This window comes from Micrococcus sp. PSi08, from assembly GCF_054960655.1.
This window is the reverse complement of record NZ_JBHNYP010000008.1, coordinates 55,373-96,100: the sequence shown is the minus strand read 5'-3', so window position 1 is coordinate 96,100 and position 40,728 is coordinate 55,373. Positions and strand designations below refer to the sequence as shown.

Below are 40,728 nucleotides of genomic sequence, written 5' to 3'. Positions count from 1 at the left end.
ATGGCCTCGCAGGATTGGATGGACAAGGACTTCTACGCGACCCTGGGGGTGTCCAAGGACGCCTCCGAATCGGACGTGAAGAAGGCCTACCGCAAGCTCGCCCGCACCCACCACCCGGACCAGAACCCCGGGGACGAGGCGGCCGAGAAGAAGTTCAAGGAGATCTCGGAGGCGTACGCCGTCCTGAGTGACCCCCAGGAGCGCCAGGAGTACGACGCGATCCGTGCGATGGGCGGCGGCGCCCGGTTCTCCGCCCCGGGCGGTGCCGGCGGCGGCGGCTTCGAGGACGTCTTCGGCGGCATGTTCGGCGGCGGGGGCGGCCCCCGCACCACGCAGTCCGGGCCCGACCTGTCGGACCTGTTCAGCGGGATGTTCGGCGGCGCCGCCGGCCAGACCGGCGGCTTCGGCGACGCCGGCTACCCGCGGCCGCGCCCCACGAAGGGCGCGGACCGCACCGCCACCACCACGATCTCCTTCCGCGGTTCGATCCAGGGCACCACGGTGTCCCTGCGCGCCCCGGACGGCGAGACGATCGAGGTGAAGATCCCGAAGGGCATCCGCGACGGCCAGAAGGTCCGGGCCCGCGGCAAGGGCTCGCCCGGTGCGGCCGGCCGCGGCGACCTGCTGGTCACCGTGCACGTGCGCGAGCACGAGTTCTTCCACCGGGACGGGGACGACCTGCGCATCACCGTGCCCGTCACCTTCCCCGAGGCCGCCCTCGGCGCCACGATCGAGGTGCCCACGCTGGAGCGCCCCGTGAAGGTGAAGGTGCCGGCGGGCTCCCAGTCCGGCCGCGTGCTGCGCCTGAAGGGCCGCGGTGTCGAGCGCGGGACGACGACGGGTGACCTGCTCGTGGAGCTGCACGTCACCGTGCCCACCGAGCTCGACGACGACGCCCGCGCCGCCATCGAGGCCCTGCAGTCCGCCCTGGCCGGCGACGATCCGCGGCGGGAGCTGGCCCGGAAGGCCGCCTGGTGAGCGCCCGCGACGGCGCCGCCCGCGCGGACCGGGGCCGCGAGCCGGGTCTTGACCGGAACGCCCCCGTCTTCGTGATCTCCGTGGCCGCCGAGATGGCGGACATGCACCCGCAGACCCTGCGCCAGTACGACCGGCTCGGCCTCGTGGTCCCCGCCCGCCAGGGCGGACGGCAACGCCGCTACTCCCTGGCCGATGTCGAGCGGCTGCAGACCGTGCAGGCCCTGAGCCGCGAGGGCATCTCGCTGGAGGGCATCCGCCGCGTGATCGCGCTGCAGCGCGAGGTCGAGCAGCTGCAGGACACCGTGGTCGAGCTGGCGGCCCAGGTGGACCGCCTCCACCACGCCTCCCGCCTGGCCCGCGTCTTCACCGTGGGCTCCGGCGGCGACGTCTCGGCCCGGTACGCCGACCGGATGGCCGCCCGCCGCCAGGCCGCGGCACGGACCGAGGCCGACGCCGCGGGCCAGGCCTCCCCGGGTGTCCTGCGGATGCTGCCCTCCGGCGGCGCCCGCCCCCGACGGGTGCTCACGTGGCAGCCCGAGCAGGACTGAGCCGGGCGTCGTTCGGGGTGGCCGCACGGTCCCGCGTCCGGGAGCGGCTGCGCGCCGACATGGCCCGGCGCGACGGCCTGGGCCGGCGGGCCCGCAGCGCCCTGGACGGGATCGTCCACGCCCTCAAGCCGGAGGGCATGGACCCGCACCTGCCCGCCCGGCATCTGCTGGACTACGTCCTCGACGGCCCGGACGGTCCGCGCGCGGTGGTCGCCGCGGGAGACCCCGCGACCGCCACCCACCTGACCTGGCTCGTCTCCGGCATGGGCATCCGCCCCCAGACGGCCATGTGGGGGACGGCCCGGGAGGCCGCCCACCTCGCCGCCGCCCAGCGCGCCGCCGGCGCACCCCGCCCGGTCGTCATCGCGTGGCTCGGCTACCCCGCGCCCACACCCTGGCGGGTGGTGCTCGACGGCCCCGGCCGGCGCGGCGGCGCGATGCTCGCCGCGGATGTGCGGGCCTGGTGGGAGTTCATGCGCCACGGGCCGGGGGAGGACGACGCCGCCGCCCCGGCCCTGCGCGCCCGCGGGACCGCCGTGCACGGGGCCATGGAGGCCCACTCGTACGGCTCGCTGGTGGCCGCGCACGCCCTGCGCCTGCTCGCGGACCGGGGCCTGCAGCCCGACGACGCCGAGGCCCCGTGGCCGGCCGAGCGTCCCGTCGAGGCCCTCGTGGTCTCGGGCGCGGTCGGCCTGCCCGCCGCCCTGGCAGCCCGGGCCGCGCACCTCGGCCTGCGGTCCGGACGGGTGTTCCGCGCCCTGGCCCCGGGCGACCTCCTCGCCCGGGTCGGCCGTGCGGTGGGCCGTCGTCGGGACTGGACGGACGCCGCCGTGCTGCCGGTGGCCCCGCGGCCCGGCCTGGCGGGGGCCGGCGTCCGCGGCCACCACACGGCCCGCTGGTCGCCGACGGCCCCCGGGGACGCCCCGAGGGGCTACCGGGACGCCGGGTCCGTGACGCTCGCGGCGACCGCGCGGGTGACCGCCGGCCTGCCGCTGCCGCCCGTCCCGGACGGCGCCGACCCGGCCGGGCCGGTCGCCCCGGCCTGAGCGGCCCCGTCGGGCCCCGTGCTCAGCGGCGGCGGTACGCCAGGTCGAACACAAGGCGTCCGGCCCGCTGGGACTTCGCCTCGAAGCTCGTGATCGGTCGACCCTCGAACCGGGGCGCCCAGCCGCCCTCGTGGTCCACGGGGTCCGCGGCCGCCGCGCCGGCCCGCGCCTCACCCAGGCCGGCCCGCAGCGGGCGCTCCTCCTCGGCCGCGCGCTCCCAGCCCGCGGGCAGCGGCTGGGCACCCACCTCGGTCTCCCTGCCCTCGCGGCGCACCCGCGTGAGCGGGGAGTCCTCGCCTGCGGCGCGCCCGGGGAAGAGGTTCTCGAACTCCGGGTGCGCCTCGAGCACCTCGCGCATCTGCACGGCGTAGCCCGACCAGTCCGTCGCCAGCCGCAGCACCCCGCCGGGGGCGAGCACCCGCGCCACGCGGTCCGCGAAGGCGGGGGAGACCAGGCGGCGCTTGTGGTGCCGCTTCTTGTGCCACGGGTCCGGGAAGAACACCCACACCTCGGAGACGGAGCCGGGCGTGAGCAGGGCGTCCAGCAGCTCGGGGGCGTTGGCCTCCACGGCGCGGACGTTCTCCAGGCCCTGCTGCTCCACGCGCGTCATGAGCGCGGCCAGGCCGGGCACGTAGACCTCGACGGCGAGCACGTTCCAGTCCGGCCGGTCGGCGGCGGCCTGCGCCGTGGACTCGCCCAGCCCGGAGCCGATGTCCACCAGCAGGGGGGCCTCGCGCCCGAACACCCCGGCCCAGTCCAGTCGGGCCTGGGCGTCCACCGAGGTGGCGCCGCGGCCGCGGGGCACGTCCACGAGGACCCGCTCCGCCTGGCGGTCCCACACGGCCTGCCGCCCCGCGTTCAGGCGCGCACCGCGTCGGACGAAGGAGACCGGCTCCCGTCGGACGAGGGCGGGGTCCTTGTCCCGATTGTGGTCGTGCGCGTGGACGCGCTCGGCGGGCGGCGGGACGGCGTCGGGGTCGGGTGCGTCCGGGCGGGGGCGGGGGAGGTGCTCAGTCATCGCCCCGATCCTGCCACGGCCGTGCGTCGACGGCGCCGACCGCGGTCGCCGCCGGCGCCCGGCGCCGGGGTCAGGGGGTGCCGCTGGAGCGGTCTCCCGACGTGGGCGGCGCGGGCGCCGAGGCCGTCGTGGCGGTCGGCTCGGGCGCGGACTCGGTCGGGTCCGGCGCGGGGGCCGTGGCCGGCGCGCTCGTGGACGGACCGGACGGGCTCGGGGACGTGGGGGTCGGCGTCGCGGAGGTCGGCGACGGGTCGGGGGTGCTCGGCGTCGGACTGCCGGATCCCGTGCCCGACGGCGAGGACGAGCTGGCGGGCGACGTCGGGGAGGACGGCGTGGCCGAGCCGGTGGACGTGGGGACCGAGGAGGACGGGGCCGTGCTGCTCGGCACCGTGCTGCTCGGCACCGGGGTGGTCGCGCTGGGCGTCGGGGCCGCCGTGTCGGCGGGTGCGGACGGGGGCGGCACGGGTGCGTCGGTGGCCTCCTGCGTCCGCGAGGACGTCTCGGGCTCCGGCTGCTGCTCCTCGAGGGTCGGGGTGGAGCGGTCCGGCAGACGCAGGTCGGCGGGGGCGGAGGCGGCGTCCGCGGCGACGTGGCCCAGGTCGGACAGCCAGGGGGCTGCCGTGTCCCGGGGGATCCGCACCGTCAGCACACCCGCGGCGGCCGGCGCCATGGACGCCTGGTCCGCCTCGAGCATCAGGCTGCCGTCCGGGAGGAAGACCACCGCGTCCCAGACGCGACGGTTCTCCACCTGCTCCGGCGCGTCGACCGCCGAGTCCAGGCGCGAGCCGATCACGTCCGGGTCGTTGGCCATGCGCTGGCGCACCTCGGCGCGGAACGCGTCCCAGCCGTCGGGGGTGAAGAGATCGGCGGTCTCGAGCACGCGGTCCTCGCGGGCCGAGTACCAGATCACGTGCGAGGTGGACACGGAGTCCGTGCCGCGCCGTTCCGTGGCGAGCAGGCGGGCCGCGGCGATGTCCTCGGCCACGACGGCGAGCTGCGGCTGGATCTCCAGGCGCGGGTCCGCGCTGGGGTCGGTGTCCCGGCGGTACTGGTCGATCTGGGCGCGCACGGCCCCGGCCATGGCCTCCGTCCAGGCCGGCGCCCCGGGCACCTGCAGCCACGCCCCGTGGTGGTCCGGGTCCTCGCCCTCGAGCACGGCGATGCTCGCCTCCGGCACCCTCTCGAGGTCGTGCGAGGGGACCTCGAGCGTAAACGGGGCCATGTCCATGGACGGCAGGGCGGAGGCCGCCGTCGTGGCGGGCGCAGGCTCGGGCTGCGGCTCGGTGCGAGCACAGGCGCTCAGCGCCACCAGGGCGACGGCGGCCAGGCCGAGGGCCGCGCGGCCACGGCGGGGGGAGGGCAGGACGGGGTGCATGCGATTCACTTCCGGTGGTCGGAGGACTCCAGGATGGCCTCGACGCGGGCGGCCATCTCATCCGCGGTCGGCGGGCGCCAGTCCGGGTCGTTCCGGCGGCGGGCGTCACGGCGCAGGCGCAGGACCACCCAGATCGCGAGGAAGGCCAGGATCAGGACCAGGACGATGTTGGAGAAGACGTCCGCGTACTCGGAGACGACGTGGAACCGCTCCCCGAGCGCGTAGCCGCCGTAGACGAAGATCGCGTTCCAGATCAGGGAGCCCAGCGCCGTGAACAGGGTGAACTTCGCGAGGTTCATCCGCTCGATGCCCGCGGGGATGGAGATCAGGGAGCGGAACACGGGGACCATGCGGCCCAGGAACACGGTCCAGTAGCCGTATCGGATGAACCAGCGCTCGGTCTTGGCCACGTCCTCCATGTCCACCAGCGGCATGCGGTCCGCGAGGCGGTACATGCGGCGGCGGCCGAGCCACGCGCCGAGGCCGTAGAGGGCCAGCGCTCCGACGATCGAGCCGACCGTCGCCCAGACCAGCGCGGCATGCGGGCTGAAGGCGCCGCCGGCCGCGGTGAAGCCGGCCAGGGGCAGGATCACCTCGGACGGGATGGGCGGGAAGATGTTCTCCGCGAAGACGGCCAGGCCGACGCCGATCGGGCCGACCGCCTCCATGATGTCCACGACGATGTTGCCGAGCCAGCCGTAGTCGGTGGGCGCGGCGGCGGCCACGGTCAGGGGTGCGACGAGGGGGAGCATGCGCCCCATTGTCCATCATCGACCGCCTCCGCGACGTGGTGGAGGCGCCGACGTCGTCCGCTCTGCGCGCACACTCGCGCCTCCGGGCGGGCGGGAGCGGGCTGCCGTTGGTAGTGTCAGAGGCGCTGACCGCTCACCGACCGTTCGCGCCACACCCCACTCCACGTGCGTGCCGCGGGCCCTACTGGAAGGAAGACTCCATGAGCATCGTCCAGATTCCGCTGCGCCTGGCCTCCGGCGCGTTCATCCTGAACTCCGGCCTGAACAAGCGCGGCATCTCCGCGGAGCAGGCCCAGGGCCTGCGCGACATGGGCGCCCGCGGCCTGCCCGCGCTGGCCAACCTGTCGCCGGAGCAGTTCAAGAAGTTCCTCGTGACCACCGAGGTCGGCGTGGGCGCAGCCCTGCTGGCCCCGTTCGTCCCGGGCTGGCTCGCCGGCTCCGCCCTGACCGCGTTCTCCGGCGGCCTGTTCTCGATGTACCTGAACACCCCGGAGATGACCGAGGCGGACGGCGTGCGTCCGTCCCAGGAGGGCACCGCCGTCGCCAAGGACATCTTCCTGGTCGGCTCCGGCCTGGCCATCGCCGCCGACTCCGTGGCCAACCGCCCCGGCAAGCGTCGCAAGGCCGCCAAGAAGCGCGCCGCCCGCATCGAGGGCGCCCGCGACGCCAAGGTGCAGGCCATCCGTGATGCCCAGGACGAGAAGGTCGCTGCGATCCACGCCGCCCGTGAGGAGCAGGTCGCCGCGCTGCGCGAGGCCCGTGACGAGCTGAAGAAGCTGCGCAAGAAGGCCTGACGCCCCCGCCGCACGCCTGAGGGGCCCCGCCCGGACCATGGTCCAGGCGGGGCCCCTCACGCATGCGCCCGCCCACCGGGGCACGGCGGGTGGGCAGGCTCAGAGGTCGATCTCGGTGGGGTGCAGCACGCGGCGCAGGAAGTCCTGGGTGCGCGGCTGCTGGGGGTCGGAGATCACCGCGGCGGCCGGGCCGGCCTCCACCACGACGCCGCCGTCCATGAACACGACCCGGTCGGCCACCTCACGGGCGAAGCCCATCTCGTGGGTGACCACGAGCATGGTCATGCCGTCGCGGGCCAGCTGACGCATGATCGCCAGGACGTCGCCGACGGTCTCGGGGTCGAGGGCCGAGGTGGGCTCGTCGAAGAGCATCAGCTGCGGGTCCATGGCCAGCGCACGGGCGATCGCCACGCGCTGCTGCTGGCCGCCGGAGAGCTGGTCCGGGTAGCGGTCCTCGAGCTCGGCCAGGCCCACGCGGGCCAGCTGCCGACGGGCGATGTCCGCCGCCTCGGCCTTGCCCCGCTTGAGCACCTTGAGCTGGGCCACGGTGCAGTTCTCCAGCACGGACAGGTGCGGGAACAGGTTGAACTGCTGGAACACCATGCCCACGTGGCGGCGCAGCACGTCCAGGTCCACGTCCTCGTCCGTGACCGTGAACTCACCGACCGTGACGACGCCCGAGTCGGGCTTCTCCAGCAGGTTCACGCAGCGCAGGAGGGTGGACTTGCCCGAGCCGGACGGGCCGATCAGGCACACGACCTCGCCAGGGGCGACCTCGAGGTCGATGCCGCGCAGCACGTGGTTGGCGCCGAAGGACTTGTTGAGGCCGGCCACATGCACGCCGGCGGCGTCCGCGGCGGCCACCGCGCCGAAGGATCCGGTGATGGGGTTCTGCTGGGCCATCTCAGTGCCCCTTCTTGGTCGAACGGGCCTCGAACCGGCGGGCCAGCAGGGACAGCGGCACGGTGATCACGAGGTAGAACAGGCCGGCCACGAGGATCGGCGTCATGCCGGCGTCGAGGGCGGAGATGCCGTCGCGGCCGAACTTGGTGAGCTCGTACTCGTGCGCGGCCAGGCCGAGCACGTAGACCAGCGAGGAATCCTTGGTCAGGAGGATGACCTCATTGGTGAGCGGCGGCAGCACGATGCGGAACGCCTGGGGGATCACGATGGTGACCATGGCCCGCCACGTCGGCATGCCGAGGGACCGGGCCGCCTCCATCTGGCCGCGGGGCACGGCCTGCAGGCCGGCACGCAGGGTCTCGGCGATGTAGGCGGCCGAGACCATGCCCAGGGCCACCATCACGACGACGGGGATCGGCCAGGACACCCCGAACGCAAAGGGCACCCCGTAGCCGAAGGCGAGGAACACCAGCAGCGCGGGGACGCCGCGGAAGAACTCGACGTAGGCGGTGGCCAGCCACCGGTACGGGCCGAACGAGCTCAGGCGCATGAGCGCGAGCACGATGCCGCCCAGGAGGCCGACGACGAACGAGGTGACCGTGTAGAACAGCGTGTTGCCCAGGCCCACGAGGATCACGTTGGGGAACATCGGGGCCACGGCGGGGAAGTTCAGGACGTTCTCGGCGAGCGTGCCCCAGTCGATGAGGACGGCCAGGACGACGAGGGCGAGGACGAAGACGGCCGCCTGGATGATCAGGGACAGCCGGCGACGGCGGCGCGCACGGCCGGGCTTCATGGCCGGTGCGGGCGAGACGGGGGTCTGCGTGCTCATCGGTAGTCCTCCTGTGCCTGACCGAACCAGCGCTCCTGGAGCTCGGCCACGGTGCCGTCGTTGCGCAGCTCCTGCAGCGCGCGGTTCACGGCGGAGCCGAGCTGCGCCTTCTGCGGGCCGACCGCCATGCCGAGCTGCTCGCCCGTGGGCAGCGACTCGACCACCTCGAAGCGATCGTCGTCCTTGAGCGAGTAGAGCAGCACGGACTGGTTGCCCAGGGCGGCGTCCACGGTGCCGGCCTGGAGGGCCTGGATCTGCATGCCGCCGTCCTCGAACTGCACGGGGCTCAGGCCGTTCTGCTGGGCGTACTCGTCGCCGGTGGTCGCGGCCTGCACGCCGATCCGGCGGCCCTTCGCGGACTCGACGTCGGTGATGCCGGAGCCCTTCTTCGCGACCAGGACGAGGTCGTCGTCGAGGTAGGGGAGGGTGAAGGCCATGACGCGCTGGCGGGCCTCGGTGATGGAGATCGACGAGGCGTTCACGTCGCAGCCGGTGAGCGAGGCACCCGACTCGATCGCCTCGAAGGAGGAGTCGATCACGTTCACCCCGAGACCCAGCTTCTCCGCCACCGCCTCGACCAGCTGGATGTCGTAGCCGGTCAGCTCACCCTTCTCCTCGAACTCGAAGGGCGGGTAGGGGATGTCGGAGCAGACCGTCAGGACGCCGGGCTGGACGAGGCCGTACGAGGTGCTCAGGTCGTCATCGGACACGATGCCGGCGGATCCGGCGTCGCCGCCGAGGACGGCGCAGCCGGTGAGCAGCGCCGCCGACGCGGTGAGCCCCACGGCGCCGAGGAGGCGGGAGTGGATGCGGGTCATGGAGTGCCTTCTGTGCCGCCGTCGGGAGGACGGGCGTGCGGGTCGGAGGGAGCCGGCAGAGTGACGTGTTCCGCCGTGATTGGTGGTCATCGTAGTGCGTCGGGCCCGTCGCGGGCGCCGGGAGACGACTCGTCGCCGCGGAGCGAGCCGATCGACCGGTGGCCCTGCCGCGGCCCGCCCCAGCAGACGAAGGCTGGCCTCGCGCTGTGGGGATTGCCAGGCTGGTCACATCGTCGTCACCCGGTCTGAGAGGTCTCTCATCCTCCGCACCGCCGCCCCCGCCCGCCCCGTCGCCACCCTGTCCCTGCTCGCGGTGGGCGCCCTCGCGCTCGTCGGCTGTGCCGGGGGCGGCGGCGAGGCCTCGTCCTCCGCGTCGGCCGACGCGTCCGAGTCCGCCACGACGGGGGCCGGCTCGGACCTCACGGACGAGCAGGAGGAGCGTGTGGAGGCGCTCGAGGACGTCCTGCTCACGCCCCAGACCGCGCCCGACGGCGTGTTCACGGACATGGAGACCCAGGCCGGCGGCGGGGGTGAGCCGATCAGCACGAGTCTGAGCCTGACGGGCGTCACCCCCACGGGCGCCTGCGCGGACCTCATCGAGCAGATCAACACGCAGCAGGCGCCCGGGCTCGGCGGTGCGCTGGCCCAGTACGAGGTGGACCCGGCCGCGGTCACCGGCCTGGCCGGTTCCCAGGCCGGGGCGTTCGGCATGGTCGCGGTCACCGAGGACGGCACCGATCTGCTGGAGCCCTTCGGCGAGCTGGCCGACACGTGCGGCACGTTCGGCGACCCGGACGGCGTCGAGGCGGCCTTCACGACGGTGCCCGGCGTGCCGGACGCGGTCCACATCTCCCTGGGGAACTCGGGCATGGACACGGCCTTGTTCACCATGACCGTCGGTGGCGTCACGGACGGGGACGAGCTCGTGTACCTCGGCATGGTGGGCCTCGACGAGGAGATCGCGGCCGAGACGCTGCGTGCCCAGGTCGAGGCGTTCGAGAAGCGGGAGCGCTGACCTCTCAGTCGTCGGGCCGCGGCGTCGGCTCGAGGCGGGCGCCGTCGTCGGACACCGGGTCCGCGTGGAACGGGCTGCCCGAGCTGACGTCCTCCGGGCCTCGCCCTCCCGACTCGACCGCGAGGAGGCGCCCCTCCTCGGAGAGCAGGGGTGTGGCCTCGATCGTGAGGCTCTCGCCGGCGCGCACGGCCTCGGCCACGAGCCGGGCCAGGCGGCGGATGCGGGCCTCGTACCGTTCGAAGTCCTCGAGCACCGCGGTGTGCCGCGTCGCCAGCTGGATCTCGACGGAGGCGTCGATGCCGACGGCCAGCTGGCGGGCACGCAGCACCTCCGCGTCGAAGGCGGCCCCGGCCAACAGCACGATGCACGCCACCCACGCGAGGGCGAGCACGCCGATCGCGGAGTTGATCCGCCCGACCACGGCGAACTGGCCGAACCGGTCCGTGATCCAGCCCAGGGCCACGGTGGCGCCGAAGAGCAGGACCACCACGGCCACGGCGCCGAGCGAGAGCGGGCGGTAGCGGGGCTGCCGGACGTTGGGCCCCAGGCGGTAGGCGAGGGTCACGATGAGGGCGATCACCACGAGGATGACCGGCCACTTCACCACGTTCCACGTCTGGACCGTCTCCTCCGGCAGGCCGACGGCCTGGCCGAGGCGCTGGGAGAGGTCCCCGCCGACGACCACCAGGATCGTGATCAGCACGGCGCCGAGCATGAGGGCGAGCGTCTCGACGAAGACCACGAGGCGGAAGTGGAGGAAGGGCCGGCCCTCGCGGGTGTCGTGGATGCGGTGCATGGCCCGGTGGAACGCGCCGACGGCGCCCGAGGCGGACACCACGGTGCCGACGGCCCCCAGGACGACAGCGCCGGTGCCGGGCCCGGCCGAGCCGAGGGTCAGGATCCACTCGCGGACGACGTCGGGCGTCAGCGACGGCCAGATCTCGGCGGCCAGGTGCGCCGCGGCGTCCACGGTCTCCTCCTCGACGCCCAGCAGCGAGACCACGGAGAGCAGGGCGACGACGGTGGGCAGCAGGGACAGCGCCCCGAAGAAGGTCATGGCGGCGGCCACATCCCAGACCTGCAGCTCGAAGAGCCGGTGCAGGGTGCGGCGCAGGACGTACAGCAGGGACACCCGCGGTCGGGTGTACGTGCGGAGGCGCCGGGGCGCCGCTGTGGAGCCGGCCATGGCACCAACGTACCGGCGCGCGGGGGAATAGCCCTGGCACGAGGGGAGTTGAGCTACATAGACTCAACTTTGTCTCGGCGGTGGGAATGGCCCGCCGTCGACGGTTGTCCGACACCCCCGGGACACGGGGGAGAGAAGGAGCGAGGCGCACATGGATGCCAAGTTCACCACCAAGAGCCAGGAGGCGCTCTCGGCCGCGGCCATGAACGCCTCCACCGCCGGCAACCCCCAGATCGAGCCGGCCCACCTGCTGAAGGCCCTGATGGACCAGCGGGAGTCCGTCGCCGTGGCCGTCCTCAAGGCCGCCGGGGCCGACCCCGACGCCGTCTCCACGGCGGCCTCCTCGGCCATCCGGCGCCTGCCCTCCACCCAGGGCAGCACGGTGGCCCAGGCGCAGCTCTCGCGCGCCGCCCTGCAGGTCGTGCAGAACGCGCGCACCCAGGCCGAGCAGCGCTCGGACCAGTTCGTCTCCACCGAGCACCTGCTGCTCGGCGTGGCCGCGGATCCGGGCGAGGCCGGTGAGGCACTGCGCTCGAACGGGGCGAGCCTCGAGGCGCTCGCCGCCGCCCTCACCCAGGTGCGCGGCGACTCCCGCGTCACCACCCAGGACCCGGAGACCACCTTCCAGTCCCTGGAGAAGTACGGCACGGACCTCACCGAGCTCGCCCGCTCCGGCAAGCTCGACCCGGTGATCGGCCGCGACGCCGAGATCCGCCGCGTGGTGCAGGTGCTCTCGCGCCGCACCAAGAACAACCCCGTGCTCATCGGCGAGCCCGGCGTCGGCAAGACCGCCGTCGTCGAGGGCCTGGCCCAGCGGATGGTGGCCGGGGACGTCCCCGAGTCCCTGCGCGGCAAGACGCTGATCAGCCTGGACCTGGGCGCCATGGTCGCCGGCGCCAAGTACCGCGGCGAGTTCGAGGAGCGCCTGAAGGCCGTCCTCGAGGAGATCAAGGCCGCCGAGGGGCAGGTCGTCACGTTCATCGACGAGATCCACACCGTCGTGGGTGCGGGCGCGTCCGAGGGCGCCATGGACGCCGGCAACATGCTCAAGCCCATGCTGGCCCGCGGCGAGCTGCGCCTGATCGGCGCGACCACCTTGGACGAGTACCGCGAGAACATCGAGAAGGACCCCGCCCTGGAGCGCCGCTTCCAGCAGGTCTTCGTGGGCGAGCCCAGCGTGGACGACACGATCGCCATCCTGCGCGGGCTCAAGGAGCGCTACGAGGCCCACCACAAGGTGGCCATCGCCGACTCCGCGCTCGTGGCCGCGGCCACGCTGTCCCACCGGTACATCACCGGCCGCCAGCTGCCCGACAAGGCCATCGACCTCGTGGACGAGGCCGCCTCACGCCTGCGCATGGAGATCGACTCCGCCCCGGAGGAGATCGACGTCCTGCGCCGCCAGGTGGACCGCCTGACCATGGAGGAGCTCGCCCTCGAAGGCGAGACGGACCCGGCATCCGTCGAGCGGCTCGAGGCCCTGCGCGCCGAGAAGGCGGACCGCGAGGAGGAGCTCACCGCCCTCACCGCCCGCTGGGACGCGGAGAAGGCAACCCTCAACGAGGCCGGTGACCTGCGCGCCAAGGTGGACGAGCTGCGCTCGCTGGCCGAGAAGGCCCAGCGCGACGGCGACCTCGCCGAGGCCTCCCGCCTGCTGTACGGCGAGATCCCCGCGCTGGAGAAGCAGCTCGAGGAGGCGGACCGCGCCGCCCGCGAGGCCGACCGCTCGAGCACCGAGCCGATGGTCTCCGAGGAGGTCACGGCGGACGACATCGCCGAAGTGGTCTCCGCGTGGACCGGCATCCCCGCGGGCCGCATGCTCACCGCCGAGTCCGAGAAGCTGCTCACCATGGAGGAGCACCTCGGCGAGCGGCTGATCGGGCAGCGGGACGCCGTCGTCGCCGTCGCGGACGCGGTGCGCCGCTCGCGGGCCGGCATCGCGGACCCGAATCGGCCCACCGGCTCGTTCCTGTTCCTGGGCCCCACGGGCGTGGGCAAGACCGAGCTCGCCAAGGCGCTCGCGGAGTTCCTCTTCGACGACGAGCGCGCCATGGTGCGGATCGACATGTCCGAGTACGCGGAGAAGCACTCCGTCTCCCGCCTGGTCGGCGCCCCTCCGGGCTACGTCGGCTACGACGAGGGCGGCCAGCTCACGGAGGCCGTGCGGCGTCGCCCGTACTCGGTGGTGCTGCTGGACGAGGTGGAGAAGGCCCATCCCGAGGTCTTCGACATCCTGCTCCAGGTGCTCGACGACGGCCGCCTCACCGACGGCCAGGGCCGCACCGTGGACTTCCGCAACGTGATCCTGATCCTGACCTCGAACCTGGGCTCGCAGTTCCTCGTGGACCCGACCCTGGACGAGGCCGCCAAGCGCGAGTCCGTGATGTCCGTGGTGCGCGGGGCGTTCAAGCCCGAGTTCCTCAACCGCCTGGACGAGATCGTGCTGTTCGACGCGCTCACCGTGGCCGAGTTGACGCGGATCGTGGACCTGCAGGTCGAGTCCCTGCAGGCGCGCCTGACGGACCGCCGCCTCACCCTTGAGGTGTCCGACGCCGCCAAGGCGTGGCTCGCTGAGACTGGGTTCGATCCGGCCTACGGCGCCCGGCCCCTGCGCCGCCTGGTGCAGCGCGAGATCGGTGACCGTCTGGCCCGCGGCATCCTCGCCGGGGAGATCGCGGACGGGGACACCGTGGTCGTGGACCGCGTCGAGGGCGAGAACGGCCTCACCGTGACCCGGAAGGGCTGACGCCGGGTCCGACGGACCGTGTTCCTCCTCCCTCTGGCACGTCGGGGGCGGTTTCGGGTGGTATCCAGGATGGATACCACCCGAAACCGCCCCCGACGGCATCTGTGAGTGGGGGGTCAGAAGGTCCCCACCGCGGCGCCGTGGACCCCGGCCCAGCTCACGAGGCCGAAGGCGACGCACGCCGTCAGCGCCGTGTAGAGGACGATGGCGACGGCCTGCCATGCCATCACGCGGTTCCGGCTCGCCCCGAAGGACACCATGGCCGGGGCCGCGACGTGCCCGGGGATGAAGAACCAGGGGCCGAGCAGGCTCAGCCCGGGCACGCCCCACGTCTCGAATCGGCGGTGCAGGTGGACGTGGTGATCGGCCACCGGGGTGCCGGGGTCGGTCGCCGGAACCGCGGTGTCGGCGGCCCTCCCACGACGCGCCGTGACGGCGGAGCGCACGCCGTGGGCCGCGTAGACCAGGAGCGCGACGGCGAGGAGGTTGCCCAGCACTGCGGCGGGGATGGCCACCCACGGGTGCACCCCGACGACGACGCCGATCAGCCCGGCGCCCTCGCCCTCCACGAACGGGATGAAGGAGACGAGGAAGACGCCGAGGCCCTGCAGGCCGTCGGGCAGCCCCATCACGAACTCGCGTGCGGTGTTCATCAGGTCCATCGTGACCACGTTCCTCTCCAGCGCTCTCGTTCGGGAAACCGTCGTGTTCCCCGGCGTCGTCGTCCGGGATCCGGTCGGGCTCCCGAGCTCTGACTCCAGCCTTCCGGCCGCCGCCCGTCCTCAGAAGTGCCGTGCGGTCACCTCCGCCCGGGCAATTCCGCACGGCGGGCAATGACAGTTGTCACGCCCGTAGGGTGAGGCCCATGAGGATCGAGGGGAACCACGACGACGGCCGCCCGGCCCCGCCGGCCGTCGCACCGGGGCGCCGTCCGACCGGTGCCCTGCCCACGGCCGGCCTCGCGGGCACAGGGTCGGCCGGACCCACCGTCCCCGGCCCGTACTCCGGCGACCTCACCGGCGCGTGGTGGTACACGTGGACCGGCTTCCTGCTCTGTGTCCTGGTGATCGCCGGCTTCTCCGCGTTCGGCCCGCTGTCCCACCTGCGGGAGCACCTGGAGGCCGGTCGCACCGAGCAGGTCGTCGCACTGGCGGTCCTGCTCCTGCTCCACGTCCTCGGAGTCGTCGGCCAGCTGCACGTCGCCCGCCACTTCCAGGCCCCGCCGCCCGAGGAGACGGAGGGGCCGGTGTTCGGCCGGCGGGACCTGGCCTGGCTGTTCGGCCCCACCGTCCCGCTCGCGCTCGCCGGTGCCGTCTTTCCGGCGCTGGGGCTCACGGGGACGGGCACGTGGTGGGCCCTGCCGCTCTGGCTGTCTTCCCTCGTCCTCGCCCTGCTGGTGCACCCGTGCCGGCGGCGTCCCGTCCTCTGGGGCGGCTTGGCGGCCTCACTCGTCCTCGGGGCGGCGGCGGTCCTCCAGGATCCTGCGGGGCCCGCCGACACGGCCGCCGGCTTCCTCGTCTGGTCCGTGATCACCGCCTGCATGATCGTCCCCACGGTCTGGTTCTGGAGGCTGATGCAGCGCCTCGACAACGCCCGGCGTCAGGCCGCGGACCTCGCCGTCACCCGCGAGCGGCTGCGCTTCGCCGCCGACCTGCACGACGTCCAGGGCCACCACCTGCAGGTCATCGCACTCAAGGCCGAGCTCGCCGAGCGCCTGCTGGCCAAGGGCCGGACCGAGGACGCCGGAGTCTCGCTGCACGAGGTGCGCGAGCAGGCCCGGGAGGCGCTCGCCGAGACCCGGGCCCTCGTCCGCGACCTCCGCGAGGTCTCCGCCGAGCGCGAGCTGGTCAACGCGAAGGAGGTGCTCACCGCCGCCGGCACCGCCACCGACGTCGGCACCGACCCGCACCTGGGCCCGCTCGGTACGGTCGCCGGCCGTCTGGTCGGCCTGGCCGTCCGCGAGGCCACCACGAACATCCTGCGCCACGCCTCGGCCGGCCGCGCCCGCATCGAGCTCACCGCGGCCGGCCCGGACGCCGTGCGCCTGGTCATCGTCAACGACGGCGCTCCCACGGCAGACGCCGGCACCGGCGGCACCGGGCTGGCGGCCCTGGCCGAGCGCGCCGAGGCCGCCGGCGGGTCCCTGACCGCCGCCCAGGCCGGCGGGGAGTTCACCCTGACCCTGACCGTGCCCCGCACCGAGAAGGAGACCGCATGAGTGCCCCGACCGAGAGGATCCGCGTGCTCGTCGCCGACGACGAGGTCCTCATCCGCGGCGCCGTGGAGGCGCTGCTCGCCCTGGAGGATGACCTGGAGGTGCTGCCCGGCATCTCCGACGGCATCGCCGCCGTGGCCGCCGCACAGGAGCACCGCCCGGACGTCTGCCTGCTGGACCTGGAGATGCCGGGCCTCGACGGCGTGGAGGCCGCCCAGCAGATCTTGCGCTCGGTGCCCACGAAGGTCGTCATCTTCACCCGGCACGCCCGACCCGGCGTGCTGCGCCGGGCGCTCGCGGAGCAGGTGTCCGGGTTCGTCCCGAAGTCGACGCCGGCCGAGGAGCTGGCCGTCGTCCTGCGGCAGGTGGTGGCGGGCCGGCGCTACGTGGACCCCGAGATCGCCGCCTCCGCGCTGACGGCCGAGCGCAGCCCCCTGACCGACCGCGAGCTGGACGTGCTGCGGGCCGGGCGGGACGCCGCCCGCGTGGAGGACATCGCCGCCGCCCTGCACCTGGCCCCGGGGACCGTGCGGAACCACGTCTCGAACGCGATCGGCAAGCTCGGTGTGCGGACCCGCCAGGAGGCCGAGCGGGCCGCGTGGGAGGCCGGCTGGATCTGAGCGCGGCCGGCCCTGCAGGAGACGCGTTGGGGGCGGTTTCGGGTGGTAACCGGCCGGATACCACCCGAAACCGCCCCCGACGGCATCTGCGGGTCGGACGGGGCCGCTCGGGTCAGCGGGTGCCGAGGGCGTCGGCGTCCTGCTGGAGGGTGCCGATCAGGTTCGCCACCGCGCGGGCCGTATGGGTCAGCGTCGTGATGGAGACGTTGTCGATGTCGTCCTGGGGCGTGTGGTAGTTGTCGTCGCGGATCGAGAGCAGGCCCGTCGAGGCGATGCCGGCATCCACGAACGGCGCGTAGTCCGAGCGGCCGTTGCTGCCCTCGGGCTGGTGCGCGTGGCCGTCGCGGTCGAGCTGCGCGCCGAGCAGGGACTCAGCACCGATCGACCAGTCGGCCGTGAGCACACCGAGCGTGTTCTGGTGGTCCAGCGGGGCCACCATGTCCAGGTTGGTGTAGAGGATGATGTCCTCGCGCTCCGCCGCGGTCAGGGTGTCCACATAGTGGTGCGAGCCCAGCAGGCCGATCTCCTCGGCGCCCCACAGGGCGAAGCGGACCTTGCTCTCGGCCTTGTTGGCCTTGGCGGCCTGGCGTGCGACCTCGAGGGTCGCCGCGACGCCCGAGGCGTTGTCGTGGATGCCCGGGCCCTCCGGCACGCCGTCCAGGTGGGCGCCGAGCATCACGACGTCGTCGTCGCTGCCCGTGCGCGTCTCCGCCAGCACGTTCCAGGTGGGCCGCTGCTCCACAAGCTGCTCGAGGTCCAGGGTGACGGTGGCGCCGCCGGCGCGGGTCTGGGCCAGCAGGTCGGCGCCCAGCTCGCGGGTCACGCCCACGGTCCCGACGACGTCGCCCGGCGCGGCGCCCAGGGTGCCGTTCAGTGCGCCCTCGGCGTTGTTGTAGATGATGACGGCCTCGGCGCCCGAGGCGGCCGCGACCTGGGACTTCTGGGCGAAGGTGCAGTCGCCCCGGGAGACCAGGGCGACGCTGCCGGTCAGGTCCGCGCCGGCCCAGTCCGCGTCGGCGCAGCCGGTGGCGGCGCCGGCGGGGGCGGCGAGCGGGGCGTCGGTGACCTGCGCCGACGGCGAGGACGTGAAGACGGTGTGCTCGAGGTCGCGCTGGACGGGTCCGGTTTGCTGAAGCCGGTCCCGCAGGGTCTCGGTGTAGGTGATCTCGAACTCCTGGAGCTCGACGTCGTAGCCGGCCTCCTCGAGCTCGCCCACGGCGTAGTCGAGCGAGGCCTGGAAGCCCGGCGTGCCCGCGGCGCGGTTTCCGTGCTCGTCCGCGATGGCCGCGAACGCCGTGATGTCCTGGCGGAGGTGGTCCGAGGAGATGGAGCGGACCAGCTTCTTCGGGGAGTTCGGGTTGCCGCCGGCGCGGTTCTGCCCGGGGCCCAGGCCACGGTCGGCGGTCTGCGTGGTGCCCATGGGGGCCTTTGCCGGGGCGGCCGGGGCGGCCGGGGCGGCGAGTGAGACGGGGGCGGCGGTCAGCGTGGCGGCCAGGGTGGCGGCGGCCAGCAGGGTGGGGGTGCGGCGCATGGGCATCCTCATCGTGGGGGGCGTATGTGACGTACGCAACATAGCCCATCGTCCAGCGACCGTGCAGGGTGTGTGTCACGCCTGTCCAGCCGGGTGCCGCCCGTGCTGCGGCCGCCCGCGCCGCACCCGGCGCCGCCGCACGCCCCGCCGGACCGGGCCGGCCGTCGTCGTCCTCGGGCCGTCCAGCCGGTCATGTATCCTTGTCCGCACGAACCATATTGACCAGTGAGTACCTCGGCGGGCCCCTGTGCGCCACAGATCCGAGGCGGCGAGAGATGCGAAGGGGGTCACGCTCATGGGGCGCGGCCGTCAGAAGGCTAAGGCCACGAAGCAGGCACGGGAGATGAAGTACTTCTCTCCCGGAACAGACCTCTCGGCACTGGAGCGAGAGCTCACGGGCGGGCGCACGCGCAGCCCGGAGCCGGACCAGGAGCCCGAGTACGAGGATCCCTACGAGGACCTCTACGCGGAGGACGAGGACGACGACGCACGGGCGCGATGACGCCCGCACGGCATCCGGCCCTGGACGGGCATCAGGCCGCCCTGCGGTCGATCGCCAGGGTGGTGGATGAGACAGCACCGCTGCAGGACCCCGAGACGGCGTCTCGGGGTCTGCTGCGTCTGATGGAGGAGTTCCGCCCGCTCGTGATCACCGGGGCCGGCGTGTCCACGGACTCCGGCATCCCGGACTACCGGGGGCCGAACGGGTCCCTGCACCGCCACCGGCCGATGACGTACCAGGAGTTCCGGGACGACCCGGCCGCCCGCCACCGCTACTGGGCGCGCTCGTTCGTGGGCTGGCGCCGCATGGACCAGGCCCGGCCGAACGAGGCGCACCGCATCCTCGCGCGCTGGGCGGCCGAGGGGCGGATCGCCGGCATCCTGACCCAGAACGTGGACGGGCTGCACGCCGAGGCCGGACGCGCGGCGGGCATGCCGGAGGACCGGCTGATCGAGCTCCACGGCGACCTGGCGCGCGTGGCCTGCCTGAACTGCGGGGCCACCGAGTCCCGCCGTGACCTGGACCTGCGGCTCGAGGCCGCCAATCCGGGCTACCTCGAGCGCGTGGCGATCGACCCGGACGCCGTGAACCCCGACGGCGACGTCTCCCTCGACCAGCACTGGGTGGAGGAGTTCACGATGGTCGGTTGCCGGGTCTGCGGCTCCGTGAAGCTCAAGCCGGACGTCGTGTACTTCGGTGAGTCCGTGCCCGCGGCGCGGCGCGCGGCCGCGGAGGCGATGGCCGACGACGGCGGCACGGTGCTCGCCGTCGGCACCTCGCTGGCCGTGATGAGCGGCTACCGGTTCGTGCTGCGGGCCGAGCGGGCCGGGCATGAGACGGGGCTGATCAACCTCGGCCCCACCCGCGCCGACGCCAAGGCCCGCTGGCGCTGGCGCGCCCCGGTCGCCGACGCGCTGGCCTGGCTCGACGCCCGCCTCTGACCCCCACCCACGTTTTCGTTCGGGAAACGGCGGACGCCGGGGCGTTTTCGTGCGGGAAACGGCGGGCGCCGGGGGTGTGGACACCGGGTGGCCCGGGGCCACGCACGACTCCTGCACAGGTGGCGCCGCCGGCGTCGTCGTCCACGGTGGGTGCTCCTGAGCGGGCGGGATAGGCCGGGTTGAGCCATCGTCACGGGCATGGACACGTCTTCCCTGCCCCTGCCGGACATCGTCGAGACCGGCCGGCCGTTCACCCGTGGCGACCTGCGCGCGGCCGGGGTCTCGGAGCGACTGGTCCGCGGCGGTGACGTGCGGCGCGTGACGCATGGGGTCCATCGGCTCCGGACTGACCACCTCGGCTCGTGGGCGGATCTCGGCTACGCCGAGGCGCCCGCTCCCTTCGCGCCGGAGGAGACGGCCGCGATCGTGGAGGCGAGCGGGGGAGTGGCCTCCCACCTCACGGCGCTGCTCCTGCACCGCGTGCCGCTGCCGCCGTTCCTGGCGGAGGACGGCACGGTGCACGTGTCCCGGCCGCACCCGCGCGGGGCGAGCGTCCGACCGGAGATCACCTCGCATGCCCGCCTCGTCCCGGCCGCGGACGTCACAGCCCTCCACGGGATCCGCCTGACGAGCCTGGAGCGATCCTGGGCGGATCTGGCCGCGCTGCTTCGTCCAGGCATGCTCGAGCCCGTCGTGGCGGCCGGGGACGCCCTCATCCATCGGCCGTGGTCGCCGGAGGGGCGTCGCTCACCACGGACCACGACGGCGGCCCTGCGGTCCGCGCTCCTGCGTGCCGGACGGTTCAAGGGAGTGCGCACCGCCCGTGCCGCACTCGAGCTGGTGCGGGTGGGCGCGGATTCCCCGCAGGAGACAGCCCTGCGACTGGCCCTGCTCCACGCCGGCCTGCCCGAGCCGGAGCTCCAGCTGGTGCTGCACCCGGGCCGGGCCCGGTCACCGGACGCGGATCTGGGGTGGCGGCAGTGGCGCTTGGTGGTCCACTACGACGGCGGTCACCACCTCGATCCTGCACAGCTCGCGGTGGACTCGTGGCGAGACGAGGGATGGGCGCGCGCGGGCTGGACGCAGATCTGGGCCACGGTGGACGACGCGCGGGACGACTTCCGGCGCGTCGTCGCCGAGGTGCAGACGCACCGGGCCCGGCTCGGCGGGCGGATCTTCGCGTCGTGAACCGCCGTTTCCCGAACGAAAACGCCCCGGAGGCCGCCGTTTCCCGAACGAAAACGCTCCGGAGGCCGCCGTTTCCCGAACGAAAACGCCCCCGGGGGGTCAGGCGGCGTACTGGCCGCGCATCAGCACGGCGCCGCCGTCGACGCCCTTGGCGCCATGCACGAAGTCCAGGCCCGCGGCCGCCGCGTCGTCGGTGAGGGCGCCGATGGTGCCCATCTCCCACGCGTCGATGCCGGCGTCCACGAGCACGGAGATCGACTTCGCGGCCACCTCCGGGTCCACCACGGCCACCATGCCCACGCCGAGGTTGAGGGTGCGCTCGAGGTCGGACTGCGGAACGCGGCCGAGCTCGCCCACCAGGCGGAACACGGGCGGCAGGGACCAGGTGTCGCGCTCGACGGTCGCCATGAGGCCCTGCGGGAGCACGCGTGCCAGGTTCGCGGCCAGGCCGCCGCCGGTCACGTGGCTGAACGCGCGCACCGGCAGGTCCGAGCCGCCGTCGTGGCCGTTGAGGCGCTGCACCAGGTCGAGGCAGGCGCGGGAGTAGATGCGGGTCGGCACGAGCAGCTCCTCGCCGAGGGTGCAGCCGAGCTCGGTGACCTCGCGGTCGAGGGACCAGCCCGCGGCGTTCACCACGCGGCGCACGAGCGAGTAGCCGTTCGAGTGGATGCCGGAGGAGGCCATGCCGATCACGACGTCGCCGGACTGCACCCGCTCCGCGCCCAGGACCATGTCCGCCTCGACCACGCCGGTGGCCGCGCCCGCCACGTCGTACTCTTCCGCGGCCAGCAGGCCCGGGTGCTCGGCGGTCTCGCCGCCCACGAGCGCGGTGTCGGCCAGGCGGCAGCCCTCGGCCACGCCGCGCACGATGTCCGCGATGCGCTCGGGCACGACCTTGCCGCACGCGATGTAGTCGGTCATGAACAGGGGCTGGGCGCCGACCACCACGATGTCGTCCACGACCATGCCCACGAGGTCCTGGCCGATGGTGTCGTGCTTGTCCATCGCCTGTGCGATCGCCACCTTGGTGCCGACGCCGTCCGTGGACGTGGTCAGCAGCGGCTTGCGGTACTGCAGCAGCGCGGAGGCGTCCCACATGCCGGCGAAGCCGCCGATGCCGCCCATGACCTCGGGGGTGTGGGTGGCCTTCACGGCGTCCTTCATCAGCTCGACGGCGCGGTCGCCGGCCTCCACGTCGACGCCGGCCGAGGCGTAGGTGATCGGGGCGGCGGAGGAGGGGGTCTGGTTCGGGGTCACAGCGGGGTCCTGTCCGTCTCGGTGAGCAGCTTCTCGTCGTCGGCGTCCGGGCCGGGCTCGCAGCCCGTGGCGGTCACGGTGGTGGTCTCGCCGTCCACGTCCAGCACCACGGTGGACGCGGGCGACACGGCGACCGGCTCCAGCAGGCCCTTGCCGCGCTCGCCCTCGTCGGCCAGCGGGATCGGGTAGTCACCGGTGAAGCAGGCGGTGCACAGGCGCTCGCGCGGCTGCCCGGTGGCCTCGATCATGCCCTCCTCGCTGATGTAGGCCAGCGAGTCGGCGCCGATGGATGCGGCGATCTGGTCCACCGCGGCTCCGTTGGCGATGAGCTCGGCGCGGGTGGCGAAGTCGATGCCGTAGAAGCAGGGCCACTTCACGGGAGGGGAGGAGATCTTCACGTGCACTTCGGCAGCGCCGGCCTCCTTGAGCATCCGCACGACGGCGCGCTGGGTGTTGCCGCGCACGATCGAGTCGTCCACCACCACGACGCGCTTGCCGGCCACCACGGTGGACTGGACGTTGAGCTTGAGGCGGATGCCGAGCTGGCGCAGCGTCTGGGACGGCTGGATGAAGGTGCGGCCCACGTACGCGTTCTTCACGAAGCCCTGGCGGAACGGCAGGCCCGAGGCGTCCGCGTAGCCCACGGCGGCGGGCGTGCCGGACTCGGGCACGGGGATCACGACGTCGGCCTCGACCGGCTGCTCGAGCGCGAGGCGGCGGCCCATCTCCACGCGGGACTCGTACACAGAGCGCCCGGCGATCGTGGCGTCCGGCCGGGCGAGGTACACGTACTCGAACACGCAGCCGGCCGGCTTGGACTCGGCGAAGCGGGTGGAGCGGATGCCCTCCTCGTCGATCGCGATCATCTCTCCGGGCTCGACCTCCCGGATGAACGAGGCGCCGACGGTGGCGAGGGCCGACTGCTCGGAGGCCACCACCCAGCCGCGCTCGAGGCGGCCGAGCACGAGCGGGCGCACGCCCTGCGGGTCGCGGGCGGCGTAGAGGGTGCGCTCGTCCATGAACACGAAGCAGTAGGCGCCGCGGATCTTCGGCAGCAGCTCGAGGGCGGTCTCCTCGAGGCGGTCCCCGGGGGCGCCGTGGAGCAGGGCCGTGACCAGGGCGGTGTCCGTGGTGTTGCCCTGCTTCATCTCACCGTGGGTGTGGCGGCCGTCCGCGGCGTGCACCATGCGCAGCAGCTCGGCGGAGTTCACGAGGTTGCCGTTGTGCGCCAGGGCGACCGTGCCGTCGTCGGCGGTGGCGCCCAAGGTGGGCTGGGCGTTGGCCCACTTGTTCACGCCGGTGGTGGAGTAGCGGCAGTGGCCGACGGCGATGTGGCCGCTCAGCGCGGTGAGCGTGGCCTCGTCGAACACCTGGGAGACCAGGCCGATGTCCTTGTAGACGGCGATGCGCCCGCCGTCCGAGACGGCGATGCCCGCGGACTCCTGGCCGCGGTGCTGGAGCGCGTACAGGCCGTAGTAGGCCAGCTTCGCGACCTCCTCGCCCGGCGCCCACACGCCGAACACGCCGCATTCGTCCTGCGGCCCCTGGTCCTGGGGGTCGAGGGCAGCGGTCAGGCGGCCGTCGCCTCGTCGGGTGCGCGGTGCGATCACTGCTCGGGGGTCCTTTCGGTGGGGGTGGTGCGGGCGGGCGGGGCGCCCGCGTCCACGCGGTCCAGGCGGACGTCCGCCATGGCCGGGTCGTCGGTGCGCTCGAGGACCACGGTGCGCGCGGTCGACCGGGAGCGGCGGTCCAGCAGCAGCCACACGATCAGTCCGAGCACGCCGGTGCCGAGCATGCTCAGCAGGGCCGCGAAGCCGAACGTCTCCGAGAAGGAGAGCGGGATGCCGGAGTACGGGTCCGCGGGCGGGGTGGGGGAGGCGTGGACCGCGGTGGTGATCACGAGGGCGATCAGCAGGCCGAGCGCGAGCGCCACCGCGAGCACCGCGGTCAGCCGCGGGGCGCGACGGACGGTGTAGGCGCGCTGATCGGGGGTCGGCTCGGGGGCGGAGGTCATGCGCGCCAGTCTATCGAGTCGGCCGCTGGGGCCAGTCGCGCGTGCCCGCGGCGGGATCGGCAGAGCTGCATCCCGCGACGAGGAACGGTGCCGACGTTCGAACGGTCGGTGTCGCCGAGAGGACTGCCGGACACCTCTCGCTCACGGCCGCACGAGCGGCAGGTGCGCGCCGAGGTCGGCCCGCACGCCCGAGGCGCGCACGCCGCCGGCCGCCGTCGCCTCTTCCCAGGACGTCAGTCCCGTCGCCAGGGACAGCCATGTCACGGCGTCCATCTCCACGACGTTCGGCGGGGTGCCGCGGGTGTGCCGGGGCCCGGGGAGGCACTGGGCGACGCCGAAGGGCGGCACGCGCACCTCCACCGAGTTCCCGGGCACGCGGGTCGCCAGCTCCTCGAGCGCGAAGCGCACTGCCGTCGCCCGCGTGGAGCGCGGCAACGCGGCGGCCGCCGCGGGGTCCTCCGCGTGGGCGCGTGCCCACGCCAGCAGCGCCGCGTGGCCCTCGACGACAGGCACCCGGCGGCGCGGGACGGAGCCGGTGGTCACGCCCGCGCCTCGAAGGCCGGCAGGACGTCCCCCACGAGGTCCCGCACCGGCGCGGCCAGGCGGATCTCGCCGACCGGCTCGCCCCGGCCGAGCACCGGGGGCACGACGGCGGCCAGCACGCCCGGCAGCGTCGCCCGGTCCACGTGGTCCGGGGCGAACCGGGCCAGCAGCGCGAGCGCGACCAGGTCGCCGGCCCGCGTGCCGCCGTCGAGCGCCTTGACGGCCACGGCCGTGCCGTCCGGCGCGGCCATGACGAGGACGCCGTCCGCGCCCACCTTGGCGAGCAGGCCGAGCTCGCGCATCACCACGGTGTTGGAGCTCGTCTCCCCGTGGACGGCCCACGGGTGCTCGAGCATCGCCGTGGCGACGGCGGCCGCGTGCGGATCCGCGTCGGCGCGGCCGGGCGCCGCGGCGACCCGCCCGATGCCGCGGGCCAGGCCCGCCAGCGAGATGACGGCGGCCGGGGCGCCGCAGCCGTCCACACCGGTGTGGGCCACCGGCTCGCCGCAGTACTCGGCGATCACCGCGTCCACCTCGCGCTGCAGCGGGTGCGCCGGGTCGAGGTACGTGGCGACGTCGTGCCCGGACGCCGCGCAGGCCGCGAGGAAGCCGGCGTGCTTGCCGGAGCAGTTGAAGGCCAGCGGGGTCGCGGCGGCGGCCTCGCCGTCGCGGCGGACCTGGGCGACCACCTCGGAGGTGTCCGCGGGCCAGGCCGGCGGGCACTGCAGGGCGGACGCGTCGAGGCCGGCGTCCGCGAGCATGCGCTCGGCCAGCGCCTGGTGCCGGAGCGTGCCCCGGTGCGAGCCGCACGCGATGGACAGGGCCTCGCCCTCCAGCGCCGCCCCGTGGCGCAGCGACGCGACGGCCTGGAACGGCTTCAGCGTGGAGCGCGGGTAGATCAGCGCGTCCGCGGGGCCGAGCCCGGCCAGCACCCGCCCGTCCGGGCCGGTCACGACGGCGGCGCCCGCCGTCCGGGACTCGACGAAGCCGTTGCGGACGGTCTCCACGAGCTCGACGGCGTCGGACAGGGCGAAGGTCTCGCCCGCGGGGGCGACGGTGGCGTGGGTCATGCGGTCCAGGGTAGCGAGGGCCCCGGACGCGCCGGGCGTCCGGGCCGGTGGGCCGGGTCGGGGACGGCGGCATCACCGGCTCACTCCGCGGAGAGCCGCCCGTCCACCATGGTCAGGGTGCGGTCCGTGGCGGAGAGGAACTCGTGGTCGTGCGTGACCATGAGCGTCGCCACCTGCTCCTCGCGGGTCAGCGTGCCCAGCAGGTCCACGACGGCGGCCGAGCGCTCGCGGTCCAGCGCGGAGGTGGGCTCGTCCACGAGCAGCAGCGTCGGGGAGGCCATGAGCGCGCGCACGATGTTCACGCGCTGCCGCTGGCCGCCCGAGAGCTGGTGCGGGCGCTTGCCGGCCTGGTCGGCCAGATCCACACGCTCGAGCAGCTCCAGGGCCCGGGCCTTGGCGGCCCTGCGGTCGGCGCGGGTGGCGTCGCGGTCCAGGTGCACGGTCAGCTCGAGCTGCTCGGCCGCGGTGAGGGACGGGATGAGGTTCGGCTGCTGGAAGATCATGCCGATCTCCTGGCCGCGCAGCGCGGTGCGCTCCTTCCGGGACAGCCCGGCCATCTCGCGACCGGCCACGGACACGCTGCCGGAGGTGGGCGTCACGAGGCCCGCGGCCACCGCCAGCAGGGAGGACTTGCCCGAGCCGGACGGGCCGACCATCGCGGTGAAGGTGCCGGGGAGCAGGTCCAGGCTCACCTCGTCCAGGGCGCGCAGCACGCCGCGCTCGCCGTCCGGGTACTCCAGGACGAGGTCGCGCACGGACAGCGCGGGGGTGGCGTCGGACGCGGCGACAGGGCGCTCGCCGGCGACGCGGTGGGCGGCCGCGGCGGCCGGGGTGCGGAGGGCGTCGAGGTCGGCCTGCGGGGCGGTGAGGGTGGTCATGGGGAGGTCCTTTCTCCAAGCGGGGGCGAGGCGGAGCCGAGGGGGACGACGGCGCCGGGCGGCGCCGTCGTCGGGGCGGTCAGTTGCCGCCGAGGGCGACCAGCGGGTCGATCCGGGTGACGCGGTAGACCGCCACGACGGCGGCGAGCATGCCGAGCACGAGGACCCCGGCGGCGGGCACCGCGGTGGTGGCCCACGAGAGCTCGAACGGGACGGCCCGCCCCGCGAACGCGCCGATCACGGTGGCCAGCCCGGTGCCCACGGCCACGCCGCCGACGAGCACGAACGCGGCCTGCGCGAGCGAGTCCTTCAGCACCCAGCCGTTCGAGCCGCCGAGGGCCTTGAGCACCGCGATGTCGCGGGTGCGCTGCACCGTCCAGATGGACAGGAACGCGATCACCACGAGCGCCGAGATGCCGTACAGGAAGCCCTGCATGGTCATCAGGGAGCCGTTCTCGGACCGGTAGCTGGGCAGGGCGGCGTAGGAGCCCTTCACGGTCTCGGCGACGGTGCCCGCGGCGTCGTCGCCGGCGGCGGCCACGGCGTCGACGTCGGCGCCGGCGTCGAAGCGCACCAGGCCGGCGGTGCCGAGCACCGCGTCGTCGGCGGTGTGCGAGATGGCGTTCCAGTCCTCGAGCGCCAGCCACGTCACGGGGGAGTGGGAGTAGTACTCGGTCGGCACGACGTCGGCCACGGTGTAGACGAAGCCGGAGACCGCGACGGCGTCACCCTCCTGCGCGTGGAGGGAGTCGGCCACGTCCTGGCTGAGCACGATCTGCCCGGGCTCGACGCCGGCCGGCGCGTCGGAGCCGCCCGGGGTGAGACCGATGAACGCGGTGGTGGCCACGCCGGTGGTGGGCTCGCCGGACACGTCCGCGCGGCCCTGCGGGTCCGTGTCCACGGGGTGCTCGAGGCCGATGGCCCGGCCCTGGCTCACACCGAGCGGCTCGACGGAGGCCACGCCGTCCGTGGCCGCCCACGCGTCGCGCTGGGCCACGGTGAACTCGGACTGGGTGAACGACGCGGTGGGCTCCTGGCCCGCCGCGCCGCCGAAGACCAGACGCTGCACGCCCTGCTCGCCGAGGCGGTCGATCGCGGCGGTGTTCTGCCCGCCCAGGCCGGCCGTGAGGCCGGAGAGCATGACGAGCAGCAGGCTGATGAGGGCCACCACGGAGCCCATGAGAGCGAACCGTCCGGTGGCGAAGCGGAGGTCGCGGAGTGCGAGGAACACGGGGCGCGTCCTTTCCTGACGAGGTCTGTCCTGAGGTTGCCTCCACGGTCTCGCGCGGGGAGGGGTCGCCACATCGCCCGCGGCGGCTGGACCCGGTCAACCGAATGGTTGATCCCGGCGGCGCAGCGGCGCGACCCCGGGGCATCGGGCCGTTGTCGCGTCCGGGGCGCGCCCTAGGGTGGAGCCATGTCCGTCGCCCCCCGCGCCGCCGTGCCCCCCGCGCCCACCGAGACCGGCACCACCGCCGTGCTCGCCGGCCTGCGCGTGGCCCTGCACGTCACGTTCGCCGCACTGCTCACCGTGGGGCTGGCGCGCGCGCTCGCGGACCGGTCCCCGGACGCGTCCGGTCCGTTCCCGGCCACCACCCTGGTGCTGCTGACCGCCGCGCTGGCGGGCGTCTACCTGGCCGGGACCGTGCTGGAGCGGCGCCGGTGGGCCCGGGGCGACGACGTCGGCCGCGGTCCGGCGGTCGCCTGGCTGGCCCTGGTGCTGCTGCTGTGGGGCCTGCTCGTGGGCCACCACGGCGACTTCGCGTGGGTCGCCTTCCCCCTCTTCTTCGTCGTCCTGCACGTGGTCGACCGGGTGGCCCGGCAGGCGTGGGTGCGCCACGTGGTCGGGCCCGCGCTGGTGGTGGCGATGGCCGCCGTCGTGGTGGCCGGGATGGCGGCGGGCGCCGGCGGCGTGCGGGTGCCGGCCGTGATCGGCCCGCTGGTGGGCGCCGCCGTGGCCGTGGTGCTCTCCGGGGCGTACCGCGCCCTGCACGCCGAGTCCGAGCGCCAGCGGGCCGTGGCCGAGCAGCTGCGCGCTGCGCAGGCGGAGCTCGCGCGCACGGAGCACCGGGCGGGGGTGAGCGCCGAGCGGGAGCGGCTCGCCCGCGAGATCCACGACACCCTCACCCAGGGGCTGGCCTCGATCGTGCTGGTCTCACGCGCGGCCCAGGACGCGCTCGACGCCGCCGACCCTGCCCTGGCCCGGCAGCGCATGGAGACCGTGCGCGCCACGGCCGCCGAGAACCTCGCCGAGTCCCGCCGCTTCGTCCGCGACCTGCGCGGCACCGGGGCGCCGTCCCTCGTCGAGGCGCTCGAGCGCGCGGTCACCGGGTTCGCCGACCGGCAGGCCGCCGCCGGGACGCCCGTGGCCGCGGACGTCGAGGTCGTGGGCGAGCCGGTCGCGGTCGCCGAGGCCGTGGAGACCGCCGTGCTGCGGGCCGTGCAGGCGTCCCTGGCGAACGTCGGCGCCCACGCGGGCGCCCGCCGCGCCCGCGTCACGCTGGGCTACCTCGGCGACGAGCTGACGGTGGACGTGGCCGACGACGGCGCGGGGTTCGACCCGGCCGTCGTCGCGGCCCACGCCCGGGCCGGAGCCTCCGGCGCCGACCCGGGGGCGGGGACCGGCGTGGGACTGGCGAGCGTGCGCGAGCGCCTCGCGGCGGTGGGCGGCGAGGCCACCGTCGAGTCGGCCCCTGGCGAGGGCACCGTGGTGGCGCTGCGGGTGCCGCTGGTCGCCGCCGGGGCCGGCCGGGGCGCGGATCCCGAGGAGACCGAGAGCGAGGAGACCGCATGAACGTGTGCGTGATGCTGGTGGACGACCACCCCGTGGTGCGGGCGGGGGTGCGGGCCGTTGTCGAAGCGCACCCGGACCTGACCGTGGTGGCCGAGGCCGCCGACGGGGCGGAGGCGATCGGCGTCCTGGAGGCGGGCGAGCCCGCGGTGGACGTCGTGCTCATGGACCTGCAGATGGGCGCGGGCATGGACGGCGTGACCGCCACCCGCGCGGTGCGGGAGCGGTGGCCGGGGGTGCAGGTGCTCATCCTGACGACCTTCGACACGGAGGCGGACATCCTCGCGGCCGTGAACGCGGGCGCCGCCGGCTACCTGCTCAAGGATGCCCCGAGCGAGGAGATCGCCTCGGCGGTGCGGCAGGCGGCGGCGGGGCACAAGGCGCTGGCCCCGCAGGTCGCGGCCACGCTGATGGGGCGCATGTCCGGCGGCTCCGAGGTGCTGTCCGAGCGGGAGATCGAGCTGCTCGAGCTGATCGCGCGGGGCGCCACGAACAAGGTGGCCGCGAAGGAGCTGTTCATTTCCGAGGCCACCGTGAAGACGCACCTGGTGCACATCTTCCAGAAGCTCGGCGTGGACAACCGCACCCGCGCCGTCGACGAGGCCCGGCGACGGCGCATCATCCGCTGACCGACAGGCCGGGGCGGCCGACCCCCGCGGACCCGGTCCTGCTCAGCGGCGCCGCACGTACCGGGTGATCACCGCCGCGGCGACGGCGGCCAGCGCCAGCACGCCGAGCGCGGCGGGCAGGCTGAGGTCGCCGCGCTGGACGCCCAGCCCCCGCAGCGTCCAGAAGACGATCAGGGCGCACGTGAACATCACGCCGACGAACGTCCAGGCCGTTCGCAGCCCGGGTCCCAGCCCCGCACCGGGCCGGTGGCGGGGGTCACGGGGATCACGGTCGTCGCCGGGCTGACCGTGGTGGAGGGGAGGCATCGTCATGCGCTCCACCGTAGGGGCCACGGGCCGGACCGGGCCAGGGCCACCGCGTAGGCTTGAGGCTCGTGAAGACCCTTGTGCTCGGCAACGGCGGCCGCGAACACGCGCTGCTCACCGCCCTCTCCCGTGATCCGCAGGTCAGCGCCCTCCACGCGGCGCCCGGCAACGCCGGCATGGCCGACCTGGCCACCCTCCACGCCGTCGAGGCCACCGACCCGGCCGCCGTCGTGGAGCTCGCGCGCGAGCTGGGGGCCGACCTCGTCGTCGTCGGTCCCGAGGCCCCGCTGGCCGCCGGCGTCTCCGACGCCCTGCGCGAGGCCGGGTTCGCCGTGTTCGGCCCCTCGCAGGCGGCCGCGCAGCTCGAGGCGTCCAAGGCCTTCGCCAAGGAGGTCATGGCCGCCGCGGGCGTGCCCACCGCCGGCTCCCGCGTGTGCACCACCGCCGCGGAGGCCGCCGCCGCCCTCGATGAGTTCGGCGCCCCGCACGTCGTCAAGGACGACGGCCTGGCCGCGGGCAAGGGCGTCGTGGTCACCTCCGACCGCGCCGAGGCCCTCGCCCACGCCGAGGCCTGCTTCGCCGCCGGCGGCACCGTGGTGATCGAGGACTTCCTGGACGGCCCCGAGGTATCCCTCTTCGTGATCTGCGACGGCGAGGACGCCGTCGCCCTCACCCCCGCGCAGGACTTCAAGCGCATCCACGACGGCGACGCCGGCCCCAACACCGGCGGCATGGGCGCGTACACGCCGCTGCCGTGGCTGCCCGAGGGCTTCACGGACGAGGTCATGGACCGGGTGGCCCGCCCCGTGCTCGCCGAGATGGCCCGCCGCGGCACCCCGTTCACGGGCGTGTTGTTCTGTGGCCTGGCCGTGACCGCCAAGGGCGTGGAGGTCATCGAGTTCAACGTGCGCTTCGGCGACCCCGAGACCCAGGCCGTGCTCGCCCGCCTCGAGACACCCCTGGGCGGGCTGCTCGCCGACGCCGCGGCCGGCCGGCTCGGCGCGGACCGTCGGCTCGAGTGGAGCGACGACGTCGCCGTGGACGTGGTCATGGCCTCGGCCGGCTACCCGGCCTCCTCCTCGACGGGCGACGTGATCACCGGGCTGGCCGACGCGGCCGCCCTCGAGGGCGTGCACGTGATCCACGCCGGCACCGCGGCGTCCGGTGAGGACGTGGTGACGGCGGGCGGCCGGGTGCTGGCCGTCGTCGGGCGCGGGGCGGACCTGGCCCAGGCGCGTGAGCGCGCCTACGCGGGCGTCGAGCGGATCCGGTTCGACGGGGCCCAGTGGCGCACGGACATCGGACTCAAGGCCGAGCGCGGCGAGATCACCGTGCCCGGGACGGGGGGAGCGAAGTGAGCGGGGAGCGCGTGGGGTTCACGGGGGCCGAGGCCCTCTGGCTGCCGGGCTGGCGGCACGTCTACTCGGGCAAGGTGCGGGACCTGTACGAGCCCGCCGACGCCGAGCCGGGACGGTCCGCGACGCTGCTCGTGGTGGCCTCCGACCGGATCAGCGCCTACGACCACGTGCTGGAGCCGCCGATCCCGGACAAGGGCACCATCCTCACCCGGCTGACCCTGTGGTGGTTCGAGAAGCTGGCCGAGGGCTACAACGGGGCCCACGCCGAGCCGGTCGAGCACCATGTGGTGGGCACGGACGTGCCCGCGGCCGTGGCCGGGCGGGCGATGGTCGTCAAGCGCCTGGACATGTTCCCCGTGGAGTGCATCGCCCGCGGCTACCTGACAGGGTCCGGCCTGGCCGAGTACCGCGCGTCGGGCACGGTGGCCGGCCTGCCGCTGCCCGCCGGGCTCGTGGACGGCTCGCGGGTCGACCCGCCGATCTTCACGCCGTCCGCGAAGGCCGAGGTCGGCGAGCACGACGAGAACATCACGTTCGAGCAGATGGTCGAGCGCGTGGGCACCGAGGCCGCCGAGCGCCTGCGGTTCCTCACCCTGGACCTGTACGCCCGCGCCGAGGCGATCGCCCGCGAGGCCGGCATCATCCTGGCGGACACGAAGGTCGAGTTCGGTGTGGACCCGGCCACCGGCCAGGTGGTGCTGGGCGACGAGGTCCTCACCCCGGACTCCTCCCGGTTCTGGGACGCCGAGGACTACGAGCCCGGCCGCCCCCAGGCGAGCTTCGACAAGCAGTTCGTCCGCGACTGGCTCACGGGCCCCGACTCCGGCTGGGACAAGACCAGCGGGGAGGCCCCGCCGGCGCTGCCCGCCGACGTCGTGGCCAAGACCCGCGACCGCTACGTGGAGGCGTACGAGCGCCTCACGGGCCGCCCCTTCGACGCCTGACCCGCACTTTCGAACGTGAGATAGGCCCTCTCTCACGTTCGAAAGTCCCCATTCGCCCGATTTCACGTTCGAAAGTCCGGGGCGGGGCGGGGCGGCTCCTGCACAGGGGCCCGGCCCCGCACAGGAGGGGGTCGGACGCCCGCCCACGACGACGGCGCCCGCATCCTGACCGCATGCCACGCCGCCCCGCACCCCTTCCGCCAGCCCTCGCCGGCCGCGTCTTCACCCGGCGCGAAGCCCTGGACCGCCTCTCCCTCTCCTCCGACCGGCTGCGCAGCCTCGACCTGCGCCAGGTCACCCACGGGGCACACCGCGCGGTCGTCGACGTGCCGGGGTCGTGGGCCGCGCTCGGATACCCCCGCCCCGTGGCGGCCCTGCCGCCGGAGGAGGCCGCTGTCGTGGTGGCTCTGACCCGTGGGGTCGCCTCGCATCTGACGGCGGCGCGGCTGCACGGGCTCGTCCTGCCGTGGTGGGCCGAGGAGGACACACGGGTGCACGTGAGCCGGCCGCACCGCACGGGTCGGACGGGGCGCGCGGGCGTCGCCTGCCACGGACGCACGGTGCCGGCCGAGGACCGCGTGGAGGTGCACGGGGTCCCGGTCACCTCGCTCGAGCGGACGTGGGTGGACCTCTGCTCCCTGCTGCGGCCGGATCAGATGGCGGACGCCGTCGTCGCGGGGGACGCGCTCGTGAACCGTCCGTGGGTGGACGGGTCCCGACTCCCGCCGCGTACGACGGCGTCGCGGCTCTCCGCGGCGCTGGAGCGGGCGGGCCGGTTCAAGGGCGTGCGGGTGGCTCGGGCCGCGCTGGCGCTGATCCGGGTGGGGGCGGACTCGCCTCCGGAGACGCGACTGCGGCTGGCGCTCCTCGACGCCGGCCTCCCCGAGCCGCGCCTGCAGGCGCAGCTGGTCTCACCGGAGGGGGAGCGGACCGACGCGGACATGGTGGTTGAACGGTCCCGCGTGGCCCTCCACTACGACGGCGGCCACCATCGCACGCCGGAGCAGCAGCGACGCGACGCACGGCGGGACCGTCTCTGGCAGGAGGCCGGCCACCTGTCCATCACGGTGATGGGCGCCGACCTGGCCGAGGACTTCCGGACCGTGGTGGCCGCCGTCGTCCGCCACGACCGGGCCGCGCGGGCGACCTCCACCATCTCCGCTCCCGCCCCCGCCGCAGGACTTTCGAACGTGAAATCGGGCGAATGGGCACTTTCGAACGTGGGATAGGCCCTCTCTCACGTTCGAAAGTGCCCGGCCCGGGGCCCATCAGGCGAGCGAGTCCTCCCAGGCCCGGTGTAGCGCCGCGAACCGGCCGTCGGCCGCCACCAGCTCGGCGGGGCTGCCGTCCTCGACGATCCGGCCGTCGTGCATCACGAGCACCCGGTCGGCGGTCTCGACGGTGCTGAGCCGGTGGGCGATGATCAGTGCCGTCCGGTTCCCCAACAGCCGCTCCAGCCCGGCCTGCACGAGACGCTCGCTCGGCAGGTCCAGCGACGACGTCGCCTCGTCCAGGATCAGCACGGCGGGGTCCGCGAGGAACGCCCGCGCGAACGACACGAGCTGCCGCTGTCCCGCGCTCAGCCGCCCGCCGCGCTTGGCGACGTCGGTCGCGTAGCCCTCGGGCAGCCCCAGGATGAAGTCGTGCGCCCCCACCGCCCGGGCGGCCGCCTGGATCTCGGCCTCGGTGGCGTCGGGCCGGCCGAGGGCGATGTTCTCCGCGATCGACCCGGAGAACAGGAACGCCTCCTGGGTCACCATCACCACGTTGCGCCGCAGATCCGCCTGGCTGAGCTCGCGCAGCTCCACCCCGTCCAGCGTCAGCGAGCCGGCAGAGACGTCGTAGAACCGGGCGATGAGCTTGGCCAGCGTCGACTTGCCCGCACCCGTCTGGCCCACCACGGCCACGGTCTGCCCGGCCGGGATCACGAGGTCGAACTCCGGCAGCACCACCCGGTCCGGTCCGTAGCTGAACACCGCGTCCCGGAACTCCACCCGCCCGGACGCCACGCCCGTCCCCGGAGCGTCGGCCCCGGGCAGCGGCGTGGGCTCGGCGGCCTCCACCACGGTGGGCTCCTCCTCGAGCAGGCCGGAGACCTTCTCGAGCGCCGCCGTCGCGGACTGCAGCGACGAGTAGAACATCGCCACCATCTCCATGGGCTGGAACACGCGCCGTCCGGCCAGCAGGAGCGCCACGAGCACCCCCACCTCGAGGTCGCCGTCGAGCACGCGCAGGCCCCCGGTCACGAGCAGCGCCGCTACCGTGAGGTTGCCCGTCGCCACGAGCACCGGCTGCAGGATGCCGAACAGGTTGAGCGTGGCCACCATGTCGTCCCGGTAGGCCGTGGCCAAGTCGCGGTACCGCGCGTCGTTGTCCCGTTCCCGCCGGAAGGCCTGGACCGCGCGGATGCCGGTCATGGTCTCCACGAAGTGCACGATCGACCGTGCCGAGGACACCCGCGACCGCCGGTACGCCTCCTCGGACCGCACCTGGTACCAGCGCGTCACGATCGCCACCGGCACGGCCGCGCCCAGCAGCACGAGGAACGACGGCGGGTCCAGCAGCAGGATGGACGCCGCGGTGAACGACATGAACATCAGCCCGGACACGAGCGAGGACACGCCCTGGTCCAGCAGCTCCCGCAGCGCCTCCAGGTCCGAGGTCTGCCGCGAGATCACCCGCCCGGACGTGTACCGCTCGTGGAACCCGAGGCTCAGCCGCTGCGTGTGCCGGAACACGCGCAGCCGCAGGCTGAGCAGCATGGCCTGGCTGGCCCGCGCGGTGAGCCACGTGTACGCCCCCAGCAGGCCCCCGGAGACGAGGGCCGCCGCCACGTACGCCCCGCCCACGGGGACGAGGATGGGCCAGACGGACTCGCCGGCCCGCACGGCCTCGACGACGCGCGGCAGCTCCGCGTCGATCGCCCAGGCGATGATCAGCGGCCCGGCCGCCCGCGCCGCGTTGGACACGAGCACGAAGACCACGGTGACCAGCAGCGTCCCCCGGACCGGCCGCGCGAGCTCGCCGAGCAGCCGGAAGGACCGGCGCCGGATGTGGCGGCGCTCCGCGCGGGTGTAGTCGAGGTCCTCTTCGGCCCCCACGCCGCGCACGCGGCTCACGTCGGCGGCGCTCATGCCTGCTCCTCCGGTCGGCTCGAGATGATGTGCCGGTACACGGCGCTGCGGGCCAGCAGTTCGGGGTGCGTCCCCACGTCCTCGATCCGCCCGTCCGCCAGCACCGCGACCCGGTCCGCCAGGGCCACGGTGGAGGGACGATGCGCCACGATCAGGGTGGTCGTCCCGTCGAGGACCTCGCGCAGGCGCGCGGTCACGGTCTCCTCGGTGCGCACGTCGAGGGCGGAGAGGGGGTCGTCCAGCACGAGCACGTCCGGGCGCGCCGCGATCGCGCGGGCGAGGGCGATCCGCTGGCGCTGTCCGCCGGAGAGGCTGAGGCCCTCCTCGCCGATCTCGGTCTCGACGCCGTCCGCCAGGTCCGCCACGAAGCCCGCCTGCGCGGTCTCGAGCGCGAGGTCGAGCAGGGCGTCCGCCGCGGGGGAGTGGAGGCCGTCCGCGAGCACGTCCGCCGGGGCGCCGAGCAGCACGTTCTGCCGGATGGTCGCGGAGAACAGCGTGGCGTCCTCGAACGCCACGGACACCCGCCGGCGCAGCTCCCCGAGCGGCATCCGGCGCACGTCCACCCCGTCCACGCAGACGGAGCCCGCCGTGACGTCGAGCAGCCGGGGGACCAGCTGCAACAGCGTCGACTTGCCGGCGCCGGTCGCGCCGACCAGGGCCATCGTCTCGCCGGGCACCAGCTCGAGGTCGACGCCGTCGAGCAGGTCGCGCTCCCCGCGCTCCGGGTCCGCGTCCGGCCAGCGGAAGCGCACCCCGTGGAACGCGAGCGCGCCGGTGGCCGGGGGCACGACGGCGGCCTCCCCGGTGGGCGAGGCGATGTCCACGGGCGTGGCGAGCACGTCCACGTGGCGGTCGATCGCCGTGCGGGCCGAGAGCGTCATGCCCATCAGCTGGCCCACGGACTCGACCGGGCCGGCCAGCACGGCCGCGGTGGCGAAGTAGGCGGCGAGCGCGCCCACCGTCAGCTCCCCGGTCGCCACGAGCCACAGGCCCAGGGCGAGGCCCAGGCCCAGCACCGTCTCCGGCAGGGCCACGATCAGGGCGATGAACCGGGCCAGCACGGACGCCTTGTGCACCTCGGTGCCCTGCAGCGTGCGGGCGCGCCCGCGGAAGCCGTCGAGGGCGTGCGCGCCGCGGCCGAACGCCTTGAGGACGCGGATGCCGTGCACCGACTCCTCGACGGACGTGGTGAGGTCCCCGGCCTGGTCCTGGGAGAGCCGGGACGCGGCGCGGAAGTCGTTGCGGAACCCGAACGACGCCCACATGATCGGCACGGCCGCGGCGAGGTAGAGCAGGGCCAGCTGCCAGGACAGCAGGAACAGCAGGACGAGGCCGACGGTGATGGTCACCACGTCCACCACGAGCATGACCGAGCCGAACGCGATCCACCGCCGCAACAGCGAGAGGTCGCCCTGGGCCCGGGAGAGCAGCTGCCCCGAGGGCCACGCGTCATGGAACGCCACCGGCAGGCGCTGGAGCCGTTCGAACAGGGCGATGCGCGCCCGGTTCTCCACCCCGGCGGCCGGCGGGAGGATGAAGTACCGGCGCAGGCCGATGAACGCGGCCTCGGCGAGGCCGAGCACGGTGAGCAGGCCGGCGGCCCGCCACACGTCTGCGCGGGAGTCGGGGGAGGAGGGCCGGGCGAGCACGGTCTCCGTGAACACGGTGTCCACGAGCAGGTGGATGACCTGCGGGATGGCCAGGGCCACGAGACCCGCCGCCATGGCCGAGGCGAGCCCGAGCACCCAGCGCGCCCGCACGCCCTCGAGGTACGGTGCGATCCCGCCCAGGGCGTCACGCAGGGACGAGGCGGCGGGAGAGGTGGCGCGGGTCACGGGGCCCCACTGTACCCGCGGCCTCGGACGGGACAGGCGGCTCAGCCCCGTGGGACCAGGTCCAGCACCACGGCCTCGGGCCGGCACGCGAACCGCACGGGCGCGGACGGCGCGGTCCCCAGGCCGGCCGACACCTCGAGGGGGACGGTCCGCCCCGCGGCCGTCCACGTCGAGACCCCGGAGGCCTGGCGGCGGGGCAGGTCGCAGTTGGTGACGAGTGCCCCGAGGAACGGCACGCACACCTGCCCGCCGTGGGTGTGGCCGGCGAGCAGCAGGTCGGCGCCGTCGGCGGTCATGGCGTCCAGCACGCGGCGGTACGGGGCGTGGGTGACGCCCAGCCGGAACCGCCCGTCGTCACCGGGCCGCCCGGCGTTCTCGTCGGGTGCGGCGCCGGGGAAGCCGGCCCAGGCGTCCAGACCGAGGTGCGGGTCGTCGGTGCCGGCGGCGAGGACCTCGAGCGTGGTCCCGGCGCGGGTCGGCACGGCCAGGGCGGCGCCCCGGTTCGTCAGGTCGGCCCAGCCGGCGGCGCGGAACGCGCCGAACAGGACGTCGGAGGAAAGCCGGGGCCGGTCCTCGTCCATGCGCGAGGGGCCCGCGAAGTACCGCAGGGGGTTGGCCGCCTTGGGCGCGTAGTAGTCGTTGGAGCCGGGCACGAACACGCCGGGCCGCGCCAGCAGCGGCCCGAGCGCGTCGAGCACGAGCGGCACCGACGCCGCGGCGGACACGTTGTCTCCCGTGTTGACCACGAGGTCAGGCTCGAGTGCATCCAGCCCGCGCAGCCACGCCCGCTTGGCCCGGTGCCGGGGCAGCAGGTGGATGTCCGAGAGGTGCAGCACCCGCAACGGCGCCGACCCGGCCGGCAGCACGGCCAGTCGGTGCGTGCGCACCGTCCGGGCCTCAGCCTCGGCGAGGCCCCAGGCCAGGCCGAGGCCCGCCGTCGCGGCCATCCCGACGGCGGCAGGCGCTGCGGAACGGAGCATGCGGCGGGTGGGGGAGGCGGCGGGGGGCATCGCGGTCAGAAGCCCGGGACCGCCTCGGGCAACGGCCCGCCTCGGTCCAGGTCGTCGATGTGGAACTGGCGTCCGTCCGGGTGCTCGCCGGCCTCGCCCGGGTCCTCCGACTGCGGGCCGTCCCACTCGGGCAGTTCACCCGGCGGGAACTTCTCCTTGGCCAACTGGTTGTACTCGAGCCAGGACGGGCCGTTGATGGAGGTCGAGTAGAACGGGTTGCGGACCTCGCCGTTGACGGTCTCGCCCGTCATGGACTTCAGGTTGTTGTAGCGGCCGGTCCACACGGCGGTGGCCAGCTTGCTGGTGAATCCGACGAACCACGTGGAGGACACGTTGTCGTTCGTGCCCGTCTTGCCGCCGAACTCGTAGCCGGCGCCCTCCTCGGCGATGTTGAAGCCGGCGATGTGGCGCAGGACCGGCATCAGCTCCCGGACGTGGTCCGGGTCGATGACCTGGTCGCACTGAGGGTCGGCGACGTCGTACTGGTTGCCGACGGTGTCCGTGACCTCCAGGATGGCGCGCGGCTCGCAGTACAGGCCGTTCGCGGCGATGGCGGCGTACGCGCCGGCCAAGGACAGCGGGGCCACCGAGTCCTTGCCGAGCAGGAAGGACGGGTCGTCCGGCTGCAGCGGGGAGCTGTCCAGGGCGCGGGTGATGCCCAGCTGGGTGGTGAGGCTCGTGATGTCGCACAGGTCCAGCTGGTACGCGGTGGCGACGGTCGGGGTGTTCACCGACCAGAAGAGGCCCTCGTCCACGCGCACCTGCCGCAGCATGCCCGGGATCACGTTCTTGAACTGCCAGGTGCCGCCGATCGTGGTGTAGCCGCCCGGGCGGCACGAGGCAGCGAACCGCGTGCCCGTGGGGTAGACGTTCCGGGAGGCGTCCACGGAGTCGACCAGGCGGTTGCCGTTGCGCAGCCACGTCAGTGCCACGAAGGGCTTGAGCGTGGAGCCGGCCTGGAAGCCCTGGCCGCCACCCCACTGCTTGTCCACGTTGAAGTTCAGCGAGGTGTGGCCGAGCTCGTCCTGGATGGCGTACTCGGTGTTCTGGGCCATGGTGCGGATGTTGCCGGTGCCGGCCTCCACCGAGGTGAGCGCGTGGCCGGCGCCCAGCGACTCGTTGTTGGGCACCGAGGCGCGCAGGTTCTTCTCGGTCTCCTTCTGGAGCGTCGAGTCGATCGTTGTGCGGATGGTGAGTCCGCCGCGGTCCAGCAGGGCCTGGCGGGACTGGACGTCCGGGCCGAACGTGGGGTCGGCGAGGATCTGCCGCTCCACGTAGTCGCAGAAGTAGGTGCCGAACTTGGCGTAGAGGCAGCCCGAGGGGCGGGACTCCATGACCACCTCCATCGGCTGGGCGACGGCGTGGTCGTACTCCTCCTGGGAGAGGTAGCCGTTGTCCTTCATCGCGTTCAGCACGAGGTTGCGCCGCTCCGTGGCCTCCTCCGGGTTGCGGGCCGGGTTGAACCGGGTGGGGGACTGGACCATGCCGGCCAGCGTGGCGGCCTCCCAGCTCTCCAGGTCGGCGGCGGACTTGCCGAACACGTACTGCGAGGCAGCCTCGACCCCGTAGGCACGGCCGGAGAACAGCACGATGTTGAGGTAGCCCTCGAGGATCTCGTCCTTCGACATCTGCTTCTCGACGGCGACGGCCAGCTTGATCTCCTTGACCTTGTCCGCGATGTTCTTGGAGCCGGAGAGGGTGAGGCGGGAGTCGCCGCGGATCTGCTGCACGTTCACCAGCATGTTGTTCACGAACTGCTGGGTGAGGGTGGAGGCGCCCTGCGTGGAGTCGGAGGTGGCGTTGTTGACGGTCGCGCGAATGAGGCCGCGCGCGTCCACGCCGTCGTGATCGTAGAAGCGCTCGTCCTCGATGGCCACGATCGCGTGCTGCATGTGCTTTGAGATCTTGTCCAGTGGGACCGGGGTGCGGTTCTCCTCATAGAAGACGGCGA

General features: G+C 74.2%; 37 protein-coding genes (1 of these 37 running past the window's edge). 16 read left to right on the top strand and 21 right to left on the bottom strand.

Annotated features, from left to right (window positions below; genetic code table 11):
• The 3 genes from ACFI33_RS04245 to ACFI33_RS04235 all read left to right on the top strand — a co-directional run.
• Positions 1-978, top strand: a 978-nt coding sequence (locus ACFI33_RS04245) for a DnaJ C-terminal domain-containing protein (protein ID WP_036337106.1), incomplete at its 5' end; no start/stop codon positions are given.
• The gene (locus ACFI33_RS04240) at positions 975-1,526 is read left to right on the top strand and encodes a heat shock protein transcriptional repressor HspR (RefSeq protein ID WP_095347368.1); all 552 of its coding nucleotides are present in this window, start codon (positions 975-977) and stop codon (positions 1,524-1,526) included. The genes ACFI33_RS04245 and ACFI33_RS04240, both read left to right, overlap by 4 nt.
• A complete protein-coding gene (locus tag ACFI33_RS04235) occupies positions 1,505-2,572 on the top strand; it encodes an alpha/beta hydrolase (RefSeq protein WP_233263206.1) in 1,068 nt (355 codons plus the stop codon). The genes ACFI33_RS04240 and ACFI33_RS04235 overlap by 22 nt, the downstream gene beginning before the upstream one ends.
• Positions 2,573-2,594: 22 nt before the next feature.
• On the opposite strand, the gene trmB is transcribed toward ACFI33_RS04235, so the two are convergent.
• The 3 genes from trmB to ACFI33_RS04220 form a co-directional block, all read right to left on the bottom strand.
• On the bottom strand, positions 2,595-3,590 hold the full coding sequence (trmB, locus tag ACFI33_RS04230) for a tRNA (guanosine(46)-N7)-methyltransferase TrmB (protein WP_095347367.1): 996 nt from the start codon (positions 3,588-3,590) through the stop codon (positions 2,595-2,597).
• 70 nt (positions 3,591-3,660) lie between these two features.
• Complete coding sequence (locus ACFI33_RS04225) at positions 3,661-4,965, bottom strand: hypothetical protein (RefSeq protein ID WP_095347366.1); 1,305 nt, start codon at positions 4,963-4,965, stop codon at positions 3,661-3,663.
• A gap of 5 nt (positions 4,966-4,970) precedes the next feature.
• A complete protein-coding gene (locus ACFI33_RS04220; RefSeq protein ID WP_095347370.1) occupies positions 4,971-5,717 on the bottom strand; it encodes a DedA family protein in 747 nt (248 codons plus the stop codon).
• 200 nt (positions 5,718-5,917) lie between these two features.
• Between ACFI33_RS04220 and ACFI33_RS04215 the strand changes: the two genes are divergently transcribed.
• The gene (locus ACFI33_RS04215) at positions 5,918-6,511 is read left to right on the top strand and encodes a hypothetical protein (protein ID WP_095347365.1); all 594 of its coding nucleotides are present in this window, start codon (positions 5,918-5,920) and stop codon (positions 6,509-6,511) included.
• Between the two features lie 99 nt (positions 6,512-6,610).
• Here the strand turns inward: ACFI33_RS04215 and ACFI33_RS04210 are convergent, their stop codons facing one another.
• Genes ACFI33_RS04210 through ACFI33_RS04200 form a run of 3 tightly spaced genes read right to left on the bottom strand, consistent with a single transcriptional unit; the run spans position 6,611 to position 9,064 of the window.
• A complete protein-coding gene (locus ACFI33_RS04210; RefSeq protein ID WP_036339321.1) occupies positions 6,611-7,414 on the bottom strand; it encodes an amino acid ABC transporter ATP-binding protein in 804 nt (267 codons plus the stop codon).
• A gap of 1 nt (position 7,415) precedes the next feature.
• Positions 7,416-8,246 (bottom strand): amino acid ABC transporter permease, encoded by an 831-nt coding sequence (locus tag ACFI33_RS04205; protein ID WP_052001180.1) that lies wholly within the window; start codon positions 8,244-8,246, stop codon positions 7,416-7,418.
• Entirely contained in the window at positions 8,243-9,064 is an 822-nt protein-coding gene (locus tag ACFI33_RS04200; protein WP_010080238.1) for an ABC transporter substrate-binding protein, read from the bottom strand. The genes ACFI33_RS04205 and ACFI33_RS04200 overlap by 4 nt, the downstream gene beginning before the upstream one ends.
• A 313-nt stretch (positions 9,065-9,377) precedes the next feature.
• Between ACFI33_RS04200 and ACFI33_RS04195 the strand changes: the two genes are divergently transcribed.
• Positions 9,378-10,079 (top strand): hypothetical protein, encoded by a 702-nt coding sequence (locus ACFI33_RS04195; RefSeq protein WP_238692753.1) that lies wholly within the window; start codon positions 9,378-9,380, stop codon positions 10,077-10,079.
• 4 nt (positions 10,080-10,083) lie between these two features.
• Here ACFI33_RS04195 and ACFI33_RS04190 read toward each other — a convergent pair whose 3' ends face one another.
• Positions 10,084-11,265: a YihY/virulence factor BrkB family protein gene (locus tag ACFI33_RS04190; RefSeq protein ID WP_069941133.1), complete on the bottom strand. Its 1,182-nt coding sequence runs from the start codon at positions 11,263-11,265 to the stop codon at positions 10,084-10,086.
• 151 nt (positions 11,266-11,416) lie between these two features.
• On the opposite strand from ACFI33_RS04190, the gene clpB reads away from it, so the two are divergent.
• Positions 11,417-14,011 carry an ATP-dependent chaperone ClpB gene (gene clpB / locus ACFI33_RS04185; RefSeq protein ID WP_095347364.1) on the top strand — a complete coding sequence of 865 codons (2,595 nt, stop codon included), beginning with the start codon at positions 11,417-11,419 and terminating at the stop codon, positions 14,009-14,011.
• A gap of 116 nt (positions 14,012-14,127) precedes the next feature.
• Here the strand turns inward: clpB and ACFI33_RS04180 are convergent, their stop codons facing one another.
• Positions 14,128-14,664, bottom strand: a complete 537-nt coding sequence (locus tag ACFI33_RS04180) for a hypothetical protein (protein WP_036339337.1) — start codon at positions 14,662-14,664, stop codon at positions 14,128-14,130.
• A gap of 212 nt (positions 14,665-14,876) precedes the next feature.
• Between ACFI33_RS04180 and ACFI33_RS04175 the strand changes: the two genes are divergently transcribed.
• Together ACFI33_RS04175 and ACFI33_RS04170 are read left to right on the top strand one after the other, a co-directional pair.
• On the top strand, positions 14,877-16,229 hold the full coding sequence (locus ACFI33_RS04175) for a histidine kinase (RefSeq protein WP_127435096.1): 1,353 nt from the start codon (positions 14,877-14,879) through the stop codon (positions 16,227-16,229).
• Entirely contained in the window at positions 16,226-16,846 is a 621-nt protein-coding gene (locus ACFI33_RS04170; RefSeq protein WP_127435095.1) for a response regulator transcription factor, read from the top strand. The genes ACFI33_RS04175 and ACFI33_RS04170 overlap by 4 nt, the downstream gene beginning before the upstream one ends.
• 112 nt (positions 16,847-16,958) lie before the next feature.
• On the opposite strand, the gene ACFI33_RS04165 is transcribed toward ACFI33_RS04170, so the two are convergent.
• Positions 16,959-18,377, bottom strand: a complete 1,419-nt coding sequence (locus tag ACFI33_RS04165; protein WP_233263205.1) for a M20/M25/M40 family metallo-hydrolase — start codon at positions 18,375-18,377, stop codon at positions 16,959-16,961.
• 295 nt (positions 18,378-18,672) lie between these two features.
• On the opposite strand from ACFI33_RS04165, the gene ACFI33_RS04160 reads away from it, so the two are divergent.
• The 3 genes from ACFI33_RS04160 to ACFI33_RS04150 all read left to right on the top strand — a co-directional run bounded on the left by ACFI33_RS04160 (position 18,673) and on the right by ACFI33_RS04150 (position 21,008).
• The gene (locus ACFI33_RS04160) at positions 18,673-18,879 is read left to right on the top strand and encodes a DUF3073 domain-containing protein (protein ID WP_036339330.1); all 207 of its coding nucleotides are present in this window, start codon (positions 18,673-18,675) and stop codon (positions 18,877-18,879) included.
• A complete protein-coding gene (locus ACFI33_RS04155) occupies positions 18,876-19,820 on the top strand; it encodes a Sir2 family NAD-dependent protein deacetylase (protein ID WP_095347362.1) in 945 nt (314 codons plus the stop codon). The genes ACFI33_RS04160 and ACFI33_RS04155 overlap by 4 nt, the downstream gene beginning before the upstream one ends.
• A 198-nt stretch (positions 19,821-20,018) precedes the next feature.
• Positions 20,019-21,008, top strand: coding sequence for a hypothetical protein (locus tag ACFI33_RS04150; protein WP_036314245.1), 990 nt, complete (start codon positions 20,019-20,021; stop codon positions 21,006-21,008).
• Between the two features lie 99 nt (positions 21,009-21,107).
• Here ACFI33_RS04150 and purM read toward each other — a convergent pair whose 3' ends face one another.
• The 7 genes from purM to ACFI33_RS04115 all read right to left on the bottom strand — a co-directional run bounded on the left by purM (position 21,108) and on the right by ACFI33_RS04115 (position 28,001).
• Positions 21,108-22,265: a phosphoribosylformylglycinamidine cyclo-ligase gene (gene purM / locus ACFI33_RS04145; protein WP_095347360.1), complete on the bottom strand. Its 1,158-nt coding sequence runs from the start codon at positions 22,263-22,265 to the stop codon at positions 21,108-21,110.
• Positions 22,262-23,875, bottom strand: a complete 1,614-nt coding sequence (gene purF / locus ACFI33_RS04140) for an amidophosphoribosyltransferase (RefSeq protein WP_095347359.1) — start codon at positions 23,873-23,875, stop codon at positions 22,262-22,264. Before purF ends, purM begins: the two co-directional genes overlap by 4 nt.
• A complete protein-coding gene (locus ACFI33_RS04135; RefSeq protein WP_095347358.1) occupies positions 23,872-24,279 on the bottom strand; it encodes a hypothetical protein in 408 nt (135 codons plus the stop codon). The genes purF and ACFI33_RS04135 overlap by 4 nt, the downstream gene beginning before the upstream one ends.
• Before the next feature lie 141 nt (positions 24,280-24,420).
• Positions 24,421-24,822, bottom strand: a complete 402-nt coding sequence (locus tag ACFI33_RS04130) for a sterol carrier family protein (protein WP_049159553.1) — start codon at positions 24,820-24,822, stop codon at positions 24,421-24,423.
• Positions 24,819-25,892 (bottom strand): asparaginase, encoded by a 1,074-nt coding sequence (locus ACFI33_RS04125; RefSeq protein ID WP_095347357.1) that lies wholly within the window; start codon positions 25,890-25,892, stop codon positions 24,819-24,821. The genes ACFI33_RS04130 and ACFI33_RS04125 overlap by 4 nt, the downstream gene beginning before the upstream one ends.
• Positions 25,893-25,972: 80 nt before the next feature.
• Positions 25,973-26,770 (bottom strand): ABC transporter ATP-binding protein, encoded by a 798-nt coding sequence (locus ACFI33_RS04120; RefSeq protein ID WP_095347356.1) that lies wholly within the window; start codon positions 26,768-26,770, stop codon positions 25,973-25,975.
• Positions 26,771-26,849: 79 nt separating this feature from the next.
• Positions 26,850-28,001: an ABC transporter permease gene (locus ACFI33_RS04115; RefSeq protein WP_095347355.1), complete on the bottom strand. Its 1,152-nt coding sequence runs from the start codon at positions 27,999-28,001 to the stop codon at positions 26,850-26,852.
• Between the two features lie 186 nt (positions 28,002-28,187).
• Here ACFI33_RS04115 and ACFI33_RS04110 point away from each other — a divergent pair, with 186 nt between their 5' ends.
• Positions 28,188-29,564, top strand: a complete 1,377-nt coding sequence (locus tag ACFI33_RS04110; protein ID WP_069941144.1) for a sensor histidine kinase — start codon at positions 28,188-28,190, stop codon at positions 29,562-29,564.
• Complete coding sequence (locus tag ACFI33_RS04105) at positions 29,561-30,190, top strand: response regulator (RefSeq protein ID WP_069941145.1); 630 nt, start codon at positions 29,561-29,563, stop codon at positions 30,188-30,190. The genes ACFI33_RS04110 and ACFI33_RS04105 overlap by 4 nt, the downstream gene beginning before the upstream one ends.
• Positions 30,191-30,232: 42 nt before the next feature.
• Here the strand turns inward: ACFI33_RS04105 and ACFI33_RS04100 are convergent, their stop codons facing one another.
• Positions 30,233-30,502 (bottom strand): hypothetical protein, encoded by a 270-nt coding sequence (locus tag ACFI33_RS04100; protein ID WP_069941146.1) that lies wholly within the window; start codon positions 30,500-30,502, stop codon positions 30,233-30,235.
• Positions 30,503-30,564: 62 nt separating this feature from the next.
• On the opposite strand from ACFI33_RS04100, the gene purD reads away from it, so the two are divergent.
• The 3 genes from purD (at position 30,565) to ACFI33_RS04085 (ending at position 34,027) form a co-directional block, all read left to right on the top strand.
• A complete protein-coding gene (gene purD / locus ACFI33_RS04095; RefSeq protein WP_069941147.1) occupies positions 30,565-31,854 on the top strand; it encodes a phosphoribosylamine--glycine ligase in 1,290 nt (429 codons plus the stop codon).
• Positions 31,851-32,798: a phosphoribosylaminoimidazolesuccinocarboxamide synthase gene (locus ACFI33_RS04090; protein ID WP_122054582.1), complete on the top strand. Its 948-nt coding sequence runs from the start codon at positions 31,851-31,853 to the stop codon at positions 32,796-32,798. The genes purD and ACFI33_RS04090 overlap by 4 nt, the downstream gene beginning before the upstream one ends.
• A gap of 173 nt (positions 32,799-32,971) precedes the next feature.
• A complete protein-coding gene (locus tag ACFI33_RS04085; protein WP_127435252.1) occupies positions 32,972-34,027 on the top strand; it encodes a hypothetical protein in 1,056 nt (351 codons plus the stop codon).
• 39 nt (positions 34,028-34,066) lie between these two features.
• Here the strand turns inward: ACFI33_RS04085 and ACFI33_RS04080 are convergent, their stop codons facing one another.
• The 4 genes in view from ACFI33_RS04080 to ACFI33_RS04065 are tightly spaced (at most 41 nt apart) and all read right to left on the bottom strand, a layout consistent with a single transcriptional unit that may run on beyond the window.
• Positions 34,067-35,932, bottom strand: coding sequence for an ABC transporter ATP-binding protein (locus tag ACFI33_RS04080; RefSeq protein WP_036338250.1), 1,866 nt, complete (start codon positions 35,930-35,932; stop codon positions 34,067-34,069).
• The gene (locus ACFI33_RS04075; RefSeq protein WP_127445865.1) at positions 35,929-37,767 is read right to left on the bottom strand and encodes an ABC transporter ATP-binding protein; all 1,839 of its coding nucleotides are present in this window, start codon (positions 37,765-37,767) and stop codon (positions 35,929-35,931) included. The genes ACFI33_RS04080 and ACFI33_RS04075 overlap by 4 nt, the downstream gene beginning before the upstream one ends.
• 41 nt (positions 37,768-37,808) lie before the next feature.
• Complete coding sequence (locus ACFI33_RS04070; RefSeq protein WP_095347353.1) at positions 37,809-38,777, bottom strand: metallophosphoesterase; 969 nt, start codon at positions 38,775-38,777, stop codon at positions 37,809-37,811.
• 5 nt (positions 38,778-38,782) lie between these two features.
• Positions 38,783-40,728, bottom strand: the 3' portion of a protein-coding gene (locus ACFI33_RS04065; RefSeq protein WP_036338242.1) for a transglycosylase domain-containing protein. 238 nt of this gene lie beyond the right edge of the window; the window shows 1,946 of its 2,184 coding nt (coding positions 239-2,184); its start codon lies off the right edge, out of view; the stop codon is at positions 38,783-38,785.

What these genes read in the sequence shown, in the direction of transcription:
- trmB (WP_095347367.1), bottom strand. Translation starts at nt 3,590, where the DNA reads ATGACTGAGCACCTCCCCCGCCCCCGCCCGGACGCACCCGACCCCGAC.
- ACFI33_RS04225 (WP_095347366.1), bottom strand. Translation starts at nt 4,965, where the DNA reads ATGCACCCCGTCCTGCCCTCCCCCCGCCGTGGCCGCGCGGCCCTCGGC.
- ACFI33_RS04220 (WP_095347370.1), bottom strand. Translation starts at nt 5,717, where the DNA reads ATGCTCCCCCTCGTCGCACCCCTGACCGTGGCCGCCGCCGCGCCCACC.
- ACFI33_RS04215 (WP_095347365.1), top strand. Translation starts at nt 5,918, where the DNA reads ATGAGCATCGTCCAGATTCCGCTGCGCCTGGCCTCCGGCGCGTTCATC.
- ACFI33_RS04210 (WP_036339321.1), bottom strand. Translation starts at nt 7,414, where the DNA reads ATGGCCCAGCAGAACCCCATCACCGGATCCTTCGGCGCGGTGGCCGCC.
- ACFI33_RS04205 (WP_052001180.1), bottom strand. Translation starts at nt 8,246, where the DNA reads ATGAGCACGCAGACCCCCGTCTCGCCCGCACCGGCCATGAAGCCCGGC.
- ACFI33_RS04200 (WP_010080238.1), bottom strand. Translation starts at nt 9,064, where the DNA reads ATGACCCGCATCCACTCCCGCCTCCTCGGCGCCGTGGGGCTCACCGCG.
- ACFI33_RS04190 (WP_069941133.1), bottom strand. Translation starts at nt 11,265, where the DNA reads ATGGCCGGCTCCACAGCGGCGCCCCGGCGCCTCCGCACGTACACCCGA.
- clpB (WP_095347364.1), top strand. Translation starts at nt 11,417, where the DNA reads ATGGATGCCAAGTTCACCACCAAGAGCCAGGAGGCGCTCTCGGCCGCG.
- ACFI33_RS04180 (WP_036339337.1), bottom strand. Translation starts at nt 14,664, where the DNA reads ATGAACACCGCACGCGAGTTCGTGATGGGGCTGCCCGACGGCCTGCAG.
- ACFI33_RS04175 (WP_127435096.1), top strand. Translation starts at nt 14,877, where the DNA reads ATGAGGATCGAGGGGAACCACGACGACGGCCGCCCGGCCCCGCCGGCC.
- ACFI33_RS04170 (WP_127435095.1), top strand. Translation starts at nt 16,226, where the DNA reads ATGAGTGCCCCGACCGAGAGGATCCGCGTGCTCGTCGCCGACGACGAG.
- ACFI33_RS04165 (WP_233263205.1), bottom strand. Translation starts at nt 18,377, where the DNA reads ATGCGCCGCACCCCCACCCTGCTGGCCGCCGCCACCCTGGCCGCCACG.
- ACFI33_RS04160 (WP_036339330.1), top strand. Translation starts at nt 18,673, where the DNA reads ATGGGGCGCGGCCGTCAGAAGGCTAAGGCCACGAAGCAGGCACGGGAG.
- ACFI33_RS04155 (WP_095347362.1), top strand. Translation starts at nt 18,876, where the DNA reads ATGACGCCCGCACGGCATCCGGCCCTGGACGGGCATCAGGCCGCCCTG.
- ACFI33_RS04150 (WP_036314245.1), top strand. Translation starts at nt 20,019, where the DNA reads ATGGACACGTCTTCCCTGCCCCTGCCGGACATCGTCGAGACCGGCCGG.
- ACFI33_RS04135 (WP_095347358.1), bottom strand. Translation starts at nt 24,279, where the DNA reads ATGACCTCCGCCCCCGAGCCGACCCCCGATCAGCGCGCCTACACCGTC.
- ACFI33_RS04125 (WP_095347357.1), bottom strand. Translation starts at nt 25,892, where the DNA reads ATGACCCACGCCACCGTCGCCCCCGCGGGCGAGACCTTCGCCCTGTCC.
- ACFI33_RS04120 (WP_095347356.1), bottom strand. Translation starts at nt 26,770, where the DNA reads ATGACCACCCTCACCGCCCCGCAGGCCGACCTCGACGCCCTCCGCACC.
- ACFI33_RS04110 (WP_069941144.1), top strand. Translation starts at nt 28,188, where the DNA reads ATGTCCGTCGCCCCCCGCGCCGCCGTGCCCCCCGCGCCCACCGAGACC.
- ACFI33_RS04105 (WP_069941145.1), top strand. Translation starts at nt 29,561, where the DNA reads ATGAACGTGTGCGTGATGCTGGTGGACGACCACCCCGTGGTGCGGGCG.
- ACFI33_RS04100 (WP_069941146.1), bottom strand. Translation starts at nt 30,502, where the DNA reads ATGACGATGCCTCCCCTCCACCACGGTCAGCCCGGCGACGACCGTGAT.
- ACFI33_RS04085 (WP_127435252.1), top strand. Translation starts at nt 32,972, where the DNA reads ATGCCACGCCGCCCCGCACCCCTTCCGCCAGCCCTCGCCGGCCGCGTC.
- ACFI33_RS04080 (WP_036338250.1), bottom strand. Translation starts at nt 35,932, where the DNA reads ATGAGCGCCGCCGACGTGAGCCGCGTGCGCGGCGTGGGGGCCGAAGAG.
- ACFI33_RS04070 (WP_095347353.1), bottom strand. Translation starts at nt 38,777, where the DNA reads ATGCCCCCCGCCGCCTCCCCCACCCGCCGCATGCTCCGTTCCGCAGCG.